This window comes from Sinosporangium siamense (assembly GCF_016863435.1).
Lineage (GTDB): Bacteria > Actinomycetota > Actinomycetes > Streptosporangiales > Streptosporangiaceae > Sinosporangium > Sinosporangium siamense.
Genome location: NZ_BOOW01000034.1, coordinates 57,672 through 114,351 on the forward strand (window position 1 = coordinate 57,672; position 56,680 = coordinate 114,351).

At 70.0% G+C, this 56,680-nt stretch carries 54 protein-coding genes and 2 pseudogenes (2 of these 56 only partly in view); 22 read left to right on the plus strand and 34 right to left on the minus strand.

Annotation, left to right across the window (positions count from 1 at the left end; all coding sequences use genetic code 11):
- The 3 genes in view from Ssi02_RS26240 to Ssi02_RS26250 are tightly spaced (at most 45 nt apart) and all read left to right on the plus strand, a layout consistent with a single transcriptional unit that may run on beyond the window.
- Positions 1-572 carry the end of an MFS transporter gene (locus Ssi02_RS26240; RefSeq protein ID WP_204030241.1) on the plus strand. It extends 862 nt beyond the left edge of the window, so 572 of the gene's 1,434 nt are visible here — the last part of the coding sequence; its start codon lies off the left edge, out of view; it ends in the stop codon at positions 570-572.
- Between the two features lie 45 nt (positions 573-617).
- Complete coding sequence (locus Ssi02_RS26245) at positions 618-1,562, plus strand: hypothetical protein (protein WP_204030242.1); 945 nt, start codon at positions 618-620, stop codon at positions 1,560-1,562.
- Positions 1,562-2,563, plus strand: coding sequence for a hypothetical protein (locus Ssi02_RS26250; protein WP_204030243.1), 1,002 nt, complete (start codon positions 1,562-1,564; stop codon positions 2,561-2,563). The genes Ssi02_RS26245 and Ssi02_RS26250 overlap by 1 nt, the downstream gene beginning before the upstream one ends.
- 2 nt (positions 2,564-2,565) lie before the next feature.
- Here Ssi02_RS26250 and Ssi02_RS26255 read toward each other — a convergent pair whose 3' ends face one another.
- The gene (locus tag Ssi02_RS26255; protein ID WP_204030244.1) at positions 2,566-3,042 is read right to left on the minus strand and encodes a pyridoxamine 5'-phosphate oxidase family protein; all 477 of its coding nucleotides are present in this window, start codon (positions 3,040-3,042) and stop codon (positions 2,566-2,568) included.
- Between the two features lie 129 nt (positions 3,043-3,171).
- Here Ssi02_RS26255 and Ssi02_RS26260 point away from each other — a divergent pair, with 129 nt between their 5' ends.
- From Ssi02_RS26260 to Ssi02_RS26275, 4 genes are all read left to right on the plus strand, one after another.
- The gene (locus Ssi02_RS26260) at positions 3,172-3,357 is read left to right on the plus strand and encodes a hypothetical protein (protein WP_204030245.1); all 186 of its coding nucleotides are present in this window, start codon (positions 3,172-3,174) and stop codon (positions 3,355-3,357) included.
- A gap of 110 nt (positions 3,358-3,467) precedes the next feature.
- Positions 3,468-5,435, plus strand: coding sequence for a ligand-binding sensor domain-containing protein (locus tag Ssi02_RS26265; protein ID WP_204030246.1), 1,968 nt, complete (start codon positions 3,468-3,470; stop codon positions 5,433-5,435).
- Between the two features lie 82 nt (positions 5,436-5,517).
- A complete protein-coding gene (locus tag Ssi02_RS26270) occupies positions 5,518-6,048 on the plus strand; it encodes a PadR family transcriptional regulator (protein ID WP_204030247.1) in 531 nt (176 codons plus the stop codon).
- Complete coding sequence (locus Ssi02_RS26275; RefSeq protein ID WP_204030248.1) at positions 6,045-6,890, plus strand: alpha/beta fold hydrolase; 846 nt, start codon at positions 6,045-6,047, stop codon at positions 6,888-6,890. The genes Ssi02_RS26270 and Ssi02_RS26275 overlap by 4 nt, the downstream gene beginning before the upstream one ends.
- A 150-nt stretch (positions 6,891-7,040) precedes the next feature.
- Here the strand turns inward: Ssi02_RS26275 and Ssi02_RS39900 are convergent, their stop codons facing one another.
- The 18 genes and pseudogenes from Ssi02_RS39900 to Ssi02_RS26360 form a co-directional block, all read right to left on the minus strand.
- The gene (locus Ssi02_RS39900) at positions 7,041-7,226 is read right to left on the minus strand and encodes an SRPBCC family protein (protein ID WP_204030249.1); all 186 of its coding nucleotides are present in this window, start codon (positions 7,224-7,226) and stop codon (positions 7,041-7,043) included.
- Positions 7,199-7,591: pseudogene (locus tag Ssi02_RS39905) on the minus strand (aromatic ring-hydroxylating oxygenase subunit alpha); the annotation flags it as partial. The pseudogene Ssi02_RS39905 and the gene Ssi02_RS39900, both read right to left, overlap by 28 nt.
- Before the next feature lie 10 nt (positions 7,592-7,601).
- Positions 7,602-8,912: an NAD(P)/FAD-dependent oxidoreductase gene (locus tag Ssi02_RS26285; protein WP_204030250.1), complete on the minus strand. Its 1,311-nt coding sequence runs from the start codon at positions 8,910-8,912 to the stop codon at positions 7,602-7,604.
- A 143-nt stretch (positions 8,913-9,055) separates the two neighbouring features.
- Positions 9,056-10,114: a PucR family transcriptional regulator gene (locus Ssi02_RS26290; protein ID WP_204030251.1), complete on the minus strand. Its 1,059-nt coding sequence runs from the start codon at positions 10,112-10,114 to the stop codon at positions 9,056-9,058.
- Between the two features lie 212 nt (positions 10,115-10,326).
- Complete coding sequence (locus Ssi02_RS26295; RefSeq protein ID WP_204030252.1) at positions 10,327-10,623, minus strand: ABC transporter ATP-binding protein; 297 nt, start codon at positions 10,621-10,623, stop codon at positions 10,327-10,329.
- Entirely contained in the window at positions 10,620-11,126 is a 507-nt protein-coding gene (locus Ssi02_RS26300) for an ATP-binding cassette domain-containing protein (RefSeq protein WP_204030253.1), read from the minus strand. The genes Ssi02_RS26295 and Ssi02_RS26300 overlap by 4 nt, the downstream gene beginning before the upstream one ends.
- Positions 11,127-12,134 (minus strand): ABC transporter ATP-binding protein, encoded by a 1,008-nt coding sequence (locus Ssi02_RS26305; RefSeq protein ID WP_204030254.1) that lies wholly within the window; start codon positions 12,132-12,134, stop codon positions 11,127-11,129.
- On the minus strand, positions 12,131-13,006 hold the full coding sequence (locus Ssi02_RS26310; RefSeq protein WP_204030255.1) for an ABC transporter permease: 876 nt from the start codon (positions 13,004-13,006) through the stop codon (positions 12,131-12,133). Before Ssi02_RS26310 ends, Ssi02_RS26305 begins: the two co-directional genes overlap by 4 nt.
- A complete protein-coding gene (locus Ssi02_RS26315; RefSeq protein WP_204030256.1) occupies positions 13,003-13,950 on the minus strand; it encodes an ABC transporter permease in 948 nt (315 codons plus the stop codon). The genes Ssi02_RS26310 and Ssi02_RS26315 overlap by 4 nt, the downstream gene beginning before the upstream one ends.
- Before the next feature lie 8 nt (positions 13,951-13,958).
- A complete protein-coding gene (locus tag Ssi02_RS26320; protein ID WP_204030257.1) occupies positions 13,959-15,515 on the minus strand; it encodes an ABC transporter substrate-binding protein in 1,557 nt (518 codons plus the stop codon).
- A 148-nt stretch (positions 15,516-15,663) separates the two neighbouring features.
- Positions 15,664-17,622, minus strand: a complete 1,959-nt coding sequence (locus Ssi02_RS26325) for a S9 family peptidase (RefSeq protein WP_204030258.1) — start codon at positions 17,620-17,622, stop codon at positions 15,664-15,666.
- Positions 17,619-18,839, minus strand: a complete 1,221-nt coding sequence (locus Ssi02_RS26330) for an NAD(P)/FAD-dependent oxidoreductase (protein WP_204030259.1) — start codon at positions 18,837-18,839, stop codon at positions 17,619-17,621. The genes Ssi02_RS26325 and Ssi02_RS26330 overlap by 4 nt, the downstream gene beginning before the upstream one ends.
- Before the next feature lie 255 nt (positions 18,840-19,094).
- The gene (locus Ssi02_RS26335) at positions 19,095-19,913 is read right to left on the minus strand and encodes a S1 family peptidase (protein ID WP_204030260.1); all 819 of its coding nucleotides are present in this window, start codon (positions 19,911-19,913) and stop codon (positions 19,095-19,097) included.
- Positions 19,914-20,201: 288 nt separating this feature from the next.
- Entirely contained in the window at positions 20,202-21,161 is a 960-nt protein-coding gene (locus Ssi02_RS26340) for an LLM class flavin-dependent oxidoreductase (protein WP_204030261.1), read from the minus strand.
- Positions 21,158-22,408, minus strand: a complete 1,251-nt coding sequence (locus tag Ssi02_RS26345; protein ID WP_204030262.1) for a threonine synthase — start codon at positions 22,406-22,408, stop codon at positions 21,158-21,160. Before Ssi02_RS26345 ends, Ssi02_RS26340 begins: the two co-directional genes overlap by 4 nt.
- On the minus strand, positions 22,405-23,559 hold the full coding sequence (locus tag Ssi02_RS26350; RefSeq protein ID WP_204030263.1) for a M24 family metallopeptidase: 1,155 nt from the start codon (positions 23,557-23,559) through the stop codon (positions 22,405-22,407). The genes Ssi02_RS26345 and Ssi02_RS26350 overlap by 4 nt, the downstream gene beginning before the upstream one ends.
- On the minus strand, positions 23,556-24,569 hold the full coding sequence (locus Ssi02_RS26355; RefSeq protein WP_204030264.1) for an LLM class flavin-dependent oxidoreductase: 1,014 nt from the start codon (positions 24,567-24,569) through the stop codon (positions 23,556-23,558). The genes Ssi02_RS26350 and Ssi02_RS26355 overlap by 4 nt, the downstream gene beginning before the upstream one ends.
- On the minus strand, positions 24,566-25,894 hold the full coding sequence (locus Ssi02_RS26360) for a purine-cytosine permease family protein (RefSeq protein ID WP_204030265.1): 1,329 nt from the start codon (positions 25,892-25,894) through the stop codon (positions 24,566-24,568). Before Ssi02_RS26360 ends, Ssi02_RS26355 begins: the two co-directional genes overlap by 4 nt.
- A gap of 366 nt (positions 25,895-26,260) precedes the next feature.
- Here Ssi02_RS26360 and Ssi02_RS26365 point away from each other — a divergent pair, with 366 nt between their 5' ends.
- Positions 26,261-27,469: a PucR family transcriptional regulator gene (locus Ssi02_RS26365; protein ID WP_204030266.1), complete on the plus strand. Its 1,209-nt coding sequence runs from the start codon at positions 26,261-26,263 to the stop codon at positions 27,467-27,469.
- Between the two features lie 369 nt (positions 27,470-27,838).
- On the opposite strand, the gene Ssi02_RS26370 is transcribed toward Ssi02_RS26365, so the two are convergent.
- Both Ssi02_RS26370 and Ssi02_RS26375 read right to left on the minus strand, forming a co-directional pair.
- Positions 27,839-29,122, minus strand: a complete 1,284-nt coding sequence (locus tag Ssi02_RS26370) for a hypothetical protein (protein WP_204030267.1) — start codon at positions 29,120-29,122, stop codon at positions 27,839-27,841.
- A complete protein-coding gene (locus tag Ssi02_RS26375; RefSeq protein ID WP_204030268.1) occupies positions 29,103-29,705 on the minus strand; it encodes a hypothetical protein in 603 nt (200 codons plus the stop codon). Before Ssi02_RS26375 ends, Ssi02_RS26370 begins: the two co-directional genes overlap by 20 nt.
- A gap of 349 nt (positions 29,706-30,054) precedes the next feature.
- Between Ssi02_RS26375 and Ssi02_RS26380 the strand changes: the two genes are divergently transcribed.
- On the plus strand, positions 30,055-30,969 hold the full coding sequence (locus Ssi02_RS26380; RefSeq protein ID WP_239129719.1) for an NAD-dependent epimerase/dehydratase family protein: 915 nt from the start codon (positions 30,055-30,057) through the stop codon (positions 30,967-30,969).
- Positions 30,970-31,085: 116 nt separating this feature from the next.
- On the plus strand, positions 31,086-32,246 hold the full coding sequence (locus Ssi02_RS26385) for an ABC transporter ATP-binding protein (protein ID WP_204030270.1): 1,161 nt from the start codon (positions 31,086-31,088) through the stop codon (positions 32,244-32,246).
- A 128-nt stretch (positions 32,247-32,374) separates the two neighbouring features.
- Here Ssi02_RS26385 and Ssi02_RS26390 read toward each other — a convergent pair whose 3' ends face one another.
- Together Ssi02_RS26390 and Ssi02_RS26395 are read right to left on the minus strand one after the other, a co-directional pair.
- On the minus strand, positions 32,375-32,929 hold the full coding sequence (locus tag Ssi02_RS26390; protein WP_204030271.1) for a zinc-binding dehydrogenase: 555 nt from the start codon (positions 32,927-32,929) through the stop codon (positions 32,375-32,377).
- A gap of 77 nt (positions 32,930-33,006) precedes the next feature.
- On the minus strand, positions 33,007-34,371 hold the full coding sequence (locus Ssi02_RS26395) for a helix-turn-helix domain-containing protein (protein WP_507763441.1): 1,365 nt from the start codon (positions 34,369-34,371) through the stop codon (positions 33,007-33,009).
- Positions 34,372-34,734: 363 nt separating this feature from the next.
- Between Ssi02_RS26395 and Ssi02_RS39910 the strand changes: the two genes are divergently transcribed.
- The 3 genes from Ssi02_RS39910 (at position 34,735) to Ssi02_RS26410 (ending at position 36,467) form a co-directional block, all read left to right on the plus strand.
- The gene (locus Ssi02_RS39910) at positions 34,735-35,112 is read left to right on the plus strand and encodes an ATP-binding protein (RefSeq protein ID WP_373870201.1); all 378 of its coding nucleotides are present in this window, start codon (positions 34,735-34,737) and stop codon (positions 35,110-35,112) included.
- 607 nt (positions 35,113-35,719) lie between these two features.
- Complete coding sequence (locus Ssi02_RS26405) at positions 35,720-36,097, plus strand: SRPBCC family protein (protein ID WP_204030274.1); 378 nt, start codon at positions 35,720-35,722, stop codon at positions 36,095-36,097.
- Positions 36,084-36,467: a VOC family protein gene (locus Ssi02_RS26410; RefSeq protein WP_204030275.1), complete on the plus strand. Its 384-nt coding sequence runs from the start codon at positions 36,084-36,086 to the stop codon at positions 36,465-36,467. Before Ssi02_RS26405 ends, Ssi02_RS26410 begins: the two co-directional genes overlap by 14 nt.
- A 388-nt stretch (positions 36,468-36,855) precedes the next feature.
- Here the strand turns inward: Ssi02_RS26410 and Ssi02_RS26415 are convergent, their stop codons facing one another.
- Positions 36,856-37,425: a TetR/AcrR family transcriptional regulator gene (locus tag Ssi02_RS26415; RefSeq protein WP_204030276.1), complete on the minus strand. Its 570-nt coding sequence runs from the start codon at positions 37,423-37,425 to the stop codon at positions 36,856-36,858.
- Between the two features lie 90 nt (positions 37,426-37,515).
- On the opposite strand from Ssi02_RS26415, the gene Ssi02_RS26420 reads away from it, so the two are divergent.
- The 6 genes from Ssi02_RS26420 (at position 37,516) to Ssi02_RS26445 (ending at position 43,239) form a co-directional block, all read left to right on the plus strand.
- On the plus strand, positions 37,516-38,481 hold the full coding sequence (locus Ssi02_RS26420; RefSeq protein ID WP_204030277.1) for a ketopantoate reductase family protein: 966 nt from the start codon (positions 37,516-37,518) through the stop codon (positions 38,479-38,481).
- 171 nt (positions 38,482-38,652) lie between these two features.
- Positions 38,653-39,048 carry a GNAT family N-acetyltransferase gene (locus Ssi02_RS26425; RefSeq protein WP_204030278.1) on the plus strand — a complete coding sequence of 132 codons (396 nt, stop codon included), beginning with the start codon at positions 38,653-38,655 and terminating at the stop codon, positions 39,046-39,048.
- Positions 39,049-39,141: 93 nt separating this feature from the next.
- Positions 39,142-39,816 (plus strand): GntR family transcriptional regulator, encoded by a 675-nt coding sequence (locus tag Ssi02_RS26430; RefSeq protein ID WP_204030279.1) that lies wholly within the window; start codon positions 39,142-39,144, stop codon positions 39,814-39,816.
- A gap of 1 nt (position 39,817) precedes the next feature.
- A complete protein-coding gene (locus tag Ssi02_RS26435) occupies positions 39,818-40,675 on the plus strand; it encodes a fumarylacetoacetate hydrolase family protein (protein WP_204030280.1) in 858 nt (285 codons plus the stop codon).
- Between the two features lie 42 nt (positions 40,676-40,717).
- Positions 40,718-41,677, plus strand: a complete 960-nt coding sequence (locus Ssi02_RS26440; RefSeq protein WP_204030281.1) for an MBL fold metallo-hydrolase — start codon at positions 40,718-40,720, stop codon at positions 41,675-41,677.
- A 5-nt stretch (positions 41,678-41,682) separates the two neighbouring features.
- Positions 41,683-43,239 carry an FAD-dependent monooxygenase gene (locus tag Ssi02_RS26445; protein WP_204030282.1) on the plus strand — a complete coding sequence of 519 codons (1,557 nt, stop codon included), beginning with the start codon at positions 41,683-41,685 and terminating at the stop codon, positions 43,237-43,239.
- 26 nt (positions 43,240-43,265) lie between these two features.
- Here the strand turns inward: Ssi02_RS26445 and Ssi02_RS26450 are convergent, their stop codons facing one another.
- The 5 genes from Ssi02_RS26450 to Ssi02_RS26470 form a co-directional block, all read right to left on the minus strand.
- On the minus strand, positions 43,266-44,438 hold the full coding sequence (locus Ssi02_RS26450; RefSeq protein ID WP_204030283.1) for an NAD(P)/FAD-dependent oxidoreductase: 1,173 nt from the start codon (positions 44,436-44,438) through the stop codon (positions 43,266-43,268).
- Positions 44,435-44,752 (minus strand): non-heme iron oxygenase ferredoxin subunit, encoded by a 318-nt coding sequence (locus Ssi02_RS26455; protein ID WP_204030284.1) that lies wholly within the window; start codon positions 44,750-44,752, stop codon positions 44,435-44,437. Before Ssi02_RS26455 ends, Ssi02_RS26450 begins: the two co-directional genes overlap by 4 nt.
- 5 nt (positions 44,753-44,757) lie before the next feature.
- On the minus strand, positions 44,758-45,921 hold the full coding sequence (locus Ssi02_RS26460) for a cytochrome P450 (RefSeq protein WP_204030285.1): 1,164 nt from the start codon (positions 45,919-45,921) through the stop codon (positions 44,758-44,760).
- A gap of 54 nt (positions 45,922-45,975) precedes the next feature.
- Complete coding sequence (locus Ssi02_RS26465; RefSeq protein WP_204030286.1) at positions 45,976-47,433, minus strand: APC family permease; 1,458 nt, start codon at positions 47,431-47,433, stop codon at positions 45,976-45,978.
- 81 nt (positions 47,434-47,514) lie between these two features.
- Positions 47,515-48,951: an aminobutyraldehyde dehydrogenase gene (locus tag Ssi02_RS26470; protein WP_204030287.1), complete on the minus strand. Its 1,437-nt coding sequence runs from the start codon at positions 48,949-48,951 to the stop codon at positions 47,515-47,517.
- A gap of 122 nt (positions 48,952-49,073) precedes the next feature.
- Here Ssi02_RS26470 and Ssi02_RS26475 point away from each other — a divergent pair, with 122 nt between their 5' ends.
- Entirely contained in the window at positions 49,074-49,610 is a 537-nt protein-coding gene (locus tag Ssi02_RS26475; protein WP_239129752.1) for a helix-turn-helix domain-containing protein, read from the plus strand.
- Between the two features lie 28 nt (positions 49,611-49,638).
- On the opposite strand, the gene Ssi02_RS26480 is transcribed toward Ssi02_RS26475, so the two are convergent.
- The 3 genes and pseudogenes from Ssi02_RS26480 to Ssi02_RS26490 form a co-directional block, all read right to left on the minus strand.
- Positions 49,639-51,393, minus strand: coding sequence for a dihydroxy-acid dehydratase (locus Ssi02_RS26480; RefSeq protein ID WP_204030289.1), 1,755 nt, complete (start codon positions 51,391-51,393; stop codon positions 49,639-49,641).
- Complete coding sequence (locus tag Ssi02_RS26485) at positions 51,390-53,117, minus strand: phytoene desaturase family protein (RefSeq protein ID WP_204030290.1); 1,728 nt, start codon at positions 53,115-53,117, stop codon at positions 51,390-51,392. Before Ssi02_RS26485 ends, Ssi02_RS26480 begins: the two co-directional genes overlap by 4 nt.
- Positions 53,114-54,435 (minus strand): annotated as a pseudogene (locus Ssi02_RS26490) (aspartate aminotransferase family protein). The gene Ssi02_RS26485 and the pseudogene Ssi02_RS26490 overlap by 4 nt, the downstream one beginning before the upstream one ends.
- Before the next feature lie 160 nt (positions 54,436-54,595).
- Between Ssi02_RS26490 and Ssi02_RS26495 the strand changes: the two are divergent.
- Positions 54,596-54,781: a hypothetical protein gene (locus tag Ssi02_RS26495; protein ID WP_204030292.1), complete on the plus strand. Its 186-nt coding sequence runs from the start codon at positions 54,596-54,598 to the stop codon at positions 54,779-54,781.
- 158 nt (positions 54,782-54,939) lie between these two features.
- On the opposite strand, the gene Ssi02_RS39915 is transcribed toward Ssi02_RS26495, so the two are convergent.
- On the minus strand, positions 54,940-55,044 hold the full coding sequence (locus Ssi02_RS39915; RefSeq protein ID WP_373870202.1) for a M1 family aminopeptidase: 105 nt from the start codon (positions 55,042-55,044) through the stop codon (positions 54,940-54,942).
- On the opposite strand from Ssi02_RS39915, the gene Ssi02_RS38895 reads away from it, so the two are divergent.
- The gene (locus Ssi02_RS38895) at positions 55,036-55,233 is read left to right on the plus strand and encodes a hypothetical protein (protein WP_239129727.1); all 198 of its coding nucleotides are present in this window, start codon (positions 55,036-55,038) and stop codon (positions 55,231-55,233) included. The two genes, Ssi02_RS39915 and Ssi02_RS38895, sit on opposite strands and share 9 nt — an antisense overlap.
- Before the next feature lie 94 nt (positions 55,234-55,327).
- On the opposite strand, the gene Ssi02_RS26505 is transcribed toward Ssi02_RS38895, so the two are convergent.
- A protein-coding gene (locus Ssi02_RS26505) for a PucR family transcriptional regulator (protein WP_204030293.1) crosses the window boundary here: on the minus strand, positions 55,328-56,680 show its 3' portion. It continues 273 nt past the right edge of the window; the window shows 1,353 of its 1,626 coding nt (coding positions 274-1,626); its start codon lies off the right edge, out of view; its stop codon occupies positions 55,328-55,330.

A 56,680-nucleotide genomic window follows, 5' to 3' on the forward strand; every position in this document is an offset into this window, starting at 1 on the left:
TGGCCGCCGCGGTGGCCAGTGCGTTCGGGATGTTCATGCTGCCGCAAATCCTCGCGGCGCCTACCTCGACGGGTTTCGGGCTCGGTCAGTCCATCACCGTCATCGGTTTCACCCTGCTGCCGGCGTCGATCGTCGCCCTGGTCGCGGCGCCGCTCGGCGGCCTCGCCGACGCCCGTTTCGGATCACGCGCAGTCGTCCTCGCGGCGACCGCCGGGATCGCGGTGTGCCTCGTGCCGATGCTGACACTCCCCTCGCAGGTGTGGCACTACGTGGCCTTCATGGTGGCGTACGGCACAGCCCAGACGTTGACGATGACCTCGCTGACCAACGCGGTGATCTCCGTGGTGGGCCCGAACGAGACCGGCATCGCGACTGGGTTGTTCATGGTGATCCGCTCGGTGGGCACGTCCCTCGGCACCCCCGTCGTCGCGCTGGTCATCACCGCGGGCCCGGACGGTCTGGGCACCGCCGACAGCTACGTGATGGGCTACGCCCTGGCCATCGGGGCGTTCGTCGTCACGGCGGCCCTCACCTTCTTGATTCCGGGGCGTCGCGCCACGACCACGGCCTGAATTCGATCTTGAATGCCCCGTGGTCCACGGTGGATCATGGGGCATATGTCGGAGGTTGTGATCGATCCCGAGGTTCCCGAACGTTCGCGGAAGCTGCTTCAGGAGCACCCGGAGGCACTCCACCCGCCCGGAACGCTCCTCCGTAAGCCGCGCTTCGGCGGGCGAACCTGGCGGGACCTCGGGATGTGCCTCCTGCACGCGCCCGGATGGGCACTGCTGCCCGCGGTCATGGGGTCGTTCCACCGCGGCGGCGTCCAGGTCTTCGGCTTCCTCGCGCAGGCCGGGGTCATCTGTGCCGGCGGTCTCGCGGTCTACACCGGGACCTCACTCCTTTCGGTCGCGCCGGCCGGCGCGGCGGTCGCGGCCGGGGTCATGTTCGGGTTGTGCGGGGAAGGCGAGGCCGCACGCCTCGGGCGCACCCTGCGCGACCGCTATGTTCGGCCCGAGGACCTCGGCGACAGCGAGGTCGACCTGCTGCACAGGGCCGGGTCCGCGGTGGCCGCCGTGCTCGGGTCGGAGGTGAACAGGGCCGGGCTGCTCGACGACGTGCGCAACACGGTGACACTGCCCGCCCAGGTGTGGGAGATCGCGCAGACACTCGCCCAGGTGGACGCGCTGCGCAGAGAGCATGAGGCGGTGCCGGACCGGCGGGACCCGAGGATAGCCGTCATGCTCCACGCGCAGGGCGAAGCGCTCGCCCTGGCGACCGCGTCGGTGACCCGGCGCGTCGGCGCCCTGGAGGACTACGCCGTCCAGGTCGTGGCCGCCGACGACGCGCTGCGCCGGTGGGAGACCGCGCAGCGGCTGTCCACCCGGAGCGACGCCTACCGGGAACTGCTCGCCAGGACCGTGCGGGACGAACTCGCCGTCACCCAGATCGAGGGCCTCACCGAGGACGCGCGCAGGATCGAGGAGGCGCTGCTCAGCAGCGTCGACCAGGCGCGCAGAAGCGGCCTGCGCCTCGTCGTGCCGGTCAAGGAGGCGAGCTGATGCCGCTCTCACCCGGAGGACGCAGACTGCACGACCCCGTGCCCCGCTGGATGAGCGGATTCGGGGTGGTCGTCGTGCTCGCCTACGCCGGGGCCTTAGCCGCCGCCCCCGCCGTGGAGGACCTGCTGGCCCGGCGCGTCTTCACCGCGAAGGTGGAATACGAGGTCACCGGCAACGGCCTCGCCGACGTGGAGACGGCCCTCCCGGCGCGCAGGCGCCTCACGGGCGCCGAGGTGCCGCTGAAGCGCCGGCAGACGCTCCATCGCGGCCAAGAGGCCGTGGTCACCGCCTCGGGGGTGGGCGGCGCCATCGTCGGCTGCCGCCTCACCGTCGACGGGGTGCTCGTCGCCGCCGACGCCGGTCAGCGGGCGACGTGCGCGGTGACGGTCGGCGACACCGCGGCCGGCCCGCCGGAGGGCACGGACGACGTGCCCGCGACAGGCGAGATCGCGGAAAGACCGAGGTTCGAGGGCCGCACCTCGCCGGTCGAGGGCCGGCTGACCGACCCGGAGGCCGGCCTCTCCTACGCCCGCCTCGGCGGCGCGTGGGGCCCGCCCCGCGGCGGCGAGGACACACCCGTGGTCGCCGGGGGCGCGCTCACGCTGTGGCGCCACTCCCTGCCCGAGCGCGGATGGTTCTCGGCGTACGGCTCGGGCCTGCTCAACCCGGGGCTCCTCTACCACGTCACCCCCGAGAAGGACCTCTTCCCCGCCGCCCTCGCCCAGCAGGACGCCCTCACCCGGCTCGCCACCCCCGGCTGCTCCTACCGGGACCTCGCCTCCCACCCGCTCACCGTCGGCGGCCGTCCGGCCTGGCTCATCACCAGGGAGGTCACCCTCAGCCCGGAGGCGAACTCCACCGTCCGCAGCGAGATCAACACACTGGTCCTGATCGACACCGGCGACGTGCGCCCGGCCTACTTCTTCGTCACCATGGCAAGCCCGGCACACGACCACCTACCGGACATGAAGCGCCTGGTCTCCTCCCTCCGCGTCATCTGACCTCATGCCTGCCATATGCGGCTGCGGAGGTCGCCACCTCTGACGATCTGGATCCGCCAGGGTTCGAGGCGGAGAACATGCAGCTTGGGGTCCTCGGGCGAACTCCAGAACCGCCCGAGGTCGTAACCCGCACCCCTGGGGCTGGTCCGGAGGTAGAGGTCCCACACATGACGCCTCACCTCCGGATCGTCGTCCCACGCGGCCACCGTGTCGATCGCTACGGCGTTGTGGCCCCGGGACGTCAAGTAGGAGAAGTTGGTGTGGGGATTGCCGGCGATGTGGGCGGCCTTCACGGGGGTCTTGTAGGTCGCAAGCCACCCGAGAGGCACCCCGTCGACCACGTCCCATACCGGAATCAGCACCCGCGTTCTAGGCCGCCCTTTGGCGTCCACGGTCACCATCGTGGAGTAGACGGTGCTCCCCACGTAGGCGTCGAACTCCTCTTTCATCTCGGCGAAAGTCTGCACCTTGGACGTCATCTCAGCTCCTCAGTAGTTCCGTCCCGCACTCATCGCCAAGTGCGAGGGCTCCCGGCTAATTCCCGAGGAGGGAGCTCACGTGGGGCGAGGTACGCGCGTCCTCGCGCCGGGCGCGGAGACAGCCGCCGTATGAAGACACAAGCCCGGTGCACGGATGGGTCGTGGCGTTATCTGCCCGATGTGAACTCGCTGCGCGACGCGTCGAGGCGGGGTGCCGACGGGCCCGGCTCCTTGGGGGAGGCGCGGGCGCTGGTGCGGCGGGCTCTGGACGCCGGAGGGCATGACAACGTGGCCGTCGTACTGTTGCGCGCCTAAATAACGGCGGCGACCGCATTGAGGTTTGGTCAAGGGTGCTCTGCCGTACTGGACTTTACGGTCAGGACCGTTATAGCGTGCGGGCAAAACTTCACAAGGGAGCCAGCGACATGATCCCCCGCCGCCGATTCCTGCTGGGCACCGCCGTGTCCACCGCGACCCTGGCGCTTCCGGCCACCCCCGCCCTGGCCTCCTCCGGCCCGACGACCCCGACTGCCGCCTCCAGAGTGCCCGAGGGCACCGTCACCGATCTCGGTCCCGCCAGCGTCGCCAGTCCGCTGGGCAACGGCGAGTTCGTGGGTGACGTGCTCTACATGGGCTCTCGCGGCCTGTCGCCCAACGTCGTCGGTGCGTGGGACCTCACCAAGGACACCATCACCGCGCACCACGACATCCCCAGCGGTGTCGGCATATGGGCGATGTGCAAGGTCGGTAACGACGTCTATGTGGGCACACACTCCCGCTCCGACCTCTACAAGATCGACACCCTGACCGGCGAGACCCGCAAACTCGCCGAATATCCCGACCCCTACATCTGGACCATGGCCTCCTCGCCCGACGGCAAGATCTACATGGGCACGTCCCTGCCGGGCCGCGTGGTCGAATACGACCCTGCCACGGGCACGAGCCGCGACCTCGGCCAGCCCGCGCCCGGCGAGTCATATGTCCGGAGCATCCAGGCCGACGCCACCCACGTCTACGCCGGTGTCGGCAGCAATGCCCACCTCGTCGCGATCGACAGGCGCACGGGTGAGAAGCGCAACATCCTGCCCGCCGAACTCGCCGACCGCGACTGGGCGTCCAGCATGTCGATCTCCGACACCCACGTGGCGGCCGGCCTCAACTCGCTGGCCGAGCTAGTCGTGCTCGACAAGGCCAACCCGGCGGACTACAAGGTCGTCAAGGCGACCGGCCCGGGTGAGAAGTACATCGTGTCGGTTCACATCTTCGACGGCTGGGTCTACTTCGCCGGCCGCCCCTCCGGCACCATCTACCGCTATCAGATCGCGACCGGCGTCTACGAGGTGCTCGGTGTGCCGTTCCCCGAGGCGGCCACCTGTCGTGTGCTCGAGCACGGCGGCAAGATCTACGGCCTGCAGGACACGGGCGTGTTCGTCTACGACCCGGCGAACGGGAACATGGACTACCGCAGCCACGTGCAACGCGGATTCCGGGCCGCGGCCGAGGCGCCCATGTCGGTGCACTCCGACGGCAAACGGGTCTACGTCGGCGGCAAGAGCGGCGCCGACATCCACGACCTGGCCAGCGGCAAGGTCACCCGGCTGTCCATCCCCGGCGAGCCCAAGACCATGATCACCCACAAGGGTGTCACCTACCTCGGCATCTACACCCAGGCCGCGCTCTACTCTCACCGCGCGGGTGAGGCCGAGGCCAAGCTGCTGTTCCGCACCGGCAACCAGCAGGACCGCCCCAGGGATCTGTGCGTCGACCGGCTGACCGGCCTCATCGTGATGCCCACCCAGTCCGAGCCGGGCCACCCCAACGGCGCCCTCGACGTCTACAACCCCCGCACCGGCAAGCTCGACACCTACCGCCCGGTGATCGACCGCCAGACCGTCTTCTCCGTGACCGCCGTGCTCGGCACCGTCTACCTCGGCACCAGCACGCAGGAGGGCCTCGGCTCCCCGCCGGTCACACCCAACGCCAAACTGGCCGCCTTCGACCTGCGCACCCGCAAGGTCACCTGGCAGATCGAGCCACTCCCCGGCATCTCCGCCGTCACCGACCTCGCGCACACACCCCTGGCGGTGTACGGCATAAGCAACACCGGCGTGCTGTTCGAATATCACCTGCTGAAGCGCAAGATCACCCGCACGCTCAAGGTCAACAACCGGGGCGGCGACCTGCTGATCGCCGGCTTCACCGCCTACACCAGCGACGTCAACGCGGTCTACCGCATCGACCTGCGCGAGTGGACCGTCTCGAAGATCGTCGAGGGTCTGGCGAGCGACTGGTTCGGCGGCGGCTCCAAGCTCAACATCGACCCCTCCCAGAAGGCGCTATACGGCATCAAGGGCCGCAACCTCATCAAGATCGCGATCTCCCCGCACCACTGACGGTGACCGGAGACCCCGCCGTGCTGCGTGCGGCGGGGTCTCCTCATGTCATGACAGTAAAAAATTTTAGTATCATCCATACATGTCACTTCGTATGGCCTTACTGACGCTGATCGCCGGGGCACCCCGCAGCGGATATGACATCGGGCAGGAGTTCGACGGCGTGCTCAAGTTCGTGTGGCACGCCAAACCCACGCAGGTCTACCCCGAGCTGAAGCGGCTGGCCGGAGAGGACCTCATCCGCGAGCAGGACACGGGGTCACGCGGGCGCAAGCCGTACGAGATCACCGAGAAGGGCGTCGCGGAGCTTCGCGCCTGGCTGACCGGCACCTCGGCCGACCATTCGCAGCGCAACGAGACCGCCCTGCGGTCGTTCGCGCTGTGGACGGTGAGCCCCGCCGAGGCCGGGGACTTCCTGCGCGAGGAACTGGAATACCACCGCGCCCGCCTGCGAGGCATGCGCGCGCTGAAGAACGGCCTGGACCTGTCGCAGGCCCAGGACCGGGCCGCGCTGCTCGGCGTGGAACTCGGGATCCGGCGGCTGGAGGCGATGGTGTCGTGGGCCGAGTGGGCGATCGAGAACGTGGCGGCGTGGCCGGAGGGGTCGCAATGAGCCTCGGATACGAGGAGTTCGGCACCCCTTCGGGGACGCCTGTGCTCTTTGTCCACGGTTACGCCTCCTCCCGGTGGGCGGCAGGGTGGACGTTGTCGGCCGGCACACTGGACAAGTACGGCGTGCGCGTGGTCTCGGTCGACCGGCCCGGATACGGCAGGTCGAGCCCGCAGGCCCAGTGGACGCGGGACACCGTGGGCGTCCTCGACCGTCTTGGGATCGAGCGGGTGGTGGCCGTGGGCGTGTCCATGGGAGCGTCGTCCGCCTTGCGCCTCGCCGCCGCCCACCCCGGCCGCGTGGCAGGCGTCGCGCTGCTCGGCGGCATGCCGCCCGTCCCGGTCGGCGAACGCTGGGCACCGGCCAGCCGCGCCGACGCTTTCTACTGGCGGCTCGCCCGCCGCGCCCCATGGCTGCTCGGCGGATTGTGCGCCATGAGCGCCAAGGCGATGGCGTCGGCAGCCAGCGGCGACGCCGCCGCGTTGACGGCGCGGGTGGGCCGGGCACTCCCCGAAGCCGACCTGCGAGTGTTCCGCACCCTGACGAGTACGGCGGAAGCCGCCTTCATCGCCGACATCGCCGAAAGCGCCCGCCAGGGCGGCGCGGCCATGGCACACGACCTGCGTGCGCATCTGCGGCCCTGGGGGTTCGAACCGAAAGAGGTGGACATGCCGGTGCATCTCCTCCACGGGATCGACGACCCGAAGGTGCCGGTGGACCTGGTGCGCCGCCTCGCGGCCCGCCTGCCCCGCGCCACGGCCGACTACCTGCCGGGCGGCCACTTCGCGGCCTTCGCCGACCAGGACGCACTGATGGGCGTGCTGCTGCGGCTCGCCTCCGGCTGAGGCACGGGCCCCGGCGGATGCGGGGTATCCACGCGGAGACGGCCCGCCGGTAGGCCTCGTAGGCTTCGCCGTACGTGCGGAGCCGGGCGCCACCAGAAAGAAGATCGAGGTGCTACCGTCGCCGTGGTCCTGTTCACCCGGAACCTCCCATCACATTCCAGGCTCGGCGTTGTCCAGGTCGTGCCAATACATTCGGGTGAACTCGGCGACGTACGGCTCGCGCTCCGGGTGGCGAGGGCCCGGTAGGTACGCGCGGGAGCGGATTCCCTCCTGGGTGCGCTCGCACAGGGGCCAGTCCTGGCGGTGCGCAGCGTGCCGTCCATGTCGTAGGACCACTGGTGATACGGGCAGACCAGGCGGCGCCCTCGGCCCGGACCGGGGTCGCAGAGCGTGGCGCCCCGGTGCCGGCAGGTGTTGAAGACGGCGTGGATCAAGCCCTCCGCATCCCTGGTGACGACGATGTTCTCGCCCAGCACCTGAAGCGCGATATACGAGTTCGGCTCGGGGATCTGGGACTCGTGCACGGCGTACTGCCATGTCGGCCGGAACAGGACATCGAGTTCGTGCTCGAACCAGACTGGGTCGAGGTATTGGTCCCTGGTGAACCCCGTCTCCAAGCGCTTCGAGGTCATCGATCGGCTCCTTTCGACTTGGACGGTTACCTGCAAGCACGTTGTACGGCGGAGCCGGAGCCGGCTCATGCCTCGGCTGTCAGCCCATCACCGTGAAGCTGGTGCTGCTCGGCTCGACTACGCGGTTGCGGCTGTAGTGGCCCAGGTTCACCTCAAGGCCCGTCCTGGGCAGCACGTAGGACACGGGATCGGTGTCGTGGTCGCGTCCGTTCTCCGAGGCGTCGACGATCGCCGTGAGCATCCCGCCGACGACCGGGGCGTTCTTGAACTGGTTGCCGCTCGTGCCGATCGCGACGTAATACCCGCCGAGCGAGGTCCGGTCGTAGATCGGGATCCAGTCGTCGGACACGTCGTACACACCGGCGATGCCACGCGGCTTGTCGGCCACCCCAAGGTCCGGAAGCCGGCGCGCGGTACGGATGACCTGGGCGTCGAAGCGGGGCTTCGTCGCCTGCGGGTCGTAGTCGTCGGCGTCGTCGAGCCACTCCAGCGGGTCGCATTCCGGTTCCATGCCGCCGATCAGCAGGCCGCCGCCTGGAGTGCCGCGGAAGTAGACGCCGAGGTCCATGTCGGCGATCAGCGGCCCCGGCCCGTCCTGTACGGCGAAGCCGTCGGGCGCGCGGACCTCGTGGACCTCCTGCCGCATCGGCCGGGTGCGCACTTTGAAGTCGGTCTCCACGCCCGCCATACGGTTGATCACCGACGAGTGCGGCCCGGCGACGTTGACGACGGTGCGGGCCGACAGTGTGCGTCCGTCCTCGCAGACCACGCCGGTGACCCGGTCGCCGTCGCGCTCGATCCGCGTGACGCCGTTGCGGAACAGGAAGGTCGCGCCGTTGCGCACCGCCGCGGCCATGAGGTTGTGGGCGGCGAGTTGCGGGTCGTCGACGAATCCGCTGTCGGGGGTCCAGAGGCCGCGAAGGACACCGTCCGGATCGTCCCAGAAGCGGGAGTCCGCGAGTGCCTTGGGCGGGTGGTGACGGCCCGGGTCGATCATCGGCATCCGCCACCTGATGGTCGCCGCGTCCCAGACCTCGTACGGCACGCCGACGTCGGCGAACAGCGACGTGACCCGGTCGAAGTCCTGCTCGGGGGACTCCAGGGTGAGGCCGCCGGTGCGGATGAAGCGGGCCAGGCCGGCGTCGTCGGGCCCGGTGAACGAGGCCCAGTCGGTCCAGGCGTGCACCGACTCCCAGGCGACCGCGACTCCGACACGCGTGGAGTAGTTGTACCGGATCACCGCGGACGAGGCACTGGTCGAGCCGGATCCGGCGCCGGCGCCCCGCTCGACCACCACGACCGATCGTCCACTGGCGGCGAGCGCGTTCGCGACGGAGCAGCCGATCACACCGGCGCCAATCACGATCGCGTCATGAGTCTCGTGTGCCATGCCTTCCTCCCGTCAGCGGGAAGCCGCGGTTCCGGGCTCCCGGACAAGGATCGCTAAGCACGCGGGCCTGGGAGTATGGGCAATCGGCGGGTAATCAGGCACCCGGTGTCGACCGGCGTCGATCCGGCCGGCGGGGGCTTCGATCAGGTCCTCTCGATGCTGACCAGATCGTCATACTGACCGGTGAGCCTGGCCAGTTTGATGCCCAGATGCAGCGTCAGGCGGCTGGTGCCGTCGCGCAGGCTGAGGCCCGAGACGGCCTCGATCCTGGACAGGCGCTGATAGAGCGTCGCGCGGTGCACGTGGAGGGCCTGCGACGTCGCCTGGACGTCGCCCGCCAGGTCCAGGTAGGTCTCGATGGTCGACAGCAGCGCCTCGGCGTTGCGGTCCGCCGCCAGCCTCAGCAGCGCCGGCGGATATGCCTTGAGGCTGACGTCGTCCGGCGACAGTTTGGCCAGCAGCGCGAACACACCGAGGTCCTCCCAGCCGACGATGTCACCGAGTGCGGGAAGGATCTGCGCCGTCCTCTGCGCGATCCGGGCCTGCTCATGCGAGATGTGCGCGTCCCGGAGACTCGGCTGTTTCATCCCGAGACCGGCCACGCAGCGGATCCCCGTGGCCTCGCTCAGGTGATCGACCACCCACACGGCGGCGTCCCGGATCGACTGGACCCGCGTCGCGGCGCCGCCGGTGACGAGCAGGGTCAGCTGCCGGCGGCGCGCCTGGACGATCGCGCTGCCCTCGGGATAGGAGCCCAGCAGCCGGCGGCACATCTGCAGGATCGCGGTCTCGACCTTCTCGGGATCCTGCGTCTCCGACTGGGCCGCCGGCAGGACGCGCACCCGCATCACCCGCACCTGCTTGAAGTCCCGCAGCAGGCCCTCCTCGCGGATCTCGGCGAGGGCCGAGTTGCGCGAGGCCGCACGCTCGGCGAACAGGTCGCGCACGAGGGCGTCGACGGCGGCTTGGCGGCGTTCAAAGGCGACGTCGGTCTTGTAGAGGACAAGCCCGGCGGCTTCCGCGACCGCCGACGCGGCGGCGATCTCCTCCGCGGTGAGCGGCCTCTCCTCGATCAGCCAGAGGTAGCCCAGCAGGACCTCGTTGTAGCGGACCGGGACGCAAAGCCGTGCCTTCAGCTCAAGTGGCGGGAACGGCGGGATGTGCTGCGGCTCGGTCGCCCGGTCGATGCCCAGCGAGAGCACGTGGTCGCGGATGCCGTTTTCTCGACTCCGCGGCCGAGCACGGACTTGATCCGGACCGGGTCCTCGTCGCCGAAGTGTTTGCTCGCGACGATGAGCCGGATCTGCCGGTCGTCGATCGCCACCGAGCGCTGCAGCCTGTTCGCCAGGCTGTCGACCATTTCCTGCAAGCTCTCCGGAGTACGAATCGCTGCACCTCCCTTCCGCGGCGAGGCCTAGTGGTCGCCCGGGGCTGGTGACTCCGGCCCGTGCCGTACAGCGCTGCGTGCGTTGACCAGCGACCGGGTGTATGGGTGCCTGGGCTCCGACAACATCTGCGCGGTGGGACCGGCTTCGACGATATCGCCACGGTAGAGCACCAGGCACGTGCCGGTCATGTGGTTGAGGACTGCGAGGTCGTGGCTGACCAGGACCCACGCGAGGCCCCGCTGCTCACGCAGGTCCAGCAGGAGGTTCAGGATCTGGGCCTGGACGGAGACGTCGAGGGCCGAGGTGGGTTCGTCGGCGATCAAGACCTGGGTTCACAGGCCAGTGCCCGGGCGATCACGACCCGCTGCCGCTGTCCGCCGCTGAGCCGCTTGGGCCGCACGTCGAAGGAGCGCTCCGGGAGGCCGACCGATCCGAGCAACTCGCGGGCCTCGGCCCGCCGCCGGGCCCGTGGCATCCCGCGGCAGACCGCCAGTGCCTCCTCGACCGCCTGGCGCGGGGACAGGAGCGGGTTCAGCGCACTGTAGGGGTCCTGGTAGACCATCTGGGCGATGAGCCGCTCGGGGTCGCGCCGCTTCACGTCGCGCCAGGGGCGTCCGCCGACCCGGACGGCGCCGCGGACGGGATCCAGTTCCCCGAGCAGCGCCCGGGCCAGGGTGGACTTGCCCGATCCGCTCTCCCCCGCGATGCCGATAGCCGCGCCGGCGTGGACCACGAGCGACGCGTCGCGGACGACGGCCGGCCCGCCCGGGTAGGCCAGGTCGACCGACTCCGCCTCCAGCAGCGGGACGCCTGTGGACGTTGACATCTAGGCCGTCTCCTCCCAGCGCATGCAGCGGACTGCGGCGCCCGCGCCGACCTGAACGAGTTCCTGCCCGGTGGTGCGGCAGCTCTCGGTGGCGTGCGGGCAGCGGCCGACGAAGCGGCAGGTCGCGTCCCAGATGGAGGCGTCGGCGACGCCGCCGGCGATCCCCGACAGCCTGGTGCCGGGCGGGGCGGCGGCGGGGTCCGCGGCGAGCAGGGCCTGGGTGTACGGGTGCCGCGCCGCGGTCAGCACGTCCCTGGTGGCGCCGCGTTCCATTTGCGTCCCGGCGTACATCACGTTGATCTGGTCGGCGATGCTGCGGACGACCGCCAGATCGTGGGAGACCAGCACCAGCGCCATGTCCTGTTCGACGCAGAGCCGCGCCAGCAGGTCGAGGATCGCGCGTTCCACGGTCACGTCGAGCGCGGTCGTGGGCTCGTCGGCGACGAGGACCGACGGACGGCCGGCCAATGCCAGGGCGATCATCACGCGCTGGCGCATCCCGCCGGAGAGCTGGTGCGGGAAGGATCCGTACACCGACGCCGGATCGGCGATCTCGACCTGCTCCAGCAGTTCGAGTGCCCGAGCGCGGTGGCCGGCCTGCCGGTCGTGGAGGCGGATCGTCTCCGAGAGCTGCTTGCCGACCCGCATCACCGGGTCGAGGCCGGCCATCGAGGCCTGCGGCACGAAGCCGATCGTCGTGCCGCGGATCGCCTGCCACTCCCTCTGGGAGGCCGCCGACATGTCGCGGCCGAGAATCCGGACCACACCGGTCATGCTCGCGCCGATCCGATGCAGTGAGCCGAGCAGCGCCCGGCAGGTCAGGGTCTTGCCCGATCCGGACTCCCCCACCAGCGCCACGCACTCGCGGGCCCGGGCGGCGAAGCTCACATCGGTCACGAGCTCACGACCGCCCAGCCGTACCGAGAGCCGCTCGACCTCCAGGGCGGCCTCACCGGCGCTTCGCCGGCGCGGCCCGGCCTCAGGGAACGTGCTGCGCAACGCTCTCACCCCTCGATCCGTTTGATGACGCCGTTGGCGATCGCGGCCAGCGAGATGCCGCTGAGCGCGAGCATCATCGCCGGGAAGGCGACGATCCACCAGCTCGTGGAGATCAGGTCGCGCCCTTCGTACATGATCTGGCCCCATTCGGGCGTCGGCGGCGCCACGCCGGCGCCGAGGAACGCGAGTGACGAGGTCAGCGCGATGGCGACGATCGCGTCGCCTACGGCGTACGCCAGGGTGACCATGGAGACCTGCGGGAACAGGTGGCGCATCGTGATGCGCACGTCCGAGTAGCCCATGGTCCTGGCGGCCTGCACGAAGTCGCGCGAGCGCAGCGACAGGGCCTGCGACCTGGCCAGCCGCGCGTAATATGCCCAGCCGATGAGCGCGTAGACGAGGAGCACGCTCGGCAGGCCTCGCGGGAGTCCGAGGACGGTGAAGTCGGGGCCGAGAATGACGCCGACCGTGATGACCAGGATGGTCAACGGGAACGCGATGGACGCGTCGATGATCCTGCTGAACACCCAGTCGGCGCCTGCCCGCCGGACGGTCGCCATCAGCACGCCGGCCAGGCTGCCGACGCCCCCACACCAGACGATGACGACGGCACCTATCAGGTAGTCGACGCGTGCGGCGGCCATGGTGCGCACCAGCAGGTCGCGTCCGAACTGGTCGGTCCCGAAAGGATGCTCCGGGGAGGGCGGCAGCAGCGGCTCGGCGACGAACTCGTCGGTCCCTTGGCCGGTGAGGACAGGCAGCAGGAAGCTCAGGGCGAGGACCGCGACGATGAACGCGAGGCCGGCCCACATCGCCCGGCTCGCCGGTCCCGGCACCCGGATGAGGCGTGCCATGCGGACCGCCGGGTGCGCCGCGCTCATGACGCCACCCTGGTTCGGGGGTCGGCCACCACGTAGAGCACCTCGCACAGGAAGTTGATGAGCACGACCGTTACGGCGGTCAGAAGCGCCAGCCCCTGGATCACCGGGTAGTCGCGTTCCGAGACTGCGGTGGACAGGACCTGGCCGAAGCCCGGCACCCCGAACACCGCCTCCACGACGACCGCACCGGCGATGAGGAACGACGCGTTGAAGCCGACGATCGTGATGACCGGGAGGAGCACGTTGGGCAGGATGTGGCGGAAGGTGAGCCGCGAGCGGGAGAGCCCGCGCGCCTCCCCCGCCTCGATGAACTCCTCGCCCGCGAGTTCGCGCGCCCGTTGCTGAACGGTCCGCGCGATCTGCGGCAGCAGGAGGCCGCTGAGCGCGAGGCTGGGCAGCCAGGCGTAGGAGAGGTTCGCCGGCCACGACCCGGCCCAGCCGCCGGCGGGCGCCAGGCCGAGCCCGATGGCGACGCCGACGATGAGGAGCAGCGCCAGGGCGAACGGCGGGATCGACAGGATCGACACCGCGGCGGCACTGACCGCCCGGTCCACCGAGGGCCGTGAGAGCGCGCCGGCGAGACCGGCCAGGACACCGCCCACCAGCGAGATCGCGAGCGTCAGCCCGATGATGGAAGCGGTGACCGGCAGTGCGCCGGCGGCGAGGCCGGCGACGCTCTGCTCGGGGTTGGACAACGAGTGGCCGAGGTCGAGGCGGACGTAGCCGGCCAGGCTCGATCCGATCTGCTCGATCACCGGCCGGTCGGCGCCGAGGGTGTGGTTCAACGCGTCGACCTGGTCCTGGCTCGCCCGCGGGCCGAGGATCGCCCGGCCGGGACTCCCCTGGGCGAACTGCATCAGCAAGGTGGTGAACGTGACCACCAGCAGCACCACGACACCGACGTCGCGCAGTGCTCGAAGGGGGCGTTTCACTGCCGGCAGCACGATCGTTCTCAGCCCTTCGGCGCGACGGTGATGAAGGCGGTCGCGCCGATCGAGGCGTAGCCGCGGGCGTCGTCCCGCACCGCCCACACGGCCGCGTAGTCGGTGAGGGTGGCGAGCGGGGCGTCCTTCTCGAAGATCGCGTTCACCCCGGCGTAGGCGTCCTTCAGGTTCGCCTCGTCGGTCGCGGTGAGCGCCTCGTCCACCGCGGCCTCGGCTTCGGCCGACTTGTAGCCCGTGTAGCACGAGAGGAAGCCGTAGGAGTGCGACAGGCAGTATTGCGGCGTCGCGTCGGGGACGTCGGCGTAGGCGCCGAAGTAGCCCAGCGCGAGCTGGAAGTCACCCTTGCCGAGGCGGTCGTACAGTGTGATCGTCTCAAGCGGCTGAATCGAGACGTTGACCCCGATCTCCTTCAGGTTCTGCTCGATGACCGTGGCCGAGGAGGACTGCCATCCCGAGCTGCCGTCGAGGAGAAGTGAGAGCGAGCAGCCGTTCTCGCATGCGGTGCCCTTGAGCAGTTCCTTGGCGACCGCCGGGTCCGCACCTGTGTTCCCCGGCTTGGCGCCGATCGACGTGGTCGGGAGCAGGCCGGCGTTCGGCGGCATCGCTCCCGCCCAGGCGATCTGGCTGATCTTGTTGCGGTCGAGCGCGAGGGAGACGGCCTTGCGCACTTTCACGTCGGTCAGCGGAGCGGTGTTGTCGCTGAACGTCAGCTGCGTGATGATCATGGACGGGTTCGCGTGCACGCTCACCCCCGGCAGGGACTGCGAGATCGCCTGGACACCGATGTCGACGGCGAGGTCGGCCTGGCCGCCGCGCACCTGGGTTAGCCGACCGGCGGCGTCGGGGACGACGGTGAACGAGATCTTCCGCACCGACGGTTCGGGGCCTGCATAGGCGGCGTTGCGGGTCAAGGCGTAGGAGTTGCCCTTGACGTCGCCTTCGACGACATACGGCCCGGCGAGTGTCGGGGACGAGGGGATCGCTCCCTTGGCGCCGATCTCCGACTTCTTCAGGATTGAGAACTCCGGGAACGAGAGCATCATCTCGAACGACGGGAACGCCCGGCTGAAGGTGAATTCGAGGGTGGCCGAATCGATCACGGTCACCTTCCGCACCGGCGCGAACTCGCCGGCGTAGACGTTGGACTCGAACGTGCGCGCCCGCTCGAATGTGGCGGCGACATCGGCCGAGGTCAGCGGGCTGCCGTCACTGAAGGTGAGGCCGTCCTTGAGGGTGACCTTGTAGGACTTGCCGTCCGCAGCGAGCTCGCCGGACTTGGCGAGGCCCGGTGTCGCCTTCTTGCCGTCGTAGTCGAGGGCGAAGAGGGTGCCCCCGACCAGGCTGAGGACCTGGACCTCGGTGACGCCGGAGGCGACCAGCGGGTCGATGCTGTCGACCTTGCTCGGCACGGCGACCTTCAGATCGGCGCGCTCGGGCTTCGCCGAGATCGCCTTGGAGTCGATGCTGCCCTTGACGGTCGCCTCCGGGGTGGCGGCCTGACCTCCACAGCCGGCGGCCAGGGTGACAACCCCAGCCACGGCGATCAGTGTGGATCGGAGTCTCATTCGTCTGCCTTCCTGGAGCAGCGGACGTCGTATACCGAAGACGGAATTTGTGGAGATTGTGGTAGACGAGCCGAGGGACGGAAATCGACGTTGGACGCCTGTTCGAGGGCCTGTTATGGACGGTTGTCGGGCTGTCGCCGGTGCCGAGTCACTTGGACGGCAAATGTCGAGCCAAAAAATCGAGGATCCGGGCCCCGTGATCGACGAGCGCCCGCGGGTCGTGGACGCCGTGCCCCTCCTCCGGATAGATCACCAGCTCGGACTCGACGCCGTGCTCACGAAGGGCCCGGTGGTACATCAGCGCCTGCTCGGCCGGGGTCGCCAGGTCCTTGCCGCCGGCGATCAGCAGCACCGGAGCGCCGGCCAGTGCGGCACGGTGGAGCGGGCTGCGCGTCCGGTAGTCCGAGGACGGGTCCAGGGGATCTCCCTCCAGGCACATCCGGTCAAAGCCCGGCAGGTTGGACGCGTAGTGCTGGCTGACCCACTCCGTGACCGGCGACCGCGAAACGGACGCCGCGAAGACGTCGGTGGCGGTCACGAGCCAGGCCGCCATCAGCCCGCCGTAGCTGAGGCCGGAGACCGCGACACGGTCCGGATCCGCCAGGCCGGCGTCGACCAGGTGCCGTACGCCGGAGATCAGGTCGGGCACGTCCCGTTCCCCGCACATGTCCTTCAGGCCGGCCCGGACGAACTCCTGACCGCGGCCGGTGCTGCCCCTGATGTTCGCGTGCAGTACGGCATAGCCGGCCGAGACGAGGAGCGGAGTCAGCGTGTCGCCGGTCATCCAGGAGTTCCGCCACGCCCAGACCGGGCCGCCGTGCACCTCGGCGACGAGCGGGAACGGTCCATCGCCGTCCGGGACCGCGAGGAACCCCTGGACGAGCGTCGAATCCGGCGCCTCCCACTCCACGGCACGCATCGTTCCCGCGCGGGCGATCACGTCCTCGGCACCGGGTGCGCGCAGGTCCAGGCGGACGCGGGCTTCGCCGTACTCGATCACGGCGAGCGCGGGCGGACGCGCGTAGCTGTGCAAGGTGATGGCGACGGTCCCGCCTCCGGCGGCGAAGGTGGGGACCGGCTCGCCGCAGGTCTCCTCGGACTGCCAGAGAGTGGCGTTCCGTCCACTGGTGACGTCGTATGTCGCGATCACGGTGGTGAGGCCGCGCAGGCCGGCATAGGCCAGGACGGTCTCGTCGATCCAGTGCTGGTCACTGACGTCCACCCCGTGGGTGTCGACCAGCTGCCAGTCGCCCCCGGCCGGCTCGAGGACATATAGGTATCCCGAGTCCAGGCCCCGGTCGCTCATCAGGCCGGCCACGACGGAGAGCCTGCTCCCGGACTGGTTCGCCCCGGGCATTGCCACCTGCGCCGCGGGACGCGGGAGCGGGGTCGAATCCATGCTTGCGAGGTCGACCCGCACCAGGTCGGCCGTGTACCACGCGGACTCGTCGGGCGCGGCGGAGACGACGCACAGGAGCGCCCGGTCGCCCGCCCAGCACGCCTGCCACACGGTCTTGCCGTCCACCGGCCGCACGATCGCGCCGGTCGCCGGATCGAGGACAAGGGCACGCCGAGGGCCGTCGCCGTCGTGCTGCGGACTCAGGATGGGCCGCCACGCGTCGTCCTCGGTCCGCTCCGACGGAATCCGGCCGGAGCCGAAGGCGTCCGAGAGGCTGGCGCCCGGCTCGGCGAGGCCGACCAGCAGCCGGCTTCCGTCGGGAGACCACGCGAGCGATTCGACGACACCGGCGGCCAGCGGGTGCGCCTCGCCGGTGAACGGACGGCTTGCGTCCCAGGGCCCCACGTGCACGGTGGGCCGGTCGGGGCCCTGCACCGCCCACGCGAGGCGGGTGCCGTCGGGCGACCACACGGGCAGTGTCGTTCCTGGCGACATGTGCAGTGCCTGGGTCTCCAGGTCGAGCACGCAGGCGGCCTGGGCGACGCCGCCGTCCTCGTCCGCGACGGCCCCGGCGAAGCCGACCCGCCTGCCGTCCGGCGAGACCGCGAGGCTTTCTGCGCTCGCCGGGACGTCACGGCCCGGCCGTCCGAGAGCCTCGTAGTGCTCCGCGGCCAGCTTGAGCAGGTGGCCGGGCAGGTCCGCGCTCACTCGTACTCCGGTGCGGCGTTGAGGATCTCGTCCTCGGTCATGTCCCTGCGCTCGAACCGGTCCACGGCGTAGACGGACGGGTCGACGTAGTCCACCGCGTTCCCGGCGACGAGGTCGGCGACCATCCGGGCGAGCCCGGGACCGTGCGTCACACCGGCCTCGTTGTCTCCCGCCATGACGTGCAGGCCGGGCACCTCGGGCACGGGGCCCGCGATGAACCGCCCGTCGGGCGTGTAGCACGGGACACCCTGAGTCCAGGCGGCGACCGAGCGGTCGCGGCCGTTGAGCAGCACGTCAAGGCGGGGCCCCAGCGCGGCGCTCATCGCGTCGACGAGTTCCTCGACCCGGGGGTGATCGCCGACCGCGATCCGGTCGGCATAAGCAGACAGGGGCGCGTAGCCGTCGGGATTCCCCCAGGTGATCCCGCCGCGGTGTTCACGCAGCCATAGACCGTTCCATTCCGGGACCATGACGGTCGGCGACGACTCCGCGACTCCCGAAGGCGGCGAGACCACCCGGGACGCGATGACCCGCGCGATCGGCACGGCGGCCTGGAGCGGGCGCAGCAGCTCGTTGGTCCAGGCGCCACAGGCCAGGATCACCGTACGGCTGCGCAGATCGCCGGCCGGGGTGCGGACACCGCGGACGCCGCGATCGTCGGCCAGAAGCCTGTTCACCGGGGCGCCGGACCGGATCTCGACGCCCTCGGCACCCGCCAGCGCGGCCAGCGCCCGGGTCGCCCGCCCGGCGCTGATCTGTATGCCGCCGGGGTGGAGGACGGCGGTGGTGACGGCGTCGGCGCTCAGGAGGTGCCCGGTGACCTTCGCGGTCTCCAGCGGGTCCAGGGCCCGGGTGCCTGCCGGAGCGAGCGGGTGGTCGGCCATCTTCGCCACGCGCGGCGCGCCGGCCTCGGAGGTGGCGACGAAGAGACTTCCGTTGCCGCGGTAGTCGATCGGCTTCCCGCGCTCGGACAACGAGCGGTAGAACCGCACGCCGTAGTCCTCAAGGGCGTAGTCGTCCGTCGAGGGGACCGGCATGTAGCCTGCCGTCCAATAGCCGACGAAGCCCGCACCCGAACCGGAGGTCCCCCGGCCGGGCTCACCGGCGTCGAGCATGACCACGCGGCCGATGCCCGCCTGCTGAAGGTGATTGGCGAGGGCGGCGCCGAAGATTCCCGCACCGACGACGATCGCGTCGGCATCCTGGTGGTCCGTCATGGCTCTCCTTGCTGTGCGGACGGTGAGAGCCTGCCAGGAACGCCCATTCGGGGTCAATTGACGCTTGTCGGGCAGAACAGGACTTTCTAGTGACAAATGCCTATGGGCACCGGCTGCCATTGCACTGGAGGGGAGATCGCGGTGTGTCTGAGGGCCCTGGCGCACCGTCCTGCACCAGGGCCCGTGTCGTCATACCCGGCGAATAGGCGGCCTCCACCGAAAGTGGTTCAAGGCCGGAAGTCCTTGCACGAGGGGTCAGCCGTACTTACGGATCGTCGCGTGGATCCAGTCGGCGTAGGCGGGCACGTTGACGTAGAGGCCCGGGCCCGTCTCGCACGACGGGCTTGGGGCGCCCGGGCCTGAGGTGGCGCCGATGAGTTCCCACCTGCCGTCCCGGCCGCGCTGCATCTGGGGCGAGCCGGAGTCGCCGTTGCACGCCATGGCGTCGGGCACCCGGCTCACCGTGCACAGCCGGGCCTTGCCGGCGAATCCCGGGGCGCACTCGGAGGCGGCGCCTATGCGGGTGTCGAGTTCCTGGAGGCGGTCGGCCATTCTCCAGTCGGCGGGGTTCTTGCTGGACACGGTGGTGCCGAAGCCGATGATCCGGGTCAGGCTGCCGGGCGGGCCCGGCTGCTCGGCGATCGGGATGGGCTTGTAGGAGACCGGGCGGTCCAGGCGGATCAGTCCGATGTCGTCAGTGTTGGGCACGCCCGGGGTGAAGCGCGGGTGTATCACCTCCTTGACGATCTCGCGGACCGTGCCGCCGGACTGCCGGTGGTCGCTGCCGATCCGGACGGTTCCCTCCGGGATCGAGCCGGCCTCCGCGTTGAGGCAGTGGGCCGCGGTCACCACCCACTGCGGGTGGATCAGCGATCCTCCGCACACCTCGTCTCCGAGCCCCCGGCCGGGGGGCGAGATCTCGAGCGACGCCATGAACGGGTAGGACTCGGTGGAGTCCTTGCCGTTGATGATCGCTCGGGCGGTGCCGGCCGGCGCGGTGACGCAGACGGCGCCTGCCATCACGATGATGATGAAACGCGAGAGAGCACGATCGGGCGATTTACTACCAAACATTTGGAATAAACCCTTAAATTGCGGATCGTGACGCAATCACGCTAGAAGTCACCACAATGCGTGGCGGGATGCCCTCCGGTCGGGCGGTGGGGGCAGCCTTCGTGATCGCCATTCGAGCCTGAGGCCGCGCGGTAAGGGCGCAGGTCGGGGCCAGAATGGGCGTGAGGCGCCCTCATCCCGCTCACGCCCTTTGTCCTCTCCCCCCACCATATGCGCCCGCCCCAGATGAGCTCCTTGGGTGCTCTCACCCAGGCGAACTCGATCGGTTCTCCACGCCGGCGAGGCCCTTCACGGCATTAGGCGCGCGGCCGCCCCCAGCAGGGCGTCGACGTCGATCTCCGGGTCGTCGCGGACGACCGCGACGTCCAGCCCCGCGGCGGCGAGGCGGCCGAGGGATCCGGCGGCCTCGGCAGCCGTGCCGCTCGCGGTGAACAGGTCGAGCAGATCGTCGTCCACGAGGTCCACGCGGGGTTTGCCCGACCGCCACCCCTCGCGGAAGGCCAGGCACAGGTCGGCGGACAGCCCGGCCGTGCGGGTGATCTCGTGGTCGCCGTGTACGCCCAGGTAGGTCGCCACCATGGGCCGGAGCCTCCCCCGCGCCGCAGAACGCGACACGCCCCCACCCTCAACCGATAGGCCGACATACGCTGACAATTCCATCGCGGCACCCAGGCGTCGCCGTACCGCCGCGATGTAGGGCGCCGAGGACAGGATCGACAACAGCACCCCGTCCGCCCGCGAGGCCGCGACGTCGAGCGCCCGCGGGCCCTTCACGCCCAGCACGATCGGGGGCGCGGCGCGCGGCGGGACGAACGAGAGCCCCGCGTCGACCCGGAAGCCCTCGCCGGCGAACTCCACCCGCTCGCCCGTCAGCATCGCGCGGACGATGTCGACCGCCTCGGCGAGCCGCGTCACCGGCCGTTCGAAGGGGATGCCGAGCTGCTCGGTCATCCACCGCGCATTGCTCGCCCCCAGCCCGAGCACTCCCCGGCCGCCGCTGATCTCCTCCAGCGCGGCGAACTCCATGGCGATGAGCGCAGGATGCCGCGTCCACGGATTCACGACGCCGATGCCGACCCGGATGCGCGACGTCGCGGCGGCGATCGCCCCGGCGAGGGCGAACGCGCCGCGCTCGCAATAGTCCTCGGTCACCCACACCGTGTCGTATCCGGCGTCCTCCGCCTTACGCGCCACCTGTACGGCGGAGCCGGCGTGGCGGTGCCCCGAGATCGAGAAGGCGAGCCTCACCGGGCCGCCGTTTCGAGGGCGCTGTCCATCGCCGCCACGGTGGGCTCGATCACGGGGACGGCGGGCAGGGTCGCGGAGGTGGCGCCGATGTCCTTGAGACCGGTGGAGGTGCCGACGACGACCACCGTCGACCCCTCGGGCAGGCCGAGCTCCTCCACGGCCAGCACCGCCGTCACCGACGACGCCTCAAGATAGAGCCCGCTCTCCCGGCCCAGGCGGCGCTGCGCGTCGAGGATGCGCGTGTCGTCGCCGACGGGCACGGCGGCGCCGCCGCTCGCCCGCAGGGCCGCGAGGCCCTGGTAGGTGCCGTACGGCGAGCCGATGGAGAAGGCGACCGTGGCGTCGGCCGGCACCGGGCCCGGCGTGTCAGTGCCGGCGGCGAGGGCGCCCGCGTGGGGCCCGAACCGCTCGGCAGCGATCATGCGTGGCATATGGGGTGCCACGCCCAGGGTGACGAGGTCGGCGAAGCCGCGCTGGATGCCGGCCAGGCCGTCGGCATAGGAGACGGGCACGACGACGACGTCGGGGACCGCGCCGAGGTCGGAGACGATCTCATAGGCGATGGTCTTGTAACCGTCGACGCCGAACCCGATGGAGCCCACCGGCGGGGCGGCGTGGCCGGACAGGGCCAGCCAGCCGCGCTTCTCCACCAGCTCCCGCATGAGGGTCCACCGGTCGGGGGCGTGCTCCAGGGCCACGACGCGGGCACCGTACACCTGCATGAGGGTCTTCATGGCCTCGGGCACCGACGCCACGGTGAGCACGACACACGGCAGCCCCGCGCGGGCGGCGTAGGCGGCGACGGCGGCACCGTGGTTGCCGGTGCTCGCCACGACGACCGCCTCCACGCCGAGCTCGACCGCCTTGGTGACCGCGACCGAGGCCAGCCTGTCCTTGTAGGACCAGGTGGGGTTGCGCGTCTCGTCCTTCACGTGGAGGCCGCCGAGTCCGAGCCGCGCGGCGGTGCGCTCCAGGGGGACGAGCGGTGTGCCGCCCTCGCCGAGGCTCACCGCCGGGGTGCCGGGGCGCAGCGGCAGCAGCGCCCGGTGCCGGAACAGGCCGGGCTGATCGCCCGCCAGGGGCAGCCCGGCGCCGCGCGGCACGTCGTAGACGGGCAGGACGTTGCTCGGCGCGCCGTCGAGCTCGCAGGCCGGGCAGCCCCGCCCGACCAGCGGCAGCGACGGGTCGGGGTAGGGGGCGGCGCAGCGGACGCAGGCCAGGGACCCGGTGTAGTAGGAGGCGGTCACAGGGGCACCACCGGCAGCTCGCGCGGCGCCACCGTGAACATGTCCACCCCGGAATCGGTCACCACCAAGGTGTCCTCGACCATCATCCCGCCCCATCCCAGCTTGTAATACGGCGTCTCAAAGCAGAATGTCATCCCCGCCGCCAGCGGCGTCACGACGCCCGGCGACACGATCGGCGGCTCGTAGATCGCGAGCCCGATCCCGTGCCCGCAGTGCTGGCGGCGGTAGGGGGTGATGCCGCCGCGTTCGACCCCCGCCATCGCGACCTCGAACACCGACTCGGCGGGCACCCCCGGCGCGGCCAGGGCGAGCTGGTCGTCCAGCCCGGCCAGGATCGCCGAGTAATGCGCGCTCTGCACGGAGTCGGGCGCGCCGAGCACGGCGGTGCGCCCGATGTCCGACCAGTAGCCGCCGTAGAGGCAGCCCACGTCGAACCGCACCGGCTCCCCCGCCGCCCACCGGCGGTCACCCGGGTGGGCGTCGGCCAGCGCCGAGCGCGGCCCGGTCAGGGCGACCACGAAACGGGGCTCGCCGCCGCCTGCGACCATGGTCGCGGCCACCTCGCGGGCCAGCTCACGTTCCGTCACCCCCTCACCGGCCGTCGCGAGCGCGGCCCGCACGCCCTCCTCGGCGAGGTAGGCGGCGTAGCGCAGCAGCTCCACCTCCTCCGGCAGCTTCACCCCGCGCAGCGCCGACACCCAGGCGGTCGCGTCCACCGCCTCCTCGATCCCGGCGCCTTCTATGCCCAGCCGGGCCACCCCCACCTGCTTGAGCGCCACGGCGAGCGCGCTCGGCAGGTCGGGGTGGCGGTCGGCCATGCCGGTGAGCGGCGTCGCCGACGCCGACTCGAAATAGAACCTGCCGAACGGCACAAGCCGGTCCACGGGCACTCCCGCGTCGGCGGCCGGGGCCGTGTCGGCCGCCGGGCACACCAGCCACAGGTCGTCGCCGGTCACCACCGCGGCCATCTGATGGGCGCGGAAAAGCGGCCCGGCGACGCTCCGGTAGCCCGTGGCGTACAGGACGCTCTCCGGCGAGGTCAGCACGACCGCGTCGAACGGCGCCTCGGCCAGCGCCGCCCGCAACCCGGCCAGCCTGCGGCCGGCCAGCTCGCGCAGGTCGATGTCGGGGGCGGGACGCAGCGCGCTCACGCCTGCCGCCCCTGCCGTGCGATGACCGTCTCGCCGAACTCCTCCATCATGTCCAGCGTGGCCGGCACCGAGTCCGCCGCGAACAGCAGGCCCGCCAGGGTGTCGACGCCCGCCGCGCGATATTCCTCCACCTGCTCGGCCACGCTCTCCGGCGTGCCGATGAGGTTGCGCCGGGCGAGGTCGGCGACTCCCTGGTCCTTGAGCGTCGTGCCCGACAGCGACACCAGGTGGTTGTGGAGCTGCGAGGAGCGGAAGCGCTCCCACGCGAGCTCGTGCGTCGGCGCGACGCTCACCGCCACCTGGAGCGCCACCTCGAACGCCTCGGGCAGCTCACGTCCCGCCGCCTCGGCCTGCGCGACGATCTCCGACCGGCCGCGCGCCACCTCCTCTGGGGTGAGGCAGGCGGGCAGCCACCCGTCGCCGTAGAGCGCGGCCCGCGTGCGGGAACCGGGCGCGTTGCCGCCCGACAGGATCGGCAGCCGCCCCACCGGCTTGGGGAACGACTCGACGTCGCGCATCCGCACGTATTTCCCGTCGAACGACGCGCTGCGCCGGGTGAACAGCGCCGTCAGGGCCTGGATCGCCTCCGCCGCGTGCTCACCCCGGTTGATTTTGCCGTCGGGATGCATCGCCTCGTATTCCTCGCGGTAGGCGCCGATGCCCACCCCGAGGACCGCGCGGCCCTTCGACAGCCGGTCGAGCGTCGCGGCCTGCTTGGCCGCGACCACCGGGTGCCGGAAAGGCAGCACCATGATCGCGGTCGCCAGGCGGATCCGGCTCGTCAGCGCGGCCACGTAGCTCAGATACGCGAACGGGTCGTAGTAGCGGGGCGGGGTGTCGAACTCCTCGCGGACATACGCCTGTGTGGTCACATGGTCGTTGCCCCAGATCGAGTCGAACCCCAGCCGCTCCGCCGCCAGCGCCAGCTCGACCGCCTGATCGGCGTCGGCATAAGGGACGGGATACATCAACCCTTCCGTCCCCGTCGGCACACCCAGGCCGAACCTCACGATGCCTCTCCTTCCACAACTTCCCTCGTGCGTGCTCCCAACCGCCCGGCCAGCAGGCCGAGTACGGCATAGCACGCGAAGCCGTACACCAGTCCCTCGATGGCGTCGGTGAGCAGCACATCGGTGTACTTCGACAACACCGCCGCCACCACCCAGGCCACAAGCGCCTCCACCCGCACCTTCGGCGCCGAGGCCAGCAGGTCGGAGCCCGACCTGTTCCTCGCCAGCACCCAGAAGTGCGCGATCATCACGCCCGCGAACGGCGGCGCCACCAGCCCCACGATCTGCAGGAACGTGAGGAACTGCGCCGCGAGCCCGGCGAACGCCACGCAGACCGCGATCACGATGGACACCACGGTCCAGACCGGCTTGCCGACGCGCAGCCGCAGCGTGTTGGAGGCGTTGGTGAACGCGAGCGAGGCGGAGTAGAGGTTGTTGTCGGCGGTGTTCCACAACGCCAGCACCAGCATCACGGCGGCCGGGGCCAGCAGCCCGAGGCCCTGCATGACCAGGACGAAGTTACTGTTGCCCACTTTCATCGCCGACACCGTGGCGATGGTCTCGAAGACCCCCGCACCCACGATGAACCCGCAGAAACTGGAGATCAGCACGTCACGCGGCCGGATCGCGAACCGGCTGACGTCGCTCACCAGCGCCGCCCCGGTGATCCAGGTGGCGATCACCGCGCCCACCGCCGCGGCGAACCCGATCGGCACCGCCGGCACATGGGCGACCACGTCGCCGAACCCGCCCTCCCGGCTGCCGATCACGAAGAGGGCGACGAGCGCGATGCCGATCTCGATCGGCACGGCGATGGCGGAGAACTTCGCGAGGCCCTTGAACCCGAAGATCGCGGTCGAGGTGATCGCGAGCGCGAACGCCAGCACGAACGCCCACGACGGGATCGCCGGCAGCAGCTTGTTGACCGCGCCGCCCCACGTGTCCATCAGCACCCCGATGAACCCCATCGCGAGCACGCCGAGCAGCAGCGACACAACGACCGCGCCCTGCCGGCCGAACACGACCCGCGCGGCGAGATAGCTGGTCAGACCGGTACGGTGACCCACCAGGCCCACCAGCGTCGCCACCACGACGAGCACCAGGTTGCCGACGGCGATGGCGGCCATGCCCTCGCCGAACGACGTGCCGCCGCCGACCACGCCTCCCACCAGGAAGCTGCTGACACTGATGTTCCAGCCGATCTGCACGATGATCATCTGGAGCAGGGATTTGCGGCGCTCCGGCGGCACCGGTTCGAGGGCGTGGTCGTTGAGGTCGTCGGCGAGCGACGTGCGCTCTGGGGGCACGGCACGGCTCGTGGTCACGAGGTCCTCCTCACACAGGCCATTTGGGACCTGGCCTTGTGATAGTCCATAGTCGGTGAGGGTGATGAACCTCACTACGTGGACTGCTCGGAAGATACAGGGGGCGTTCTTGTGGATTCGCCACAACACTCGCACTCCGACGACCCTAACCCGGCCGATCCCCGCAGCTCAGATCACGCAGAGGCCTGCCCCGCCCATCCCGAAGATCCCGCCTGCTCGGACGACTCCGCCGGCCCTTCAGGCTCAGATTCGGCTCCCGCCGGCCCCGCCCCGGCCACCCCCAGCGGCTCGCAAAAGTCCTCGCCCAGTGGCGGTCGTTCCGACCTGCCCGGCTCCGCTTCATCCGCACCTGTAGGCCCTGGAGAGGTGCCGCCCGGCCCCGGTCCCGAGCTGGCGCGGCGGGCCGCGCGGCTGCTGGAGCAGGTAGACGACATGTCCGCCGCGCTCGTCGACGCCGTCTGGGAGCACCTCCCGGGCTACGATCCCGCCCGCATGGACGTCCGGGACCTCGCCGACGTCGTCGCGCCCAACATCCGCGCCGTCCTCGCCGCAGTCGCCGAACGGCGAAGCCCGGCGGGCGGGGAGCTGACCCCGGCCGCGGCCCTCGGCGAGCGGCGGGCCATCCAGGGGGTCCCGGTGGAGGGCGTGGTGGCGTCCTGGCACGCGGCCGAACGGCTGCTGCTCCAGCGTTTCGCCGCCGTCGGCCCGCCGATGGAGGCGCCGGTGCTCACCGAGCTCACCCACCGCCTCGCCGCCGTCGTGGACACCATGATCGAGGCGTCGACCGACGCCTACCGACAGACCCGCAGCGAGGCCGCGGGACACCTCGACCAGATCGCCACCGACCTCGTCTCCCGCCTGGCCGGCGGCGAGCCGCTCGACCCGTCCGAAGTGGAGGAGCGCGCCCGCCTCATCGGCGTGCAGGCCCAGGTCCCCCATCGGGCCGCGGCCATCGGGATGCGCGGCGCCGTACGACCCCTGGAGATCACCCGTGCCCAGCGAGTGCTGCTCGACGCCCTCCGCCCGCGCCTGCGCAGCCGCGTGCTCGCCGGCACCCGAGGGCAGGCCCTCCTGCTCGTCCTCGCCGACGCCCCCGGCATCCCCGAGGCCCTCACCCGCGCCGCAGGCCGCCCCGGCGTGCCGCCCGGAGTCGTCGTCGGCCTGGGCGAACCCCGCCCCCGCCTCGGCGAGGCGGGGGCCTCCTGCCGGGAGGCCCTCGCGGCCCTGGAGGCGGGCCTGCGCATGGGCGCCGACCGCGCCGTCATCCCCTTCGAGAGGGTCATCCCCGAGGTGCTCCTCATCGACAACCCCCTGGACGCCAGGCGCCTCGCCGACACCATCCTCGCTCCGCTACGGCAGAGCCCTGCCCTGGTGGAGACCCTGCGCGTCTTCCTCGCCACCGGACTGTCGACCCGCCTCACCGCGCGCCGCCTGCGCATCCACGAGAACACCGTGAGCTACCGCGTCCGGCGCGTGGTCCAGCTGCTTGGGGTGGACTCCGCGGCCGAGTTGGTGAGGGCCGACGTCCTCCTCGCCCTGCGCGCCGAGGAACTCGGCGAGGCACCCGACCGATAGCCCCCGGTCGAGGTACGGACAAGCCGGGTTCGCCCGGGGCTTCGCGAGGTCACGGTAGTGGCGCGTCCACGGGATGTCCGCCACTTCGCCCGCCGACCTCCCTGATCACCCGCCATGCCCCGTCGCCGAGGTGATCCCGTCGGTGATGGGAACCGGCTACCGGACACACGGCGCACTTTCCGGCTCCCGCCGTACGTTGCACCGGCACCGGCACCGGCGCCGGCGGAGGGCGGATGGCGGAGGCGGCGGTCGCCCCGCGTGCGGGAAACCGGGCACGTCGCCGGAAGGCCCGCCGCGTGGCGGCGGGAATCGCGGGACTCCGGCTACACGACGATGTGTGCCGGGGTCACGGGCGAAAGGGGTGGGCGGTCAGCTTTCCGTGCCCACCTTGCCGAGGGAGAACTGCTCGCCTCCCCTCAGCGGGAGGTCCCGGAGGCGCTGGGAGGCGCCACTGCGCACGTCGACGGCGTAGTAGCCGAGGGATCCCCGTCCGCCCGCCTTGTCCGCCCGCACGACGTATTCGTGCTCGTTGGCCCAGCTGCGGCCGGTGGCGGACGCCGTCTTCGGCTGGGAGAGCAGGCGGAGTTCGTGCTTCTTGAGCACACGGCCTGCCGTCTTGGTGTTGTAGATGACGAGTTGTTCCTTGCCGGACTCGTCGACGTCGGACCGCACCTCCACCAGACGGAGGCCGTCGGGTGAGAGGCTGTAGTCGATGCCGTCCCGCCGCCACTCCCCCTGGATCTTGCCTCGCCGGTCGAGGATGGCCACCGTACCCTTCTTCACCGGGGAGCTCCCGGCCGCGTCGCGGCAGCCGCGCCCGGCGGCGATCACGGTGGCGTTGCGGCTGATGCCGAGCACGTCGCAGAATCCGCGGAAGGTCGAGGTCTTCCGGGTGGCCGCGTTGGTGACCAGCACCCTCGGGCTTTCCCCGGAGAACGACACTGAGAAGAACCGGCCGTCAGGGGATATGTCTACACCTTGGAACTCGGCGAGTGTCGCGACGTCCATGCGGGGGGAGACGGGCTCGATGCGGGCCGTCGGGAGATGCCATCCGACGAACTGCATGCGGCTCGCGCTGAAATAGACGACGCTGTGCCCGTCGGGGCTGATTTGAAGGGGCATCGAACGCGTGGTGCTCTCGTCGATTTTGGCGAAGTTCACCGCGTCGTGGAGCCGGATGTTGCTCCAGCACCCCCGCTGCGAGCATGTGCGCGAGTGCGCGAGCCCCTGTTCGTCGGGCTTCTCGCCGTTGGTGTGTTTGACCCGGAGGGTCCAGCCGTTGCACGCGATCGACTCGGAGACGTCCTGCGGAGACGCCCCCCGGCGGCAATTGTGAAGGTCCGGAGCATAGGCATATTGCACGGGAAGCGTGAACGGCTGCGGTGTCCACTCTTCCGCCATGGCGGGCGTGCTGCTCACCACCGGCGTCGGCGCGGCACTCGGAGGTGGGGCCGGCGTCGGCCCGGCCTGCGCCGCCTCCCCTGGCACGTCGGTCAAACTCACATAGGTGAACGCGCCCCCCACAAGCACAGCCAGAGCCAGGGCATAGCGCCCGAACCTCCCGGGTGCCCCCCCTCGCTCACCACCCGGCGCGGAAGCCGACTGAACCGACCCTCCCGCCAGGCCCTTCTTCTTATCTCTCACATCGGACAAGACTCAGTCCTCGCCAACCGTTCAAATGCTCGTTATCCCCATATGGGCAAGCCAAGATGGTACTTCGTGTGATCTTGCTCCCGTGGCCCGTTCGCTGCGAACCCTCACCCGATCCTGGAGGGCCAGGCCGGGGACCTGCATGGATCACGAGCACTTCGGCGGTTGACAATCTGCGGCTCTGCCGTACTCCGCACCCGAATGCCGCCACTCGCCGCGCGAGGCGCGCCTCCCGATCCAGCGCCGCCTTTCTGCTCTTCATCCAATGCTGGAAAAGATCCATGCGTGACTTGACGACCTTGCCCAGGACGACCTTGACCGCCTCCGTCTCACACGCGTCCTTGGCCGACATGAACGCCTCCTGGTGCGCGTTGTTTATGCTGACGGCCAGATTCGGATCCTCCGGCGGCACCAACGCCCCTGAACTGGGGTCGTCGGGGTAGATGTAGCGGGCGAAGGTCTGGTAGCCGTACTTACTCCTGAACTGCTTGACCGCCTCGTAGTCGCCGTTCGCGACCCGGCGTTGAAGCTCGGTCTCCTGGTCGGGGGCCACGAAGGCGATGTACTTGAAGCCCTTGGCCTTCATGCATTCGGCTATCTTGCGCTCGACCTTTCATTTGACCTCCATCGCATCCTGCGCCGGCTTCGACGCCGGTTTCGACGCCTGTGCGGAGGTCGCGGGCGCGGCTCCCTCAGTGGCGGTCCCGCACGCGGCGACAAGATCCCGATGGTTTCGTCTTGAGGCGTGGCGGGACCTGTCGCGAGTCGTGGCCGGTCGCGGCAGATTCCAACGGTTGCGTCTTGAGGCGTGACGACCCGTCTGCGGACCGAATCAGGGGGCCGCGCGGGCTCTGCCGTAACCCTAGATCATCATGAAACGGTGTTGATCGATGCCGCACTGGGGGAGCATCGCTCTCACAACGGGAGGAATGAGCATGGGAAAGCATGTCGTCGTCGGATCCGGGCAAGTGGGCACTCATCTCGCCACCAAACTCCTCACCCGGGGGCATGACGTCACCGTCGTCACCAGATCGGGCGGCGGCCCCGACGGCACCCACAGAGTCACGGCCGACGTCGCCGATCAAAGACGTCTAACGGAGGCGGCCGAGGGGGCCGACGTCCTCTACAACTGCGTGAGCCCGAAATATCACCGCTGGCTCACGGACTGGCCACCGCTGGCCGCCTCCTTCCTCGCCGCAGCCGAGGCGACGGGCGCCGGACTGGTGATGCTCGGCAACCTCTATGCATATGGACCGGTCAACGGACCGATGACCGAGGACCTGCCGCTCGCCTCCACCACCCCGAAGAGCCGGCTTCGCGGCGCGATGTGGGAGCAAGCGCTGGCCGCCCACCAGGCAGGCAGGATCAGAGCGACCGAGGTCCGCGCATCCGACTTCTTCGGCCCCGGCGCCTCCGACCAGTCCTACCTCGGAGCCCGATTCGTGAAGCCCCTACGGGCCGGGAAACCCGTTCCGCTCCTGTGGCCCGCAGACATGCCACATAGCTGGACATACCTCCCCGACGTCGCCGAAGCCCTGATCGTCGCGGGCACCGACGAACGTGCCTGGGGCCGCCCCTGGCACGTTCCCACCAACCCGCCCCTCACCTTCCGCGAGGTCGCCGAGCGGATGGCGGACATCATCGGCAGACCCATGCCGGGGGTACGGGAGCTCCCGTGGCCGCTCATCCGGGCGGCCGGCCTGTTCACCCCTTTGCTCGGCGAGCTCAGACATGTCCGCTATCAGTTCGCCTCTCCGTTCGTCGTCGACTCCTCGGCCTTTGAGAGCACGTTCGGCGTGGCGCCGACCTCGATGGACGAGGCGTTGAGAGCCACAGTCGACGCCTTCTGATGCCCATATGACGTCACTCCATCATTCGGTGACGTCAAAATGACGTCATGCTGTGTTAGCCTGACGTCGTGATGGTGCGCAAGGCGGCGTCACCCATTTTTGGCGGGAGGGCGCTCATGAGGCATTCGGCGATCTCGGTGACCGGTCTCCGCAAGGCGTTTGGCAGCCAGGTCGTGCTCGACGGCATCGACCTCCACGTGCCCCCAGGCACGATCTTCGCCCTACTCGGCCCAAGCGGCGTGGGCAAGACGACGATGCTGCAGATCTTGTCGGCCCAGCTCCGGCCCGACAGCGGAGAGGTTCGGGTCCTCGGCCACGACGTGGCGACCGAGGCCGATGCCGTGCGATCGGCGGTCGGCGTCGTCGGCCAGTGCACGGTGGGCGACGGTCGACCTGACGCCCGTGTGGGGGCATGCATATCGGCTGCTCCCGCCACGGTCGGCACCGTGTCAAACGGCACGATGCCGACCGTCACCAGGGCGGCCGAAGCCATGCTGACGGATCCCCAATCGACAGATCCCCGATGGGCGGCCCCCCAATCAGCTAACCCCAAGCCGATCGCCCCCATATCCGCCGATCCCCTGAAGGCCAGCCTCATGCTGGTCGACCCCATGCTCACAGGCGAACAGAACCTCACCCGGGCAGCCGCCCTGCACAATATGGGAGTGATTGCAGCCCGCCACCGCGTGGCGGATTTGCTCGAAGGGTTCGATTTACGGGAGGTCGCACAGAATCCCGCCTTCACCTACTCGGAAGGAACACGCCTCCGCCTTGACCTGGCGATGGCACTCGCCGGCAACCCCCACGTCCTCTTCCTCGACGAGCCAACAGCAGGCCTCGTCCCCCGCAGCCGCCACCAAGTATGGGAAATCATCAAACGCCTGGCGGCCAACGGCGTCACAGTCTTCCTGACCACACAGCACCTAGATGAGGCCGGCCACCTGGCCGACCACATCGCAGTGCTCGACCGCGGCACCGTAACGGCCGAGGGCACCCCCGACGAACTGAAGCGCCTCGCGCCAGCCGGACACGTCCGCATGAGCTTCACCGACCCCGGCCAGTTCGAGATGGCCGCCCGCACCCTCCCCACCCTGATGCGAGACGACAACGCCTTCGTCCTCCACGTCCCCACCACCGGCGACCAACGCTCACTGAAGGCCCTACTCGACCAGCTCGACGAAGCCCTGATCGACGTCGACCGCCTCACGGTCCACACCCCCGACCCCGACGACGTCCTCCTCGCCCTCACCGGCCGCCCTCACGCCTTCGCACGATGACAGCCACCCAGACGCACGACACAGGCCGCCATCAACAGTGACACGCCCCCGTGACAAGCGGACGGTCCCCGACCCACCGGAGATCACCCCGCCCGCTGATACCGGACCTCGGCTCGACCTCACCGATGTCAGAATGACGACTTCCCGATCATGGGACATGACCTCTGACCTCGGTGAAGTGTTCGGGTTGAGCGCCGATCTCCGATGTGCTCACCAGACAGGCCAGGGCACGCTCGGGCCTTGGCGGCCCTCCCGCTCCCGATTCCCCCGTCGCCTAAAGGCGACGGTCCCCCTCGAGAGGAACTGATGGGGTCAGCCGGGTCACGGAGGATGAGATCGAGTACGGCCTTGCCTTGAACCCGGCGACCGAGGAGGGCATCTATCGCCTCGTCCACTCGTTCCCATGGACCGCGCCAGCCGATCTGCGGATCGAGCTCCCCTTTCTCCAGCAGGTGGATCAGGTAGGCGAGATCCAGCCCAAAGGGAGCGGCTACGGTGAAGGGTTCGAGACGCTTGAGAACGCCTTTCATCCGTTCTTCCTCGAAGTCGATGACGATCGGTTCGCGGGATGCCCATCCGATGGACAGGGCAACGCCGCCGTCTTCCAAGGCCCCGAACGCCTCGGCCAGCAGATTGCCGCCCACATTGTCGAGAACACCAAAAAAAATTCCGCCACTACCCACACCTCTTGCGCGGGAACCTCTAATTCCTCCGTGACTTCATGTGAAGCATGGCGTATGAGGCGAACTCCGTTTGCAGTCTACGGAGACTCCACAGAAGGCGCGGATGGCGTGAGCCTATCGGCGAGGTCGATAAGCACTGACTCCTCGGAGTTCCTCATGGCCTCTAGCACCATCAGCAAGTCCGCACGAATCCGTGCAGATTTGACACTCTCGGCATCAGCAAAGCAGCGCTCTATCTCGGACACGGCTCGCGCGAGATCCCTGTTCTTCACGAAGATAACTGCCAATCGCGTACGACAACGCAGAGCAGTTCTTACGCGCTCACTGCCCAACTTCGCCAGTGCCGCACTAAGGCGACCCTGAGCTTGATCCAGCATATCTAGGGCGAAGTACGCCAAACCCAAAGCACTCTCGTGATGCCCTGGGGAGGCGGTGACGCGACGCGCCCACTCTGGACCACCTTCAGATCTCGTCTGTGCCAGCGATTCCTCAGCCAGGGAAATATGCCGTATGCCCGAATCGCGATCTCTCGCGTAGGCACAGTGCCGTGCTGCGACAGCATGCAGGTTCGCCTTCTCCTGCAAACTGATGCGCTCATCCCCGAGCGCCATCCGGAGCACTTCGACCGCGGCCCTTGGCTTCCCAGAATCCGCGAGAACGACTGATAAGTCGAGCATTATGTGCGCCCTGAGGTCTCGATCACTACCGCGAGAAGCGAAGTTCAGGGCGAAGGTCAACATCCTCCTCGCGCGTACGGTGTCCCCGAGGTCGTACAGCGCCCACCCAAGACGGTCGGCAAGCAGGCCGATCCCATTGACCACATGGTCACGGACAGGATCTGTCATTTGCCCGTCAAGCAGCCCAACTGCCCATACCAGGGCACCTCGCGCAATGGCGATCACGGGCTCGCCGCCACGGGAGAGGTCCATCTTGGTGTAAAACTCAACGGCCTCTTCGAGGGCCTTCACCTCACGCATACCTACTGCGTTTGGCGTCACCATCAGGTCGTCGAGAAGCACGGAAGTATCGACCACCGAAGCCCCCACACATGCCGCCGCAATAGCGCTAAGCATGCCGTTGTCATCATCAAGCGACGAAGAGTCGGCTGCCGTTTCAGTAATCTCTGTGATGTTTGCGGCAATCTCTGGTCCTAGCGCTTCCCTATAGCGCTGAACGACCGTTGGACTGATAGCCCTCTGCCCTCGTTCCACACGGCTTAGGTGCCCCGTCGACATGCCGATACGGCTGGCCATCTCATCGAGGCTGACGTCCGCACGCTCCCGCGCCCTGCGTAGATCGGCTCCGGTGATCATTGCGCCTCCTTCTTGCCGCAATTCGTTGCCGCAATGCCGCAACGATGTTTTGCCCTGATCGCAAGGTCGATGCTTTACCAGCGAGCTACGACTGAGCCAGGGCGGGACACGGCTACACACTAATGTCACCCTGCTTGCGCGCAAGGTCAATGCCCACTCTAGGCAATGTAGGCGGAAACGCCCGAACCATCACCTTCGGGCGCATCCTCGATCGCATGGAGGAGCGATCCATGGCGCAGTCTAGGGCTGCCCGCCCCGGGCAGCGGAGCAAATTCCCCGTTACATCCATTCGGCCCGACGCATGGTAGGCACTATGAGCGCTGAGCAGCCCGAAAGGCTGCAGGCTTCAACACCAGATCAGCACAAGTGGGTGGCATTGTGCGATTAAGGGAGTCCACCGGTCTCGGCGATCCATGCCATCCCGAGCATGTCCGGTATCAGCGTGTTGGGGCACGTCGCCTGGACCTGGCGGGAGCGCTCTCATCCGCTTCTGTGGCACGAGCCTGGATATGGGGGCACCTGGCGGAGAAGCACATGTCAGCGGATCAGGCTCACGTAGTGGTCCTCTTGACGAGCGAACTTGTGACCAATGCGCTCACGCACTCCAAGTCAAGGCACGGAGAGGTGACGGTACTTCTCCAGGTGAGTCAGTACTGCGTACGGGTCGATGTGATGGACGACGGCTCAGCTGGCGGACCGGTGCTCGGTCCTACCAGAGTCGACGCAGAGAACGGCCGAGGCCTGGTTTTGGTGGATCAGTTGGCCCACCGTTGGGGCGACTACTTCGAAGCGAGCGGAAGAGCCGTCTGGTTCGAGGTCGAACGTCAACTCCCCGCCGGAAACGGAGCGATCTTTGAGCACGCATCTTGATCTGGCAATCGTGGGTGACCCTGGCCACACATAGAGCTTGAGGTCACTTACGGAGAAGACCTCACGGATTAGCGCTCAGGAGGCCGAGATGGGCTTGCGGCTGCTGTTCGACGGGTCCAGCGATATCCAGGCGCGCATCGACATCCGGTGAAGGCCGCGGCCTGGCCCGAAGCGCTGGGCGGCCTTTGGCCGCCCACGCCCCCAACCAGACCTCTCCGCCCCTGCGGCCTGCCGCAGCCACTAGGTGCTTTCACCAACAGCAGCAAAAGGGGTCGTAGCCGTGCCCAGAACCACCCCTACCCCTATGAAAGCTGCACGTTCAAGGCGACGACGGACTGGCCCACTGCTGTTCGATAGCGGGAGTTCCTGCCCTCTTGCGTTCTAAGGTCGCCGGCCCGCGACACCGAACCTTGACCTTGAGCTTGGCACGAAGGGATGCCGCCAGTCCGGTTGTGCAGGTGGCCGTTCAAGCCGGTCAGGGATGCCGCACATGCGGGCGCGTCGTAATTCGCCCTCGGCACCGGGGCTTGCGAGCAATAATCGCAACCTGTAGGTTGCTACTCATTGGCAACCTACAGGTTGCGAAGGAGGGTGGGCATGGTTTCGGATGCGATCGAACGTGTGGTGGTACTGCGCGCACCCCATCGAGCGGGTGTGGGCCGCGCTGACCACCGCGCAAGGACTCTCGCGGTGGTTCGGCTCGATAGCGGAGATAGATCTGCGGCCAGGTGGGCGAGCATTCTTCCGCTGGGACGACCTTGACGAGGAATCCGTCGCCACGATCGCGCTGGTCGACCCGCCACACCGTTTCGCGTTCAGGTGGGCGATCGAGGGCATGCCGGAGGGTGACGCACCTCAGACGCTTGTGGACTTCACCCTGGAGCCGGTACCGGACGGCACCCGGGATGACCGGCTGGCCGCGCTGAAACGCGCACTGGACGCCACCGATACGAACCAAGGAGTTACGCATAATGAGCAAGCCTGAATTCACGGCCGGCCTGAACATCGCCATGAAGATCCCCAAGGCGCAGTACGAGGCCACGGTGGCCTTCTACCGCGACACTCTGGGCTTCGAGGTCAAAGAAGACGACGTCTCCTACGCTCCGACTGTCTCGAGAACTCATTCGGTGCGGTTCGGCCCCAATACGCTGTGGCTCGACTGTGTCGACAACTACGGCCGGCCCGACCTGTGGCTGCAGTTGCACACCGATGACCTGGACGCGGCAGCGAGCAAACTGGCCGACATCGGCATCCACCCGTGTGACGAGGTCGAGCCCCTGGAGAACCTCGATTCCAGGACCCACTGGATCAAGAACCCAGCCGGTGTCATTCATCTGCTCGCGGAGTCCCGCTGATCCTGATGTCCCGGTGAGGTGAGCCGCCCCCCTCGGCGCTAGCGCGGAGCGTGGCGGCCGGCTTCCCGAGTTGCTCAAGCTTCGATGACACAAGCCCAAGGTTTGCTGGTAACCCGACCTGCTCATGAGCACCACGGTGCTTATGTCAACAGGCGGGGTGTCGCAGACACAAAGCTGTCGCACCACAGCGTGCTACACAGGGTTAGACCAGTCCCATCTTCGGCGACGTAGGATTTCGACAAGCGTTAGAACTGGCAGAGTCGCGCCCTCATCGCTCTCGCACACATCCTGACCGCATCGGCCGGGTGTCTACCCGGGACCTCATCGTCGCCGCCGTGCCACTGACCGGATCCTTCGCTCGCGGCAGGCGACCTCGTGTCGCACCTTGTCATAGCGGGCGGCGCAGCCCGTCCAGCACGAGGGTGATGACATCGTCGGCCTCGGCCCGCCAACAGGGGCGGTCATGGGCCGCACTGATGCCGTGCAGCGCCATCATCACGGCACCGGCGTCCACGTCGTCGCGAACGGCGCCGTCCCGCACGGCGGCGGCCACCAGGTCTGTGACAGCCTGCTCAAGCGCCCGGCTGCCCTCGGCGAGGGCACCCGCGCGATCGGCCATGAGCGTGGCCAGCGTCCGGGCCAAGCCCTCGTGGGCATCTATGTGGTCGACCATGCCGCGCAGGAAGGCCGCCAAAGCCTCCGCCGCGGGCAGCGTGGCCTGTAGCAGGCGGGCGCGGTCGCAGAGCGCGGCGACCTCCCCGTGGTAGACCGCCTCGGCCAGTGCCTCCCGGGTGGGGAAGTGGCGATACAGCGTGCCGGTGCCCACCCCGGCCAGGCGTGCGAAGTCATCGAAGCGCAGGTCGAAGAAGTCGCCGGCGTCGAAGACCTCTCGTGCCTTGGCGATCAGGAGATCGCGGTTGCGTTGGGCGTCGGCCCGCAGCGGCTTGTCGGCGGTCATGTGCTACCTCGCGTTGACAAGTGGAGATGACCTCCATATTTTCCAAAGTGGAGATGGTCTCCAAATCGATCGTACCCCACGAGGTGCAGCGTGAAGATCTTGATGTTCGGCCGAGGCGTGATCGCCACCGTCTACGGCTGGGTCCTGCAACAGGCGGGACATGACGTCGAGTTCTACGTCCGTCCGGGTCGCGCGGAGACGTACGGGGACGCGGTGGACCTCGACCTGTTCGATATGCGGCGCCGGGTGTGGGGGCAGCGCGTCGCCGAGAGGTGGCCGGTGCGCTACCGCGAGGCGCTGGAGCCGGACCACGACTTCGACCTGATCGTGCTCAGCGTGCCCCACCATCGCCTCGCGGGCGCGACGGCCTTCCTGGCCCCGCGTGTCGGCCAGGCCACGGTGCTGGTCTTCGGCAACCTCTGGACCGAGCCGCTCGCCGCCATCGGCGCACTCCCCGCCGACCGGATCGCCTGGGGCTTTCCCCAGGCCGGTGGCGGTTTCTGCGCGGACGGCGTACTCCGAGGGGCACTGCTGCCGTCGGTCGTCTTCGGCACACTCGACCGGCCCCCGACCGACCGGGAACGGGCCGTGCGCCAGGCGTTTCGCGAGGCCGGGCTCCGGATCAAGGAGCGGCCTGACTTCCGCGGCTGGCTGTGGGTCCATTTCGCGTCGGATGCCGGCATGTTCTCGCAGGGCCTGCGGCTGGGATCCCTGTCCCAACTGGCCGGGGCAACGGGCGACCTGCGCGAGGCGCTGCTGGCCGGCCGCGAGCTGCTGCCGCTCCTCAAGGCGCGCGGCGTTGACTTGCGACGTCACCGGGGCGGTGTGCTGCTGTTCCGGGCGCCCACCTGGCTGACGGCCCCCGCGCTCGCCTGGCTGACTGCTCATTTCGCGCCCGTGCGCGTGAATTTCGCGGCGCACTCCGACCCCGAGGCCGAGGAGCCGCGTGAGGTCTGCCGGGACACCCTGGCCGAAGCACGACGGCTGGGCATCTCGGCGCCGCGCCTGGAAGCGGCGGAACCGAACTTCGCCCGCAAGGGGACGGGTCGAGTCTAAATTCACCGATGTTGTCGGTCCGTATCCGCTTCATGTGGGGTCGGGGATGTGACCGTTCATGCGCTGTCGGGTGCCCCGCACCTGCGGGCCGCTCTTGATATGGCAGGTCAGCGGTGAGGTCCACGAAAATCCTGAGGTGCCGCCTGACCAAGGACACCTAGACTCCCGGGCATGACGATCTTGTATGAGTGGCGCGGGAACTTCGACAACGCCGACGTCAACGTGTTGCATGCCGAAGGGTTCGATCACAAGGTGCTGGACATCGACTGGCTGGCGCAGGTGCGTCGGCACAGTCTCGGGTGGGTCTGTGCGTGGCGTGATGGGGAGCTTGTCGGGTTCGTCAATGTGGCGTGGGACGGCGGGGTGCATGCCTTCGTCCTGGACACCGTGGTCAGGGGTGAGTTGCGTCGCGCCGGCATCGGGAAGGGGCTTGTGGCGGAGGCCGTCAAGGGCGCTCGGGCGGCGAAATGTGAGTGGTTGCACGTCGACTTTGACGATCACTTGCGGAAGTTCTACTTCGATGCCTGCGGGTTCGAGCCCACCAACGCGGGGCTCATCGCGCTCTGAGCTGCTAGAGCGGCACACGGTCCAGCCGCATCCGCCTGGCCTGCCAGCCACTAAGACGCGAAAAATCCATATTTACATCAAAACGCTACCCCCATGTCCACCTCCGCGCGATCGCTCACCGAGCGTGTCTACACCGCCCTGCGCGGCGAGATCCTGGCCGGCCGCGTGACGCCCGGCCGCAAGCTCAAGCCCTCCGAGCTGAGTGCCGCCCACGGGGTAAGCCTCAACGTGGTGCGTGAGGCGCTGAGCCGGCTGGCCGGGGAGAGGCTTGTGCGGGCGCTGCCGCAGCAGGGGTTCGCTGTGGTTGATGTCTCGGTGGCCGATCTTGAGGATCTGACCGAGGTGCGGGCGACGATCGAGGGCAGCGCGTTACGGCGGTCCGTCGAGCGGGGGGATCTCGCCTGGGAGGCGGCGCTCGCCGCGGCACACCACCGGCTTGCGGGGACCCCGATGGGTGACCCGGAGCGGCCGGGCGCGGTGGCCGAGGAGTGGATCCGTGCGCACGACGAGTTCCACAAGGCCACCATGGCGGCCTGCGGCAGCCCGCGGATGATGGAGATCGTCGCGGGGCTCGCCGAGTCGGCCGCGATCTACCGCTACTGGTCGCGGCACTACGACGAGGGGCGGCGGGACATCGCGGGCGAGCACCGGGCGATTTTCGAGGCGGTCATGGCGCGGGACGCCGACGCGGCGTGCCGGCTGCACCAAGAGCACATCCGGCGCACCGCCGGCATCGTCGTCGCCGGTGTCGAACGTGGGGAGGGCTGACATGCGCATCGCCAACCTGGCCGGACGGCTGACGCTGATCACAAGCGGTGGGGCGGTCGACGTCGCGCGGGCCTCGGGGGGACGGTTTTCTGCCGATCCTCAGGCCGTCTATGCGCAGTTCGACGAGTTTCGCCTGTGGGCCGAGGAGGCGGCGCTTCCACCAGGCGAGGAGTTCGACCCGGCGCTCCTTGGAGCACCGGCGCCGGCGCCGCGGCAGTTGTTCGCCGTCGGGCTCAACTATCGGGCTCACGCCGCCGAGGCCGGCTTCGCCGTACCCGACAGTCCTGCGGTCTTCACCAAGTTTGTCACCTCGATCACCGGCCCCCACTCCAAGATCACGCTGCCCGAAGGCAACGTGGACTGGGAGGTGGAGCTGGTGGCGGTGATCGGCCGGACCGCGCATCGGGTGGCGGAGAGTACGGCGTGGGCCCACGTGGCCGGGCTCACGGTCGGCCAGGATCTGTCCGAGCGTGTGATGCAGATGGCGGGGCCGGCGCCGCAGTTCAGTCTGGCGAAGTCCTATCCGGGGTTCACCCCGATGGGGCCCTGGCTGGTCACGGTGGACGAGTTCGCCGACCCGGACGATCTTGAGCTGAGCTGTGCGGTCGACGGTGAGGTGGTGCAGCGGGGGCGCACCTCCGACCTGGTCTTCTCGGTGCCGGGTCTCGTGGCGCGGCTCTCGGCGGTGACGCCGCTGCTGCCGGGGGACGTCATCTTTACCGGCACACCCGCAGGTGTGGGCGTGAGCCGTACTCCTCCCCGCTTTCTCCGCCCGGGAGAGGTGCTGACGAGCGCCGTCGAGGGCGTCGGGGAAATGCGTCATGTCCTCTGCGGCGGGGAACTATCCACCGATCGATAGACCGATAGCACAAGAAACCGAAAAAGAACACGGAGGCGTCTCATGGCGAAGGCTTTCGCCTCATCGGCCGATCTGGAAGACAAGCAGCCCACCCTGGAGATCCTCGCGGACGGCGTCTACGCGCTCACCGCCGAGGGCGACCCCAACGTGGGCGCGATCGAGGGAGAGGACTTCCTCGTCTGTTTCGAAGCGATGGCGACTCCCGTGGCGGCCCGCGAATGGCTGGCGCTGCTGCGTGAGCACACCGACAAGCCGATCCGCTATCTGGTGCTCTCGCACTATCACGCGGTCCGCGTGCTGGGTGCGAGCGCGTTCGACGCCGATGTCGTCGTCGCGCACGAACGCACCAAGGCGCTGATCACCGAACGCGGCAAGCAGGACTGGGAGTCGGAATACGGCCGCATGCCGCGCCTGTTCAAAGATCCCGGCAGCATCCCGGGCCTGACCTGGCCGACGCTCACCTTCACCGACGGGCTGACGATCGACCTCGGCGCCGGGCGCGGCGATCTGATGCTGCGTTATCTCGGCCGCGGCCACACCGAGGGTGACATCGTGGCGTGGCTGCCGCAGCAGAAGGTGCTGTTCGCGGGTGATCTGGTCGAGGCGCAGGCCGCGCTCTACACCGGTGACTCCTACCACCGCGAGTGGGCGTCGGGCACTCTCGACGGGGTTGCCGCGCTGGAGGCCGAGGCGCTGGTGGGGGGCCGCGGCCCCGTGGTGCGGGGGCGGGACGCGGTCGGCGCCGCCATCGGGCAGACCCGTGACTTCCTGCGTGTGATGATCGCCGAGGTCACCGCCGTGCAGGAGGCCGGCGGCTCGCTCAAGGAGGCGTTCGAGCGGGTGCGCGCGGCGCTGGCGCCGCGCTACGGCATGTGGCCGATCTTCGAGCACTGCCTGCCGTTCGACGTCTCCCGGTTGTGGGACGAGCTGCTGGGGGTCGAACGCCCCCACATCTGGACGGCGGCTCGCGACCGCGAGATCTGGGATCTGCTGCAGGGCTGAGGACGATGAGGAACGAACGGCTACCGGTGCTCGTGCTCGGCGCGGGACCGGTGGGGCAGACAGCGGCGTTGCTCCTGGCCCGGTGGGGCCTTCCCGTCGTGATGCTGGACCGGCGTCCGGCACGCGACCTGACCGGCTCCAAGGCGATCTGCCAGCAGCGCGACGTGCTCGACGTCTGGGCCGCCGTCGGCTGCGAGGCGATCGCGGCCGAGGGGCTCACCTGGACGACCTCGCGCACCTACTATCGCGACCGCGAACTGTTCTCGGCGCGTTTCGGCGACCCCGGCCGCTCGCCGCTGCCGCCGTTCGTCAACCTTTCGCAGGCACGCACAGAGGAGATCCTCGACGAGCGCATCGCCGCCACTCCCCTGATCGACACCCGGTGGGGGCACGAGGTGGTCCATCTCACCCAGGACGAGTACGGCGTAGCCGTCAAATGCGCGGACGGCACGGTCGTGCGCGGCTCGCATGCGATCGCGTGCACGGGCGCCCGCGGTGGCGCGGTGCGCGAGGCGCTGGGGCTCGGTTTCGACGGCGAGAGTTACGACGACCGGTTCCTGATCTGCGACATCCGCGCCGAGCTGCCCGGCTGGGAGAGCGAACGGCGGTTCTACTTCGATCCGGAGTGGAACCCGGGGCGTCAGGTGCTCATGCATCCATGCCCGGGTTCGGTGTTCCGGATCGACTGGCAGGTGCCGCCGGATTTCGACCTGGAGGCCGAGGAGGCGTCCGGCATGCTCGACCGGCGCATCCGGCACATCGTGGGCGATCAGCCGTACGAGCTCGTGTGGCGTTCGGTCTACCGTTTCCACTCGCGGCTCGCCGACCGCATGAGCGTCGGCCGGGTCCTGCTCGCGGGTGACTGCGCCCATCTGGTCGCGCCGTTCGGGGCCCGGGGTCTCAACTCGGGTGTGCCGGACGCCGAGAACGCCGCATGGAAAATCGCGTTCGTACGGCACGGCTGGGCACCCGAGGCTCTCCTCGCGACCTATCACGACGAGCGGCGGGCCGCGGCGCTGGAGAACCTGTGGGTGACGGGTGCGACGATGCGTTTCCTCGTGCCCCGCACCCCGGCCGAGCGGCGGCGCAGGCAGGCGATCCTAGAGCGCGCCGCGGTGGACCCGGAGGGGGTGACCGCGGTGGACTCGGGGCGTTTCGCCGAGCCTTTCCGCTATACGGCCTCGCCGTTGACCACGCGGGACGGTGAGTTCACCGGGCGGGCGGCGGCCCCGGGTGTCATCCTGCCCGATGTTCCAGTGTCCGTCCCGGGCAGGCCGGAGGTGTCCCGCTTACGGCACCTCACTCGCGACGGTGTCCTGGTCCTGCTCGCCGGGGGTTGCGATCGCGCAGCCGTGACCTCCGCCCTTGCCGACGCTGTCTCCGCCCCGGTCCAGGTGACGGACATCGGTGAGTCGGGCGCACTGTCAGACGCCCTCGGCACCCGTCCTCACGAGGTGTGGGTCATCCGCCCGGATGCACACATCGCGGCAATCCTGACTAACCCCACTTCTGCCGACCTGACCCGCGCCGTGCTCCGAGCCCTGGGCCACCCCACGTCATAACGCGGCGGGCCGCAAGGCCCGCCGCGTCAAGAAGCCCACGTACGGCGGAGGCCGGCGCGCAGCCGGGTGAAGGATCTCGGGGAGTCCACCCCCAGCACCGCGGTGACCAGGCCCGAGTGTTCGTACACCGCGACGAAAGGCCCGTCCGGCTCGCCCTCCACCACGGTGAACCGGTCGCCAGGTCCGGGGCGGCCCGCGAACTGGAGGCGGCTGCCGTACTGGTCGGACCAGATGTAGGGCAGCGGGTCGTGCACCGGAAGGGCGGTCGTGTCCTCGCCGCGCAGATCGGCGAGGAGCGCCCGCGCGGCCACCACCGGCATGTCGCGTGCGTTGGTCCAGTGCTCGACCCGCTTGCGGCCGGTACGGCAGGCGTAGGCGGCCACGTCCCCGGCCGCGACGACGCCGGGGACGTTCGTCCGCCCCCACTGGTCGGTGAGCACGCCGTCGGCGCAGGCGACGCCCGAGCCGGCGAGCCAGGTCAGGTCGGGGGCGGCGCCGATGCCGACCACCACGGTGTCAGCGGGCAACACGCGGCCGTCCGCGAGGACGAGACCGGTGACGCGGCGCCCCCCGGTGACGGCGTGCACGCCGGCGCCGGTGACGAGGTGCACGCCGCTATCGATGTGGCGCCGGGCCAGGAGGCGGGCGGCGGGTTCGCCGAGGGCCGCCCGCAACGGAGTGTCACCGGCTTCCACGACGGTGACGTCGTGGCCGAGGGACCGGGCGGCGGAGGCGACCTCGCAGCCGATGAATCCGCCGCCGACCACGGCGATCCGGCCGCCCCCGGCGAGGTCGTCGCGGAGCGCCGTGGCGTCGGCGAGGGTGCGCAGTGTGTGCACTCCCGACTCGGGGAGGTCGCAGGAGAGTGTGCGCGGCCGCACGCCGGTGGCTATGACGAGGCCGTCGACGTTCAGCCGGTCGCCGTCGCCCAGCCGTACCGTCCGGTTGTGCGGGTCGAAGGCGGTGACGCGGGTTCCGGTGCGCCACTCGGCGGCGAGCTCGGCCTCGCCCCGCTCGTCGAGCAGGGCGAGGTCCGCCGTCTCGCCGAGCAGCACCTGTTTCGACAGGGGCGGCCTGTCGTAGGGGCGGCCCGGTTCCTCGCCGATGAAGATGAGGCGGCCGTCGTGGCCTTCGGCCCTCAGGGTCTCGGCGGCGCGGATCCCGGCCAGGCCGGTGCCGACGACGGCTATGACGGTCACGCCGTACCCTCCGCTTCGACGCAGACCATGCCGTTCACGACGACCACGTCGTAGACGCGGACGGGGCGGCGGGCCGGAGGGCAGTCGGGTGCGCCGGTGCGCAGGTCGAAGCGTGACTCGTGCAGCGGGCACTCGATCTGGTAGCCCGCAAGCCAGCCGTCGGAGAGCGAAGCGGTCTCGTGTGAGCAGGTGTCGTCGATGCAGAAGACGCGGTCGCCGATCCTGACCAGGGCGAGGGCCGCGGGCAGGCCGGGGGGTGCGACGCGGGTGACGGTGCCCGCCACCAGGTCGCCGAGGGGGCACAGTTCGATCATTCGTTTCACACCTGTCGCACGGCGTCGTAGCGGACCTGCAGCGCCTCGGGCCCGCGGAACATCCACCCGGTGAACTCCGGCGGCTCGGCCACCCGCAGCCCGGGGAGCCGGGTGAGGAGCAGCGGCGCGGCGACGCGCAGTTGCTCCCGGGCGAGGTAGGTGCCGAGGCAGTAGTGCGCGCCGAGGGAGAACGCGAGGTGGTCGCCGAGTCCGGGGCGGCCGGGGTCGAACGCCTCGGGGTCGCCGAACTTGCGTTCGTCGTGGTTGGCGGAGGCCGCGAGTGCGAGCAGTTTGTCGCCGGCGCGCAGGGTGACGTCGCCGGCGTGGTGGTCGACGGCGAGCTGGCGGGGTAATGCGCCGATCGGGGTGAGCCAGCGCACGGTCTCCGCGATTGCCGCGTCCAGGGCGCCCGAGTCCTCATGCACATCCCAGGCGATCTCAGGGTGCCGGAGGAGCTGCCACACCAGCGTCGTCAGCGCGTGCCAGGGTTCGTTGAAGCCGCCGCTGAGCATCAGCCGCACCTGGGTGGCGATCTCCTCGACGCTGAGGGGGGAGTTCGCCATGGCGGCGATCACGCTGCCCTCCCGTCCCCCGGTCCCGACCTCGGCGGCCACGAGTGCGCCGACCTCGGCGCGGGCCCGGTCGCAGCGCCGCCATACGGCGGGGTCGCCGGCGTGGTTGGAAAGGCCCGCGATGAAGGCGCCCGACCACTCGACGACCTGCTCGGTCGTCACCTCCGGCAGCCCGATCACCCTGGTCAGGGACCGGGCGGCGAAGGGTGCGGCGAAGTCCCGGACGAGGTCGCACCCGCCCTGCGGAGCGATGCGGGCGAGGAGTTCCCCGGCGATCCCAAGGAGTTCGGCGGACCAGCGCTGCCGTACGTTGCGCCGCTTGAGCGGGCCGTCGACCGCCGCGCGGAGCCTGCGGTGCGCGTCGCCGTCGGTGCGGATCATCACGAGCCCCATGGCCCGCTCGGCGAGCGATTCACGCTGGTGGGCGGTGAAGATCTCGGGGTGCTCGTCGACGAACACCACGTCGTCGTACCTGCTGACGAGCCAGACGCCGAGCCGCTCCGACCAGGCCCAGGGCTCGTCGTCGCGCAGCCGCCGGTAGATCGGGAAGGGGTCGCGGTAGAGGTCGTCGCTACCGAGCCGGGTGGCGATCGCCATGAAGCCGTCCTTCTGTCGGAACGTTAAATGGGGATGAGGTGTGTACGGCGAAGCTCACCGGCCGCCGCCCACCTCTTGGCCGACGGCGGCGGGCGGAGCGGCGTCGGCGGCCAGGAGCCGGTCGCGGATCTCGCGTCCGGCCTCCCAGTGGACGGAGGCGTCCATGCGCCGCACGACCGGCTTCGCCACCAGCACGAACACCACGGCGAGCAGCACCAGCCCGAGGTCGACGAAGGCCAGCGCGCGGAACACCGGGTCGGTCTGGGAGGCGACGCTGGAGTAGAGCGAGTAGCCGAGTACGGCACAGGCCAGCACGCCGACGCCTGCCTTCGCGGGGCTGCCGAGCCGGGCGAACCAGCGCACGCTGAGCAAGCTGATGCACAGGTAGATGGCGGTGATGAGCAGCGCGGCGGCGGTGGCGACGTACTGGAACGCCATGTACGCCTCCGTCCAGAAGAACCCGGCGCTGAGCACCAGGATGGGCACGGCGCACAGGGCGACCAGCCGGACGGGGATACGCTCAGGTTCGCTCAAAGACCCGCCTCCGGAGCGGGCCGCGTCGCGCCGCATCGCGAACAGCGTGCGCACCGCGCCGTTGGAGGCCGCGGTGATGGTGGACAGGCCGGCCAGGAGCACTACGACCGTCATGACGAACGCGACGGTGGAGCCGAAGTGCTGCTCGGCGAGTTCGAAGAGCGGCGCCGGGGAGGCCGCGAGCGTGTCGAGGTCGGGGAAGCCGACGTTGATGAACCACGAGGCGAATACGTAGAGGCCGCCGCTAAGCAGGAGCGTCGTCCACATGCCCGCGGGGACGGTGCGCCCGGGGCTGTCGGTCTCCTCGCTGAGCGAGGCGCCGGACTCGAACCCGCCGAAGGTGCCGAGGGCCAGCGCCATGCCGAGGAACAGCTTCCCGGGTGTCACCCCGTCGAGGGAGAAGGCGGCGAGGCTCAGGTTGCTTCCGCCGTACCCGCCTTTGACGAGCACGGTGACGCCGATGAGCACCAGGGACAGCACCCCGAGCACCTCCAGCGCCACCTGGAAGCGGGTGGAGAACTCGATGCCGCGCGCCACCACATAGACGCACAGCACCCACAGCGCCACCGCGACGAGCACCCAGGGGATCTCGGGTCCGGAGACGTATCCCATGGCGACGCCGAAGTAGTTGGCCTCGTTGGAGAGCACGCACGCGGCGAAGCCGAGATAGGTGAGCAGGTAGGTCCAGCCGACGACCACGGCGACGCGCATGCCGCTCAGCACGCCGGCGTAGTAGTAGGCCGCGCCCGCAGAGGAGAAGTGCTTCGCCAGCGAGGCGAAGATGTAGACGACCAGGCCGCCGGCGAGCACGCCGAGCAGGAACGAGGTGGCTCCGGCGGTGCCGGTCACCGCGACCATGACGGCGGGGAGTACGGCGGTGCCGGACGAGGGGCCCGACACCGACAGGGGCTGGGCGACGTTGCGGAAGAAGCCGATCTTGGTGGGTCGTGGCCGGGCAGGGCCGGTGGGAGTGGCCATGGTGGTGCCTCCAGGGGGGTGCAACAAGGTGCCGGGCGGGGCGTTCGTGTCCGGCGCCTGCCGTGCCGCGGCTGCCGGAGGTCAGCTCCGGCGGTGGTTGATCATCACGTGTTTGACCAGGGTGTAGTCGAGGACGCTGTACACCGACAGGTCCTTGCCGTATCCGGACGCCTTCGCGCCGCCGTGCGGCATCTCGGGGGTGACCACGTCGTGCTCGTTGACCCAGACGGCTCCGCACTCCAGCAGGCCCGACACCTCCATGGCGCGGCCGGCGTCCTTGGTCCACACCGAGGCGGCCAGGCCGTACGGCGTGCCGTTCGCCAGCTCGACCGCCTCCTGCTCGGAGTCGAAGGTCTGGACCGTGACGACGGGGCCGAACACCTCGCGTTGCACGATCTCGTCGTGCTGGGAGACGCCGGTGACGACGGTCGGCTGATAGAAGAAGCCGCGTTCGTCGCCGCTCGCGCCGCCGGTGAGGATCTTGGCCTCTCCTCCGCCGAGCCGGTCAACGAAGCCGCTCACGCGGCGGTGCTGGGCGCCGGAGACGAGCGGGCCCATCTCGACGCCGTCGACCGCCGGGTCGCCCACCCGGATCGTGCGGACCGCCTCCACCAGGCCGTCCACGATCTGGCCGGCGATCCTGCGGTCGACGAGGATCCTGGTGGCCTCCGTGCAGTCCTGGCCGCTGTTGTAGAACGCCGCCCGGCGCAGCACCGACACGGTGTGCTCGATGTCGGCGTCGTCGAACACCAGCACCGGCGCCTTGCCGCCGAGCTCCAGGTGGACGCGTTTGAGGGAGTCTGCGGCCTCGCGGGCGACGGTCCGGCCCGTCGCGGAGTCGCCGGTGAGCGACACCATCCGCACGCCGGGGTGGCGCACGAGCGCGGATCCGGTGGTGCCGTCGCCGGTCAGGACGTTGAGGGTGCCCAGCGGCAGGATGCCGTCGGCGAGTTCGGCGACGCGCAGCGTGGTCAGCGGGGTCTGCTCGGCCGGTTTGAACACGGTGGTGTTGCCGGTGGCGAGGGCCGGGCCCAGCTTGTAGGCGAGCATCACCATCGGGTAGTTCCACGGCGCGATCTGGGCGACGACGCCGAGCGGTTCGCGGCGCACGACGGAGGTCTGGCCGCGGATGTACTCCCCCGCGCTGCTCGCCTCCAGGCTGCGGGCCGCCCCGGCGCAGAACCGGATGTGGTCGATGGCGAAGGCGATCTCGGCGCGGGCGCCGGCCTTGGGTTTGCCGACGTTGGCGGACTCCAGGTCGACGAGGGTGTCGATGTCGCGTTCCATCGCCGCGGCGAGGTCCAGGAGGGCACGGGAGCGCTCCCCCGGGGTGTGCCGCCGCCAGTCGGCGTAGGCGGCGGAGGCGGCCGTCACCGCGGCGTCGACGTCCTCGGCGGTCGCGATCGGGAACCCGCCGAGCGGCGTCCGGTCGGCGGGGTTGACCACCTCGTGCCGGGCGTGGTCACCTGCGTCGATCCACCGCCCGCCGACGAAGAACTGGTCGCGCACAGAGGTCATGAGGTCTCCTGATGATTAGAGGGCAGCGTTCGGTAAAGCGAACGGCCGTGGTAGCGTCCCCACTGGGAGCCGGCGTTCGCCGAGCCCCGGCGAGGTTGTGAGGAGGTCCCGCTGTGGGACGGATGGAGGACACTGTCGCCGCCAACATCAGGCGTTTGCGCGAGGCGCGGCAGATGTCCCTCTCCGAGTTGTCGCGCCGTTCGGGTGTGGGCAAGTCGACCCTGTCGAGCCTTGAGTCGGGCACGGGCAACCCCACCCTGCAGACCCTGTGGTCCATCGCGGGCACGCTCGGGTGCGCGCTCGGCGATCTCATCCACGAGCAGATCCCGCGCCTGCTTCCTGCGGGCGAGGGCGTCCGGGTGGACAGCGAGTCCACACGCGGCCGGGTGATCGCCCGCATCAGCGCCGGCAGCGGCGTGGACGTCTACGAGGTGACCTTCCTGGCGGGCAGGGTCCACGAGTCGAGCGGCGGCATGCCGGGCATGACCGAGCGTCTGTATGTGGTGTCGGGCGAGGTCACGGCCGGCATGCCGGGGGCGGAGGTACGGCTGTCGCCCGGCGACACCTACCTGCTGCCCGGTGAGCCCTACGTCGTGCGGGCGTTGTCGGCGGACGACGCCGTCGCCCTCATGATGATCACCAGGCCCGGCGGCGCCTGATCCGCGTGCGCCGCCGGCCGGGCGCGGGTCACCAGCCACCGTGCCATCCCTCCAGGATGCCGTCCGGCACGTTGTCGGAACCCTCGTCGGGGCGGCCCCGCAGGAAGTCGAAGTCGCACCCGGTGTCGGCCTGCCGCACGTGCCGCACGAACAGGGCCTTGTAGCCGCGCCGGTAGCGGGGAGCCCGCGGGGCCGACTCCCGGCGGCGGCGCTCCAGTTCCTCGGGGGCGACCTCCAGATCGAGGCGGCCGTTCGGTACATCGAGCGAAACGACGTCGCCGTCGCGGGCCAGCGCCAGCGGTCCCCCCACGGCGGACTCCGGCGCCACGTGCAAGACGACGGTGCCGAAGGCGGTGCCGCTCATCCGGGCGTCGGAGATCCGCACCATGTCGGTGACCCCTTGCGCGAGCAGTTTGACGGGGATCGGCAACATGCCCCACTCGGGCATGCCCGGTCCGCCCTTGGGGCCGGAGTTCCGCAGCACCAGCACACTGGACTCGTCGACGTCGAGGGCGGGGTCGTCGATCCTCGCCGCGAGATCGCGGACGTCCTCGAAGACGACGGCGCGGCCCCGGTGGGTGAGCAAATCGGCGCGTGCGGCGCTCGTCTTGATGACCGCGCCGTCGGGGGCGAGCGAGCCGCGCACGACGGCGAGGCCGCCCGTCCGGCCGCGCGGCCGGGAAAGGGGGGCGATGACCTCCCGGTCGAGGACGGCGGCCGACTCGATCTCCTCGCCGAGGGTCCGGCCGGTGACGGTCGGCACGCCGGTGTGCAGCAGCGGCGCGAGTTCTTTGAGCACGGCCGGGACGCCGCCCGCCGCGTCGAGGTCCTGGACGAGGAACTCGCCGCTCGGCCGCAGGTTGGCCAGCAGCGGCGTGCGCGCCGAGACGGCGGCGAAGTCGTCCAGGGTGAGGGGCACACCGACGCGGCCGGCCAGCGCGAGCAGGTGCACGATGGCGTTGGTGGAGCCGCCCAGGGCCATCAGCAGGGTGATGGCGTTCTCGAACGCCTCCCTGGTGAGCAGCGCGGCCGGGGTCGGCCCGCCGGCCAGTGCCAGCTCCACGGCGAGCCGGCCGGCCCGCGCGGCGCCGGCCAGCCGCCTGCCGTCCATGGCCGGGACCGTGGCCGACCCGGGGAGCGCAAGGCCGAGCGCCTCGCTGAGGGCGGTGATCGTGGAGGCGCTGCCCATCTCGGCGCAGTGGCCTGGCGTCGACATGATCGCCGCCTCCAGGCCGCCAACCTCGGCCCGGTCGGCGGTGTCGGCGCGCACCCGCTCGGCGAGCTTCCACACGTCGGTGCCGCCGCCAAGCTCGCGTCCGCCGTACGAGCGCGGGCTGGTCGGCCCCGCCGTCACGACGACGGTGGGCAGGTCGACGCTGGCCGCGCCCATGAGCTGGGCCGGCAGTGTCTTGTCGCATCCGCCGAGCAGCACGACGGCGTCCATCGGATACATGCGGATGGATTCTTCGACGTCCATCGCCATGAGGTTGCGGAACATCATCGCGGTGGGTTTGGCGAGGTTCTCCCCCAGCGAGATCGTGGGGAACTCCATCGCCACGCCGCCCGCCTCCGCGACTCCGCGCTTGAGGTGCTCGGCGATCTGCCGGAAGTGCACGTTGCAGGGGGCGAAGTCCGACCAGGACTGGGCGATCCCGATGAACGGCCTGCCGTCGAAGTGCTCAGGGGACAGGCCGATGGGGGTCAGCGTGGTGCGGTGGGCGAATCCGCTGATGTCGACGGTGCCGAACCAGCGGGCGCTCCGCAGCTCTCTCCCAGGGTTCATTTCTTCCCTCCCGGGCGCCGGGTCGCCAGGTTCGTCAGCTTGCGCAACCACGGTTGCCGGGCCGCGGTGTTCATGACCTTCTTCAGCGGTGAGGCGTACGCCGCGTGCAGCACGTCCTCGAACCCGCGGCGGCGGAGTTCCCGCGCGGCGTGCTCGGATCCCCAGGGGCGCGGCGTGGCCACGCCGAGGTCGGTGAGCACGGCCATCGCCGCGTTGTAGCCGCTCGCGCCGAGCACGCCTCCGCCGGGGTGCGTGCCGGAGCCGCACAGGTAGAAGCCGTCGACCGGGGTGCGGTATGCGCCCCATCCCGCGACCGGGCGGCCGGACAGGAGCTGGGCCGGCGTCATCGCGCCGTGGTAGATGTTGCCGCCGGTCAGGCCGTATTCCCGCTCAAGGTCCAGCGGGGTGATGGTGTGGGTGCCGAGCACGGCGCCGCGCATGTTGGGGGCGTGCTCGTAGAGGCGGTCGAGCATCAGATCGGTGAGATCCTGGCGGGCGTCGTCCCAGGTGCGCCCGGTCAGCTCGAACGGGAGTTGCTGCACCCCGGTGACGATCATGTGCCTGCCCGGCGGCACGAGCCCCGGCTCGCGCACCGAGTCGATCGTCAGCTCGACCACCGGATCCTCCGGCAGCCGGCCGGCCCGCGCCGCCTCGAAAGCGGCCTCGTAGTGGTCGAGGTCGGGGCTGAGGAAGGTGTGGCCGTTGTGCTGCGGGCCCTGGCCTTTGGGCAGCCCGGTGTACTCCGGCAGGCGGTCGGCGGCGATCAGGACACGGCACTGCGATCCGCGTACGTCGTAGGCCTCGACGGCGCTGACCGTCTCGCCGGGCAGGTGCTCGGGTCCGACGAGGGTAAGCAGGGAACGTCTGGGGTCGGCGTTGGACAGGACCAGGTCGGCGGAGATCTCCTCCCCCGAGGCGAGCACCACCCCGCGGGCCTTGCCGTCGCGGACCACCACGTGGTCCACCGGAGCGGAGGTGCGCAGCCTCGCCCCGCTCGCGGCGGCGGCCGACGCGATCGCGGCCGTCAGCGCGCCGACCCCGCCTCGGGCGAAGCCCCACTTGCCGAAGTGCCCCTCGAACTCGCCGACGCTGTGGTGGGCGAGGACGTAGGCCGTGCCGGGTGTGCTGGGCGCGCCGTACACCGAGACGACGCCGCTGAACGCCAGGAAACCCTTGAGCAGGTCGGACTCGAAGTAGGCGCCGAGCAGGTCGGTGACGCTGCCGGTGACGAACCTCTCGTAGAGGCCGGCCGAGCCCCGCCGCTCGAACTCGCCGGCCACATCGGCCAGGGACGGCGGCGGCTGCATCATCAGCGGGCGCAGGACGGCGCCGAGCCGCTGCATGTCCATGCCGAACTGCGCGAAGGCGTCGGCGTCCCGCGGCCCGAAACGTCTGCGCACCTCGCGCAGGGTCCGGTCCGGCTCCTTCCACATGAAGAAGTGCCTGCCGGACGGCTCGGTGGTGAACGCCAGGGCGTCGGGCGAGCTGTAGAGCTCCAGTCCGTACTCCTTCAGCCGCAGGTCGGCGACGATCTCGGGGCGCATCAGCCCGAGCACGAACGCGCAGGTGGAGGCCCGGTAACCGGGCATCACCTCCTCGGTGACGCACGCGCCGCCCAGCATCGGGCGCGCCTCAAGCACCGTCACCTCAAGCCCCGACCGTGCCAGGTAGGCGGCGGAGACCAGGCCGTTGTGGCCGCCTCCGACGATCACGACGTGCGTCATGCGGTGCACTCCCTCATCCCGGCCAGAGCCGTATCGGCCCGGTCGAGCACCAGATCGATGTCGGCGTCCGTGTGCGCCGACGACAACATCCAGGTGTTCCGCGGCGGCAGGTAGACGCCGCGGCGCAGCAGCGATTCGGCGAAGGCGCCCGCGGCGGCCCTGTCCGTGCGCGCCGTCACGTCCGCGTAGTCGGCCAGGCGGCCGGGGTCGCGGACGAAGTGTGTCTGGAGCAGCGCGCCTAGCCGGTGCACCGCCAGGTCGTGTCCGTGCCGCTCCCCCACCTTGCGCAGCCCGTCGGCGAGTTGCCCGGCCAGCCGCTCCAGCCGCGCGTCGAACCCCGGGCGCATATAGCACTCCAGCGCCGCGAGCGCCGCCGCCGTGGCGAGGGGGTGGCCGTTGAAGGTCCCCATGTGCGGCGCGGGCCCGGCCGCCGTGTCGAGCACCGCGCTCCGGCCGGCCACCGCGCTGATCGGCAATCCGGCGCCGAGCGCCTTGCCCAGCACCGTCACGTCGGGGACAACCCCGAACCTGCCCTGCGCGCCCGCGAGCCCGGCGCGGAAGCCGGTGACGACCTCGTCGAAGATCAGCACGATGCCGTGGCGCTCGGTGAGCGCGCGCACCGCCTCCAGATAGCCGGGCAGCGGCTCCAGCACCCCGGCGAGCGGCACCGGCTCCATGATCACGGCGGCGATCTCGGAGCCGCGCTCGCGCAGAAGCGTCTCCAGCCCGATTGGATCGTTCCATCGCGCCACCAGGACGTCGTGATCGCGGCCCAGCCCCGCCGACGCGGCCACAGGTGGCAGCGGCACCGGCCGATCCGCCGCCGCCGGCGGGGTGCCAGGCCCCGACACGGCGATGTCGGAGAACCAGCCGTGATAGTGCCCCTCGAACCGGACGACGGTGTTCCGCCCGGTCGCCGCCCGCGCGAACCGCAGCGCCGCGTGCACCGCCTCGCTCCCGTGGTCGAGAAGCAGACGGCCTCGGCGCTCGGCACCACCTCCACCAGCACCTCGGCGAGCTGGGCCTCCAGATAGTGCTGTGCCCCGTAGAGCAGCCCGGCCCGCATCTGCCTGGTCACGGCCTCGACGACCGGCTCCGGGCTGTGTCCCAGCAGCAGGGGCCCGTTGGCGAGGGCGAAGTCCACATAGACCCCGCCGTCCGCGTCGGTCAGCCGCGCACCTTCTGCCCCGGTGATGACCAGGGGCGCGGGCCGCACGCCGAGCCTGGCCGCGGACGTCACTCCTGTGGGGATGACCCTCGACGCCCGCGCCATCCATGCGCGGGAGAGGGCGAAATCCCGGGTGTCTTGTATGGACATGGCAACCTCCAGTCCGGTGCCCCAGGTCCCTTCGTTCCCTTTATCGAACACCACGGAGAGGCGGTAACGCAATATCTCACGCACTGAGCTTTACTTTTAAGCTCCTTGTCACTCTTGATCGTTCCTTAAACCGTACGAGGTGTGCCACGTCGGCGACCACGTGCGCGAGCCGGCCCGGCTGGCCGGCCTCGCTCTGCTCCGCCTGCGCCCCCACGTCGACTGGGCCCCGGCCGTCACCACGATCGACGACGTGCTCAAGCCGCCGCGTCCCCTCGCCCACTCCCGTGACTTCGCCGGAGTGGCCGAGGGCGACCTGTTCGCGCCGGCCGACGTGATCTGCCGCTGATCGACGCGCCCGTCACCATCGAGGACCGCAGCACCCACGTGCTCGCCTTCTCCGATCGGCAGGAGGAGGCCGGCTTCATCAGGATCTCCTCGATCCTGCAGCGATCCTGCAGCGCATGACGCCCGCCGACTTCCACGAGATGTCGCAGGACGCCGAGTTCAGCGCCGAGACCCCCGTGTTCGTGCCCGGCCAAGCCAGGTGTCCTCCCACCACCCGGTGGCGACGAGGTTGCCGAACCACATGTGGGAGAGCTCGTGGAGCAGGACGGTGGCGCGATCCTCGCGTTCCTGGCCGGTGGCGGCGGGGTTGAAGACGAAGGGGCGCCGAACGTGACGGCACCGGCGTTCTCCATGGCCCGCGCGCCGGGCTCCAGAGTGGTGATCTGGTGGTATTTCCCGGCGCAGGGGAAGATGCGCTGCGCCCCCACCATGAAGGTCATCGTGGTGAAGTAGAGCTCGCCGTCGGCCGGATCGATATCGCCCGCGGAGTACGGCGTGAGCCGGATCAGGGCCGGTCGAGCGACAGGCGCGACGGCACGCTCGAACGTCAGGGTTCGAACAGGCGGAGCTGGAGGGCGAGTTCCAGCCGCGTGCGGGGGTCGTCGAGGTCGACGCCGCCGATCTCGCCGATGCGCCGCAACCGGTAGCGCAAGGTGTTCTGATGGATGTGGCTGTTCTCCGCGGCCAGCACGATGTCGCCGTGGGCGTCCAGCCAGGACCGCAGCGTGGGCAGCATGGAGGCGTTGCGCGCGTTGTCGTAGGCGAGCAGTTTCGCATAGGCCCCCGTCGGTCCCCAACCGCGCATGCGCAGCAGGTCGCGGCTCTCCAGGAGCAACGCCTCCACGTCGACCTCGGCGGCGTGGGCGATGGACCGGCCGTCGCGGGCGGTGCGCAGGACGCGGACGGCCCGGTCGGCGTCGGAGCGGGAGCGTTCCAGGTCGTCGGCGCCCCGCCCGACGCGCCCAATGCCGATCAGCATCGGCTCGGTGCTGCGGGTGCGGGCAAGGAAGGAACGGCAGGAGCTCTCCACGATCACCTGCACGTCCCTTAGGCGGCGGGCCGGCACGATGGCGTAGATCTGGTCGTCGATGACGGCGCAGATCGACCCGGGCAGGCTCGCGTCGAGGTGGGTGTTCAGCGCGGTGGCGATGCGCTGGCGTTCGCCGTAGCGGCGGGCGATCAGCAGGCTGTCGGTGGCGGCGGCGAGGTCGGTGTCGCCGTTGTCGAACGAGACGGCGAGCACGAAGGCCGCCGTGTCCGCCAGGCCGAGCTGCCGCAGCGCCGTGGCGGCGGTCGCACCACCGCCGAGGGCGGCGGCGACGCGGTCGCCGCGCACCCGCCGCCGCGCGTCGGAGCCGCGCAGCCGCAGCATGCGGATGGCCACCAGGCGGGAGCCTTCAAGCAGCCGCTGCTCGCGGTCGGGCGTCGGGGCCTCGCGCACGGCGGCCCAGATGGTGCCGAGGAACTCCTCGCCGGCCCGGATCGCCACCGCGAGCCGGGGAAGCGTGGGCCTCTCGTCCACCGCCACGGCCTCGAAGTAGACGGGCCCGGCGGCGCGGCGGATCGCGCGGGCGGCGCCGTCGCGCTGGTAGACCACCGGGGTGCGGCGGCCGAGGATGCACTCGACGCGGATGAAGTCGGCCTCCTCCTGGCGGTCGGAGAAGGCCAGGACGTTGCCGTGCCGGTCGTCGATGGTCACCGGGGCGTCGATGAGGGTGCAGATGGCGTTGGCGAGGTCGAAGAGCTCGCCGGTGAGCGCGGGTGAGGAGAAGGGGGCGACGTTTGCCGTCCGGCCGGAGGCATTGAGCAGGGTCAGCGCCTGCAGCCAGCTCGCCCCCGGGGACAGGCCGAGCAGGACCGTGCCGCACTCCCCCGCCCGGTTTACGAGACGCCCGTCGGC

Excerpts from the sequence above, each read along its gene's own strand:
- Ssi02_RS26245 (WP_204030242.1), top strand. The coding sequence starts at position 618 with ATGTCGGAGGTTGTGATCGATCCCGAGGTTCCCGAACGTTCGCGGAAG.
- Ssi02_RS26250 (WP_204030243.1), top strand. The coding sequence starts at position 1,562 with ATGCCGCTCTCACCCGGAGGACGCAGACTGCACGACCCCGTGCCCCGC.
- Ssi02_RS26255 (WP_204030244.1), bottom strand. The coding sequence starts at position 3,042 with ATGACGTCCAAGGTGCAGACTTTCGCCGAGATGAAAGAGGAGTTCGAC.
- Ssi02_RS26260 (WP_204030245.1), top strand. The coding sequence starts at position 3,172 with ATGAAGACACAAGCCCGGTGCACGGATGGGTCGTGGCGTTATCTGCCC.
- Ssi02_RS26265 (WP_204030246.1), top strand. The coding sequence starts at position 3,468 with ATGATCCCCCGCCGCCGATTCCTGCTGGGCACCGCCGTGTCCACCGCG.
- Ssi02_RS26270 (WP_204030247.1), top strand. The coding sequence starts at position 5,518 with ATGTCACTTCGTATGGCCTTACTGACGCTGATCGCCGGGGCACCCCGC.
- Ssi02_RS26275 (WP_204030248.1), top strand. The coding sequence starts at position 6,045 with ATGAGCCTCGGATACGAGGAGTTCGGCACCCCTTCGGGGACGCCTGTG.
- Ssi02_RS26285 (WP_204030250.1), bottom strand. The coding sequence starts at position 8,912 with ATGGCACACGAGACTCATGACGCGATCGTGATTGGCGCCGGTGTGATC.
- Ssi02_RS26300 (WP_204030253.1), bottom strand. The coding sequence starts at position 11,126 with ATGTCAACGTCCACAGGCGTCCCGCTGCTGGAGGCGGAGTCGGTCGAC.
- Ssi02_RS26310 (WP_204030255.1), bottom strand. The coding sequence starts at position 13,006 with ATGAGCGCGGCGCACCCGGCGGTCCGCATGGCACGCCTCATCCGGGTG.
- Ssi02_RS26320 (WP_204030257.1), bottom strand. The coding sequence starts at position 15,515 with ATGAGACTCCGATCCACACTGATCGCCGTGGCTGGGGTTGTCACCCTG.
- Ssi02_RS26330 (WP_204030259.1), bottom strand. The coding sequence starts at position 18,839 with ATGACGGACCACCAGGATGCCGACGCGATCGTCGTCGGTGCGGGAATC.
- Ssi02_RS26335 (WP_204030260.1), bottom strand. The coding sequence starts at position 19,913 with ATGTTTGGTAGTAAATCGCCCGATCGTGCTCTCTCGCGTTTCATCATC.
- Ssi02_RS26375 (WP_204030268.1), bottom strand. The coding sequence starts at position 29,705 with ATGAAGGCCAAGGGCTTCAAGTACATCGCCTTCGTGGCCCCCGACCAG.
- Ssi02_RS26380 (WP_239129719.1), top strand. The coding sequence starts at position 30,055 with ATGGGAAAGCATGTCGTCGTCGGATCCGGGCAAGTGGGCACTCATCTC.
- Ssi02_RS26385 (WP_204030270.1), top strand. The coding sequence starts at position 31,086 with ATGAGGCATTCGGCGATCTCGGTGACCGGTCTCCGCAAGGCGTTTGGC.
- Ssi02_RS26405 (WP_204030274.1), top strand. The coding sequence starts at position 35,720 with ATGCGATCGAACGTGTGGTGGTACTGCGCGCACCCCATCGAGCGGGTG.
- Ssi02_RS26410 (WP_204030275.1), top strand. The coding sequence starts at position 36,084 with ATGAGCAAGCCTGAATTCACGGCCGGCCTGAACATCGCCATGAAGATC.
- Ssi02_RS26415 (WP_204030276.1), bottom strand. The coding sequence starts at position 37,425 with ATGACCGCCGACAAGCCGCTGCGGGCCGACGCCCAACGCAACCGCGAT.
- Ssi02_RS26425 (WP_204030278.1), top strand. The coding sequence starts at position 38,653 with ATGACGATCTTGTATGAGTGGCGCGGGAACTTCGACAACGCCGACGTC.
- Ssi02_RS26430 (WP_204030279.1), top strand. The coding sequence starts at position 39,142 with ATGTCCACCTCCGCGCGATCGCTCACCGAGCGTGTCTACACCGCCCTG.
- Ssi02_RS26435 (WP_204030280.1), top strand. The coding sequence starts at position 39,818 with ATGCGCATCGCCAACCTGGCCGGACGGCTGACGCTGATCACAAGCGGT.
- Ssi02_RS26440 (WP_204030281.1), top strand. The coding sequence starts at position 40,718 with ATGGCGAAGGCTTTCGCCTCATCGGCCGATCTGGAAGACAAGCAGCCC.
- Ssi02_RS26445 (WP_204030282.1), top strand. The coding sequence starts at position 41,683 with ATGAGGAACGAACGGCTACCGGTGCTCGTGCTCGGCGCGGGACCGGTG.
- Ssi02_RS26455 (WP_204030284.1), bottom strand. The coding sequence starts at position 44,752 with ATGATCGAACTGTGCCCCCTCGGCGACCTGGTGGCGGGCACCGTCACC.
- Ssi02_RS26460 (WP_204030285.1), bottom strand. The coding sequence starts at position 45,921 with ATGGCGATCGCCACCCGGCTCGGTAGCGACGACCTCTACCGCGACCCC.
- Ssi02_RS26465 (WP_204030286.1), bottom strand. The coding sequence starts at position 47,433 with ATGGCCACTCCCACCGGCCCTGCCCGGCCACGACCCACCAAGATCGGC.
- Ssi02_RS26470 (WP_204030287.1), bottom strand. The coding sequence starts at position 48,951 with ATGACCTCTGTGCGCGACCAGTTCTTCGTCGGCGGGCGGTGGATCGAC.
- Ssi02_RS26475 (WP_239129752.1), top strand. The coding sequence starts at position 49,074 with ATGGAGGACACTGTCGCCGCCAACATCAGGCGTTTGCGCGAGGCGCGG.
- Ssi02_RS26480 (WP_204030289.1), bottom strand. The coding sequence starts at position 51,393 with ATGAACCCTGGGAGAGAGCTGCGGAGCGCCCGCTGGTTCGGCACCGTC.
- Ssi02_RS26485 (WP_204030290.1), bottom strand. The coding sequence starts at position 53,117 with ATGACGCACGTCGTGATCGTCGGAGGCGGCCACAACGGCCTGGTCTCC.